Genomic DNA, 56,556 nt, shown 5'->3' with positions numbered 1-56,556 from the left:
CGCCCAGGCCGTGGCTGCGCTGGCCTATGGCACGGCCACCATCCCGCGTGTCGACAAGATCACCGGCCCCGGCAATGCCTACGTCGCCTCGGCCAAGAAGCATGTGTTCGGCCAGGTCGGCATCGACATGATTGCCGGCCCGAGCGAGATCCTCGTCATTGCCGACGGCACGACGCCGCCCGACTGGGTGGCGATGGACCTGTTCAGCCAGGCCGAGCACGATGAGCTGGCGCAGAGCCTCCTGCTCAGCCCTGATGCCGCGTTTCTCGACGCCGTGCGCGCCAGCATGGAACGCCTGCTGCCGACGCTGCCGCGCGAGTCCGTCATCCGTGCCTCGCTGGAAGGGCGCGGTGCACTGATCCTGACCCGCTCGATGGAGGAGGCCTGCGAAATCAGCAACGCCATCGCCCCCGAGCATCTGGAGATCAGCGCCGCCGACCCGCAGCGCTGGGAGCCGTTGCTGCGCCATGCCGGCGCGATCTTCATGGGTGCTTACACCAGTGAGTCGCTGGGCGACTACTGCGCCGGGCCCAACCATGTGCTTCCGACCGCCAGCACCGCGCGCTTCTCGTCGCCATTGGGCGTCTACGACTTCCAGAAGCGCAGCAGCCTCATCGAGGTCAGCGAAGCGGGTGCGCAGAGCCTCGGCCGCATCGCGTCCGAGCTGGCCCATGGCGAGGGCTTGCAGGCCCACGCCCGAGCCGCTGAACTGCGCTTGCGCTAGTCACGCTTGCGATGACACGAAGTTCGTGCAACACGAACTTCGTGTACTCTCCGGTTCATGAAGAACGTCACCGTTTCGATGGACGACGCCGTCGCCGAATGGGCCCGGCTGGAGGCGGCGCGGCGCAACACCAGCGTCTCGCGCCTGCTTGGCGAACTGCTGGCCGAGAAGATGCAGCACGACGATGCCTACGAGCGTGCGCTGCAGGACTGGCTGCACCGCGAGCGCAGCTGGTCTTCTGACGGCCAACCGTATCCCGGCCGGAGCGTCGCCTGATGCCCGCCCCCGTCTTCGTCGACACCTCCGTGCTGCTCTTCAGTGAAGACGGCGCCCGCCCCGCCGAGCGCGAGCAGGTGCTGGCCTGGCTGCGCGAGCTGTGGGCCGCGCGCACCGGCCGCGTGTCGGTGCAGGTGCTGAACGACTTCTACCTGCTGGCCACGCAACGTGTGAATCCGTCGATGCCGCAAGGCGATGCGCGCGCGGAGGTGCGCCGCTACCAGCACTGGCGCCCATGGGCGACGGACCAGGCCACGGTCGACGCCGCATGGTCGCTGGAAAGCCGCTTCGGCCTGCCCTTCGCCGACGCCCTTGTCGTCGCCAGCGCCAAGGCCCAGGGCTGCACCCGCCTGCTCAGCCTGGCCCTGCCGCACGACACCCAGTTCGACAGCGTGCAGGTTCTCAACCCTCTCGTCATTGCGCCATGACCGCTCCTCTTGAGAAAGCCCTCGCTCAAATCCGCCCCGACGTGCGCGCGGCCCATGCCTACGTCGTTCAGCCCAGCGACGGCCTGCTCAAGCTGGACGCAATGGAGAACCCCTATCGCCTGCCGCCCGAACTTCAGCAGGCGCTGGGCGAGCGCCTGGGTGCTGTCGCGCTGAACCGCTACCCGGCCGAGCGCACCGCCGAGCTGGCGCGCGCCCTGGCCCGCCATGCAGGCGTGGGCGACGACGTCGGCGTCACCTTGGGCAATGGGTCGGACGAACTCATCGGCCTGCTGACCATCGCAGTCGCCCAGCCCGGCGCCACCGTGCTCGCGCCAGTGCCTGGCTTCGTCATGTACGAGGCGCTGGCGCGTCAGCAGCGGCTGGAGTTCGTCGGCGTGCCGCTGCGCGCCGACGACTTCGAGCTGGACGAGCCGGCCATGCTGGCCGCTATTCGGGAGCACCAGCCCGCGCTGATCCATCTGGCCTACCCGAACAACCCGACCGCCACACTGTGGGACGCCGCCGCCATCGAGCGCATCGCCCAGGCGGCGCCCGGGCTGGTCGTCATGGACGAGGCCTACCAGCCCTTCGCCAGCGCCGACAGCCTCGCGCTGATGGCCCGCCAGCCCAATGTGCTGGTCATGCGCACCATGAGCAAGTTCGGCCTGGCCGGCGTGCGCATCGGCTACCTGCTGGGCGCCGCCGAGCTGGTGAACCAGATCGAGAAGCTGCGCCCGCCCTACAACATCAGCGTGCTGAACGCCGAAGCGGCCTTGTTTGCGCTCGAACACGCCGACGTCTACGCCGCCCAGGCGACCGAGCTGCGCCAGCAACGCGAGCGGCTCTTCACCGCGCTGCAGGCCATGCCGGGCATCACGCCCTGGCCCAGTCAGGGCAATATGATCCTGGCGAGGGTGCAGGACGCCGCCGCGACCTTTGCGGCACTCAAGGCGCGCGGCGTGCTTATCAAGAACGTCTCGGCGCTGCACCCGTTGCTCGCGAACTGTGTGCGCCTCACCGTCGGCACGCCCGACGAAAACACCCTGCTGCTCCAAGCGCTCGAAGCATGTCTGAACTAGCCCCCCGCATTGCCGAAGTCACCCGCAACACCCGCGAGACGCGCATCACGGTGCGCATCAACCTCGACGGCACGGGCCAGTCCAAGTTGCAGACCGGCATCGGCTTCTTTGACCACATGCTGGACCAGATCGCCCGCCACGGCCTCATCGACCTGGACGTGCATTGCGAGGGCGACCTGCACATCGACGGCCACCACACGGTGGAAGACGTCGGCATCACGCTGGGCCTGGCCGTAGCCAAGGCCGTGGGCGACAAGGCCGGCCTGACGCGCTACGGCCACAGCTATGTGCCGCTGGACGAAGCGCTGTCGCGCGTCGTCATCGACCTCTCCGGCCGCCCCGGCCTGCACATGGACGTGAAGTTCACGGCCGGCAGCATCGGTGCGTTCGACACCCAGCTGACCTTCGAGTTCTTCCAGGGTTTCGTCAACCACGCGCTGGCCACGGTGCACATCGACAACCTGAAGGGCCACAACGCCCACCACCAGGCCGAGACCATGTTCAAGGCCTTCGGCCGCGCGCTGCGCATGGCGGCGGCGCAGGACCCGCGCTCGGCCGGCGTGATCCCGTCGACCAAAGGCTCGCTCTGACATGACCCGAACCGTCGCCGTCGTCGACTACGGCATGGGCAATCTGCGCTCGGTGTCTCAGGCCGTCATCCACGCCGCGGCGGGCCAGGGCTTCGATGTGGCCATCACCTGTGACCCCGAAGTGGTGCGCAAGGCCGAGCGCGTCGTGCTGCCGGGCCAGGGCGCCATGCGCGACTGCATGCGCGAGCTGGCGGACTCCGGCGTCAAGGAGGCCGTGCTCGAAGCCGCCGCCACCAAGCCGCTGCTGGGCGTCTGCGTCGGCATGCAGATGCTGCTGGACCACAGCGAAGAGCAGGACACGCCGGGCCTCGGGCTCATCCCGGGCCGCGTGCAGCGCTTCCGTCTCGAAGGCCGGCTGCAGGACGACGGCAGCCGCTTCAAGGTGCCGCAGATGGGCTGGAACCGCGTGCACCAGCCGCGTGCGCACCCGGTGTGGGCCGGCATTCCGGACGAGAGCTGGTTCTACTTTGTGCACAGCTTCTATGCGACCACGGCGTTGCAGGAACACAGCGCCGGCGAGACCGACTACGGCGCTCGCTTTACCTGCGCAGTGGCCCGGGATAACATTTTTGCGACCCAATTCCACCCCGAGAAAAGTGCCGCGCTGGGGCTCGCCCTCTACCGCAACTTCCTGCACTGGAAGCCCTGATTGGCTCACACTGATCAGCACCTTCTCGCCCACCTTCCCACGCACATCCCACGCTGCTCCCGGCCATGCTGCTGATCCCCGCCATTGACCTGAAAGATGGTCGCTGTGTCCGCCTCAAGCAAGGCGACATGAACGACTCCACCACCTTCGGCGAGGACCCCGCTGCGATGGCGCGGCGCTGGCTTGACGCCGGCGCGCGGCGCCTGCATCTGGTGGACCTGAACGGCGCCTTCGCAGGCAAGCCGGTCAACGAGCCGGCCATCAAGGCCATCATCAAGGAGATCGGCGACGAGATCCCGATCCAGCTCGGTGGCGGCATCCGCGACCTCGACACCATCGAGCGCTACCTGGACGACGGCCTCAGCTACGTCATCATCGGCACGGCTGCGGTCAAGAACCCCGGCTTCCTGCGGGATGCCTGCACTGCCTTCGGCGGCCACATCATCGTCGGCCTGGACGCGAAGGACGGCAAGGTCGCGACCGACGGCTGGAGCAAGCTGACCGGCCACGAGGTCGTCGACCTGGCGCTGAAGTTCCAGGACTACGGCGTCGAAGGCGTCATCTACACCGACATCGGCCGCGACGGCATGCTCACGGGCATCAATATCGAAGCCACCGTCAAGCTGGCCCAGGCGCTGACCATCCCCGTGGTGGCTTCCGGCGGCCTCTCGGACATTGCAGACATCGAGCGCCTGTGCGCGGTGTTCGGCGATGGCGTCGAGGGCGTCATCTGCGGCCGCTCCATCTACACCGGCGCGCTGGACTTTGCCGCCGCCCAGGTGCGGGCCGACGAACTCATGGCTGCGGCCGGCTGAACGCTCCCCTTCGTCCGAGGGAACGCCGACGCTTGCCGGATCGACCGGCAAGCACATCGGCAGATGGCCAGCTCTGGAGCGGCCCAGCACTCGGCCCGAACGGCCTCCGAGATCAGGTCCTGCGTCGGCGAAGCGCCAGCAAGCCCAGGCCGGCGGCCATCAGGGCATACGTTTCGGGTTCCGGCACAGCGGTGACGAAGGTGCGGATCTCGCCGCCGGGAAACGTGGTGCTGTGGATGTTGAAATAGGCGTTGCCCGAGGTCAGGTTGGCGATCAGCCGGGCTTCGGCCAGCGCCGCCGTACCGCCGCTGGCGGTCAGGAAGGTGCCGCTGTACTGGTTGCTCTGCGTCAGGTCGATGATCTTGACGTAGGAGCCGGAGGACGCGCCGAGCGGGAAATCCGGCAGCAGTCCGCCCTGCGCCAGGGCGACACCGGCGGTGCCTGTCTTGGCGACTGCGGTGCAGCAATGGATGTGGGCATTGCTGGTCGTGCCCGACAGCCCGGCCCAAGTGGCGTTGATGAGCAGCGTGTGCCCGTCATCGTCGTACTCCAGGCTCAACGTGCCCGAGCCCGTGGCGCCCACCGCTTCGGGCGCAAATGTGCCCGTGAAAACCGTGGAATGCGCCGAGGCGGCGTTGGCGCCGAGGGCGAGGGTTGCGGCGAGCAGGGTGGAAGAAAGCAGTCTCATCGTTGTCTCCGTGAGGTGGCAGGTTGTGGGTCGTGCAACCGCGATTGAGCGATGTTCCCGCGTCGCTGCGAAGCCCTAATCAGCAAAGGAATAATCCGGGTTCGATTTCCGTCCCCCTCTCATGCTCGCCAAACGAATCATTCCCTGCCTCGACGTCACCGCCGGCCGCGTGGTCAAGGGCGTCAACTTCGTCGGTCTCCGTGACGCGGGCGACCCGGTGGACATTGCCGCCCGCTACAACGAGCAGGGCGCCGACGAGCTGACCTTCCTCGACATCACCGCCACCAGCGATGGCCGCGACCTCATCCTGCACATCATCGAAGCGGTCGCGTCCAAGGTCTTCATTCCACTGACCGTGGGCGGCGGCGTGCGCGCCGTGGCCGACGTGCGGCGGCTGCTGAACGCCGGGGCCGACAAGGTCAGCTTCAACTCAGCCGCCGTGGCCGACCCCGAGCTGATCCGCGCTGCGAGCGACAAATACGGCGCCCAGTGCATCGTCGTCGCCATCGACGCCAAGCGCCGCGCGGACGGCTCAGGTTGGGATGTCTACACGCATGGCGGCCGCAAGAACGTGGGCCTGGATGCGGTCGAATGGGCCAAGCAGATGGCCGAGTTCGGCGCCGGCGAGATCCTGCTGACCAGCATGGACCGCGACGGCACCAAGAGCGGCTTCGACCTGGCGCTGACCCGCGCCGTGAGCGACGCGGTGCCCGTGCCCGTCATCGCCTCGGGCGGCGTCGGCTCGCTGGATCATCTTGCCGATGGCATCACCCTCGGCGGCGCGGATGCCGTGCTGGCCGCCAGCATCTTCCATTTCGGCGAGCACACGGTGGGCGAGGCCAAGGCGCTGATGGCCGCCCGCGGCATCCCGGTGCGCCAGTAGCCATGGGTGAAGTCCGCATCATCGGCGGCCAGTGGAAGCGCTCCAAGCTGCCCGTCCTTGACCTGCCGGGCCTGCGCCCCACGGCAGACCGCATCCGCGAAACCCTTTTCAACTGGCTGGGCCAGACGCTGACCGGGTGGCGCGTGCTGGATGCCTTTGCGGGCAGCGGGGCGCTGGGCTTCGAGGCGGCATCGCGCGGGGCGGATGCCGTGGTGATGCTTGAGCGCGAGGCAGTGCTGGTGGACGGGCTGCGGGCCAGCCAGAAGCGCTTGCAGGCCACCAGCATCGCCATCCACCGCGCCAACGCGCTGAACTGGATGACGGCGAGCGCCGACCACTTCGATCTGATCTTTCTCGACCCGCCGTTCGCGGACGAGCTGTTCGACCGCGCGCTTGCCGCCGCCGTACCGCTGCTGACCGTAGGCGGTTTGATCTACGTCGAGTCCCCACGCGAGATCACCGCGCCGGCCGGATTCACCAGCTGGCGCCAGGGCCGTGCCGGCGCGGTTCATTACCAGTTGCTGCGGCGCGAGGACAATCCGGCCTCATGACCTCCCGCACGCAGATCACGGCCATCTACCCCGGCACCTTCGATCCGATCACCCTCGGCCACGAAGACCTGATGCGCCGCGCGGCCGGCATGTTCGAGCGCCTGGTGGTGGCGGTGGCCGTCGGCCATCACAAGAAGACGCTGTTCCCGCTGGACGAACGTTTGGCGATGGTCCAGGAGGCTGCGGCGCGGAGTTGCCCGCAAGGCAATGTCGAGGTCTGCGCCTTCGACGGCCTGCTGCGCGACTTCGTGCGGGCGCACGCCGGCCGCGTCGTCGTGCGCGGGCTGCGCACGGGCGGCGACTTCGAGTACGAGTTCCAGATGGCCGGCATGAACCGCAAGCTCATGCCCGAGGTGGAGACCATCTTCCTGACGCCCGGCGAGCATCACCAGTACACGTCCAGCACCTTCGTGCGCGAGATTGCGACGCTGGGCGGCGAGGTGGCGGAGTTCGTGTCGCCGGGGGTGCTGGCGCGCTTGAACGACAAGTTCAAGGCGGGCTGATCGTGGCTTTGATGATTACCGACACGATCGGCGGGAATCGGCAAGGCATGCCTTGCCCCGCCGAGCGCGGCGAGCGCATGCAGGCGCTTGCCGTATTCGTCCGCCAGCCCGATGGAGGCCGAGCATGGCTCTGATGATCACGGACGAATGCATCAACTGCGACGTCTGCGAACCTGCCTGCCCGAACAACGCAATCTCGATGGGCGAGGAGTTCTACAAGATCGAGCCGGGCAAATGCACCGAGTGCGTCGGCCACTTCGACGAGCCGCAGTGCGTGATGCTCTGCCCCGTCGCCTGCATCCCGATCAACCCGGCGCACATCGAGAGCCGTGACACGCTGCTGCGGAAGTACCAGCGCCTGACTGCCGCCTGAGCGCGTTGGCACATCACGGTGCGCCCAGCGTCGCCCGCAGGATCTGCGCCAGTCGTGCGGCGGCCAGCGTCAGCTGCCGGCGCTTGATCGCGGCCATGCGGGCCTCGTAGTCGGGCGGCAGCTGGACGGTCCAGAGCTCGCCCTGGCGGGGGCCGAATGCGAGGTCGTGTAGCGCCGGGCGGGCTTGGTCCAGCGTTTCGCTGGCCCAGCGCGCAGGCCAGCCGGCCATGTCGCCGGGCGTGACCGGCACCTGACGCGCGTCCTTCAGCCAGGCGGCGTCTATGCCGGCCGGCGCCAGCGAGGCGGGCACGCCGTCCCAGATCCCATGCAGGTTGGGCATCCGCCAGCCGGCCGCCACGGCCTGCAGGCCGGCGGCGCCCGTGGGTGGGCGGGCCGTGATGACGACCTGGTTGCTGCCGCGCGTGAACGTGGCGGGATCCAGGCCGGTCTTGTCGGGATCCACTGGCTGCCCCTGCGCGTCCAGGTAAACGGAGCCGATGTGCAGCGGCTGGTGCAGGTCGCCCACCAGATGGGCGATCACCAGCAACGCGTCGCGAGGCGAATCGAAGCCGAACGGCGCCGGTGCCGCCCGGCCCTGCAGCACGCTGATGGCCGCCGCAGCGGCGCCGACGATGTCGTCCGGCCGCGCGCCGGTGCTGCCGGGCAGGTAGCGGCTGCGCTGGTAGGCGAGGTTGGCGTAGTGGTAGCCGCGGTGGCAGTCCTCGGCGCCGGGCGCGGGCTGGCACTGGCGGTAGTTGCGCTGCACGAAGGCGCGCAGCTGTGCGATGCCGGCGTCGGTCTCGAACGGCGCGCATTCGGCGTAGCGGCCGCGCGTCGTGTAGTCGAAGTCCCTGGCTGGGTCGATGCCGCGCGCGCAGTCCAGCCACACACCGGCCTGGGCGAGCGTGACCTCGCCCAGCAATTGGGTCACGCGCTGCGCGGCGGGCGTGCCCTGCAGCAGCCGTTCGGCCAGTGCGCCCACGGTCTGGTGGCCAGCGCCGCTCCAGGCATGTGCGGTCGTGGCGAAGGCCAGCAGCAAGGAGGCGGCAAGTCGGCGGTACACGGGCAACTCCTTCTTCATGCGATCAGCCCCGCGAGTCTGCCCGGTTGGAAGTGCAGGTCAATGAAATCGGCCAGGCCGTCGAACACGGCATCCAGCGGCCGGCCGGCCTGGCCGAACAGCGCCTGCAGCACGGCCGGCTGCTCGAACAGGCCGTGTGCGTAGACGCCCAGCACGCGTCCGGCCTGCCAGCCGATGGCCTCGCCCGCCGCGTTGCGCAGCGCGACCTGCGGCGGCGGCAGGCCCGGGTGAGGCTGGGTGCGGCCGTGGCGTATCTCGTAGCCCTCCGCCTGCACACCGGCCAGCGCGCCCCAGGGGCCGTCCGTCGCGCCGAAGTGCAGGGCGGTGCTGCGCAGCAGCTTCTCGGTCTCGAAGACGGTCACCAGCGGCAGCAGGCCCAGGCCGGGCGCGTTGCCGTCCACGCCATGCGTGTCGATCAGCGCCTCGCCCAGCATCTGCAGCCCGCCGCAGATACCCAGCACGCGGCCGCGGTGGCTGTTGATGGCCAGGTCGAGCTTCTGCGCGCGCAGCCAGGCCAGATCGGCAGCGGTGGACTTGCTGCCGGGCAGGATGATCCAGTCGGCGCCGTTCAGGTCGCGTGGCTCGCGTGCCCACGACAGGCGCACGCCGGGCAGCTGGCGCAGCGGCTGGAACTCATCGAGGTTGGACAGGCGCGGGTAGGCAATGACGGCGATGTGCAGGCCGCCGCTGCCGGTGGCCCTGTCGTCGAACACACCGTCTTCTTCGGGCAGGCCGTGGCCTCGCCACATCGGCAGCGTGGCGATGGTGGGCACGCCGGTCAGCGCCTGCAGTTGCTCGGGGCCGGGCGCCAGCAGGCCGGCGTCGCCGCGAAAGCGGTTCAGCACAAAGCCCTTGACCTGGGCACGCACGTCGGCCGGCATCAGTTGATGCGTGCCGTAGAGATGGGCGAAGGCGCCGCCGCGGTCGATGTCGGTGACGAGCAGGCAAGCGGCATTGGCGTCGCGTGCAGTGCCGAGGTTCACGTAGTCGCTGGGCGCGAGGTTGATCTCGGCCGGCGAGCCGGCGCCCTCGATGACGACGACGTCGTTTTCGCCCATCAGCGCCAGCAGCGCGGCGCGCGCACGCGGCTTGAGGAGCGCACTGCGCTCGCGCCAGGGCATGCGGGACAGCGCGGCGTCCACTTCGCCCAGCACGACGACCTGGCTCTGCGTGTCGGCCTCGGGCTTGAGCAGCACGGGGTTCATGCGCACCTCGGGCACCCGGCGCGCGGCCAGGGCCTGGAAGTACTGGGCGCTGCCGATCTCGCCCATTCCTCCATTCAGACCAGGCACCACGCGCGCGTTGTTGCTCATGTTCTGCGCCTTGAAGGGCGCGACCTTCAGGCCCTGCCGGGCATACCAGCGGCACAGCGCCGTGGCCAGCCAGCTCTTGCCCGCGCCGCTGGTGGTGCCCAGCACCATGACGGCCTTGCCTCGATGGCTCATGAATCCTCTCCTTCTGTCGCAAGCAGGGCCAGCTGCAGCGCCTGCTGCGCGGCCGGTGGCTGGGCGGATACGCGCACCCAGCCGGGCAGGCCGAACGAGGCGGCATCGCGCACGCGCACGCCCTGTTCACGCAGCCGCGTGGCGATTTCTTGTTGCGGCGGGCGGGCCAGCCAGAAATTCGTGCAGCTGGGCCGCTGCTGCCAGTCCAGTGCAGCCAGCATCGCGCGTTGCTGGGTCGTCCATTCACCCAGCTGGATGCGCGCCTCGGCCAGCCAGGCAGCGGTCGCGTCGTCATGCCAGTGCGACAGCATCGCCACGCCTTCGGCCGACAGCACCCAGCTGGGCGCCAGGGCTTGCGCATGCGTCCAGACGGCGTCGGCAGCAGGGGCGATGAGATAGCCGGCACGCACGCCGGTCAGGCCCAGGGCCTTGTTGGGGCAGAACAGCTGCCAGGCCCGAGGCGGCAGCGCTGGCATGTTGCCCAGCAGGCGCAGCGGCTCATAGGCGCGGTCCACCACCACGAGGTGACCGTCGAGGTCGGGCCAGGCCGCCACGCTCGCGCCGGTCGGGTTGCAGGGTTCGCAGATCCAGACCAGCGCCGACGCCGTGGGGCGGATGTCGGCCGGCTCGGCATAGGGCTTCACCGCCAGCCCGAGCGCGTGCGCCGCAGCGGCGTAGTCGCCAAAGCCCGGCTGCGGCACCCACACCTCGCGCCGGCCAGCCAGCAGGGCGGCCAGCGTGAGGCGGCGAATACCCTCGGCACCGCCGGCCGTGGGCAGCAGCAGTTCCTGTTCGCTCGCGTGGGCCTCGCCCAGGCGCCGGCGCAGCGCACCGTATTGCGGGTCGGGGTAGGCATGGCGGTCGGCCTGCTGAACGGCGTTCATCAGCGCAGGCGGAGGCCCCAGCGGGCTGGCATTGGTCGAGAAGTCATGTGCCACCGGCGGGCCACCGTCCGGGCCGCCGTGTTCGGCTTGCAAAGGGGTCATGCGGGCATCCTCAGCGCCCAGGCCAGCGCGGCGATCAGCACGGTGCCGGCCACGACGGCATGGCGGGCCACCGTGCACGCCGCCTGCAGCGTGCCGGCCGCCGCAGCTTGCCCGTTGGCATGCAGCGAGTAGACGCCCGGTTTGCTCAAGCGCACGCCCAGCCGCAGCGCCATGGCGGCCATGGGCCAGCCGCTGTTGGGCGACGGCGTGCGGCGGGCTTCGCGCAGAAGTGCGGGTAGCGAGGGCGGCAGCAGCAGCAGCGCCGTCAGCCGCGCGGGCAGCCAGGACAGCAGATCGTCCGCGCGCGCCGCCCACTTGCCGCTCCACTCGCGCTCGTCCCGGTAGCCCCACATCGCGTCGGCCGTGTTGGCGAACCGGTAGAGGGCGGCGCCGGGCAGACCCAGCAGCGCGAACCAGAACAGTGGCGCGATGACGGAGTCGTTCAGGTTCTCGGCCAGTGTCTCTATGGCGGCTTCGCGCACTTCCGTCTCGCTCAGCGCCGAGGTGTCGCGGCTGACGAGTCGCGAGAGCCTGGCGCGGCCGGCGTCTAGCGATTCGCTCAAGGCGGTCTCCACGGTCATGGCTTCGTCGGCCAGCATGCGCCAGGCAAGCAGCGGCTTGAGCAACAGGCCGAGCAGTGCGGCTGTTGCCAGCAGCCGCAGCGGTGACGTGGAGGGCTGGAGTGCCAGCAGCGCCCAGCCGGACAGCCACAGCGCAATGAAGGCGACTGCCGTGGCGCCGATCAGCCAGGCGAGGGCGCCGGCGATGAATGCCAGTGCCGGCGGAAGCTTGGTGAGTTTGAACAGGCCGAGATAGCGGCCCATGCCGACGACCGGATGCGCCCAGGTTGGAGGCTCGCCGAAGGCTCGGTCGATGAGCAGGGCGATGAGCATGGCCAGGGGCAGCAGCAGGGTGTTCATGCGCTTGCCTGCTGTGGCTTTGCGGCCAGGCCCATGCCGGGATTTCGCCCCGGCGGGCGACCTACTTTTTGGGCCGCCAAAAAGTAGGCAAAAAGCTCCCCCCGACCGCCCCGCCCTGCGCTGCGCTTCGGGTCCCCTGCGGTACTCAGCCCCGAAGCCCCGCGCCGAACTCGCGCCGCTACGCTCTGCTCAAACAAGCGTCGCGAGTCAGTTCTTGAGGCGAGCTTCGCTCGCGGGCTTCGGGTCTTCCGTTCCTCGGCGGGGCTAAAGGGGGCATACAGAAATACATCCACCACCCGGCTTTCGGGCTTGGCTGTTGGCTGTTGCGGCTGTTCAGGAGCCTCCCCTTCTAAACCGCCGAGAAGCGCAGAAGCCCGGGGCCCGAGCGAAGCGAGGTTCAAGCTCTGACTTCGCACCCCTTTGTTTGAACGCAGCGTAGCGAAGTGAGTTGGGTGCGGCCCCGGGCTTCGAGCATCGCAGGGAACCCCGACAGGGGCGGTTTCGCAGGGGAGAGCTTTTTGCTTACTTTTTGGCGGCGCAAAAAGTGAGTCGGCCGCCGGGACGAACCCCCGGCTGGGCCTGGCCATCAAGCCACCGCGAGTCATGACAACCCAACATCTCAACTTCAATCCTCAATGCCCCGCTGCGCCGGCACCCCCGCCTTGTAGTGATGCTTCACCAGCGTCATCTCCGTCACCGTATCCGCCAGCTCGATCAGCTCGACCGGTGCGCCCCGCCCCGTCAGCACCACATGCACATGCTCCGGCCGTTCGCGCAGGCAGGCCAGCACCGCCTCCAGCGGCACCCAGCCATAGCGCAGCGGATACATGATCTCGTCCAGCACGACGAGGAAATGGTCGCCGCCGCGGATGGTGGCCTCGGCACGTGCCCAGCCCTCGCGGGCCAGTTCGGCGGAGTGGTCGAGGTCCTTGCTCTTCCACGAGAAGCCATCGCCCAGGCCGATGATGGGCACGCCCAGCTGCTCAAAGACGCGGTGCTCGCCGAAGCGGGCGCTGGGCACCTTCATGAATTGATAAATCAGCACCGGCTTGCCGCGCCCATGCGCACGCAGCGCCAGGCCGAAGGCGGCCGTGCTCTTGCCCTTGCCGTCGCCGGTGTGCACGAGCACGAGGCCGCGGCGCTCGGCGGTCGGGATGACGCGCTCACGGTCGATGGGAGGTTGTTCGATCTGCATGGTGGTTCTCAAAAGGGCAGGGCCACCCAGCGGCCCTCGATCTGGGCGATGTGCAGGCGCGGGCCGAAGACCTGGCGCAGCGCCGCGTGCGTGGCCGCATCGGCCGGCGCGCCGCTGTGCACGATGCGGCCGTCGGCCATCAGCACGAGGTGGTCGGCCTGCAGCGCGAGGTGCAACTCGTGCAGCACGCTGACGACGCTGTGCCCGGCGGCCACGCGCTCGCGCACCAGCGCCATCCATTCGGCTTGGTGGGGCGGGTCGAGGTGGGCGAGGGGCTCGTCCATCAACGTCAGTGGTGCGTCGACGGCCAGCGCGCGGGCCAGCAGCACACGCTGCCGCTCGCCGCCCGACAGCGAGCCGAGCCGCCGCTCGCGCCAGGCCCAGCTCTGGGTGGACTGCATGGCGGCCTGCACGGCGGCGTGGTCGGCGGCGGTGGGCGGTGCCAGCCAGGGGCGGTGCGGCAGGCGGCCGAGCATGACGACGTCCAGCGCCGTCAGGTCGTCGGCGCCGGTCTCCTGCTGGCCCATCCAGGCGAGGTGGCGGGCACGCTCGCGGGACGGCCATTCCGCCAGCGGCTTACCCGCCAATTGCACGGCCCCTTCGCAGCGCTGCAGGCCAGCCACGGCGCGCAGCAGCGTCGACTTGCCGGCGCCGTTCGGGCCGACGATGGCCGTCCAGCGGCCTTGCGGAATGTGCAGGTCAATGTCGCTGATGAGGTCACGGCCGTCGATGCGGACGTGCTTGATTTGAGCTTGCAATGCGCTCATCGCCTGGGTGCTCCGCGGCGATGCATCAGTACGAGGAGATAGACGCCGCCCAACAAGGCCGTTACCAATCCCACCGGCAGTTCCTGCGGCCGGATCAGCCCGCGCGCCAGCACGTCCGCCGCCAGCAGCAGCGCGCCACCGGCGGCGGCGGACATGATGATCAGGCGGCCATGCAGCATGGGGCACAGCGCGCGCACGAGGTGGGGCGCGACGAGGCCGACAAAAGCCACGATGCCCGTCTGGGCGACGGCCGCACCGGTGGCCAGCGCGAAGGCGCAGATCAGCAGCAGCCGCATCAGACCCATGCGGATGCCGAGCGAGGCTGCGGTGGCTTCGCCCAACGTCAGCGCGTCCAGCGCCGGGCTGGCCAGCAGGCCGACGACCAGCGCCGCCGCGCCGCAGGCGGCCATCACCATGACGCTGCTCCAGCCCAGCAGACCGGTGTTGCCGAGGAGGAAGGACTGCATGGCGCGCAGGATGTCTGGTGCCCACAGCGTGGCCAGGCCGGTCAGCGCATTCAGCACCACGCCGACGACGACGCCGGCCAGCAGCAGGCGCAGCGTCTGCTCCACGCCGCGCGCGAGCACCAGCGTCAGCCCCACGCCCACCAGCGTGCCGATGAAGGCGATGCCGGTCAGGCCGACGTGGGCCAGCAGCGACGAGGTCTGCGGAGAGATGCCCGTCAGCGCCAGCGCAATGGCCACGGCCAGGCCCGCGCCCGACGCGCTGCCCAGCAGATAGGGGTCAGCCAGCGGGTTGCGGAACAGGCCCTGCGCCATCGCGCCGGCCATGCCCAGCAACGCACCGGCCAGCCAGGCGCCCAGCGAGCGCGGCAGGCGGATCTGCCACAGGATGACGCTCATGCCGTCATCGCGAAGATCGGCCCAGCCGGTGCTGCCGGTCAGCACGCCGGCCAGCACGCCGGCACCGCCGACGGCAAGCAGCAGCGCGAGCAGCAGCGCAGGGCGCATGTTCGTCACGAAGAAGCTTTCTCGCGCAGGCACCTGGCCATGATCTGCGCGGCCTCGGCCATGCGCGGGCCGGGGCGCGCGAGGATGTCGCCTTCCTCGGCCTTGAAGACGCAGATGCGGCCGCGCTTGATGGCGTCGATGCGGTCCCAGCCCGGGCGTTGCGCCAGGCCCTCGGAGCCGCGCTGGCCGATCATGATGAGCGCCGGGTTGGCCTTGACGACGAACTCTGGATTGATCTTGGGAAAGGGTCCGAGCTCCGGCGGGATGATGTTGCCGGCACCCAGCATCGTCAGCGTTTCGCCCATGAAGGAGACGGTGCCGGCCGCCCAGATGCCGCTGGCCACTTCGTAATAGACGCGCACGCCTCGCGCTGCAGGCGGCACGCTGCGGGCCGCAGCCGCGACGCCGGCCTCGATGTGGCGCCAGACGCGCTGCGCATCGGGCACGCCCAGCACCTGGCCCATGGTGCCCAGCACGCGCTGCACGTCGCGGTAGGAGCGCGGCTCCAGTGCGATGACCTTCATGCCCAAAGCCCGCAGCCGCTCGGCCACGCGCGAGGACACGGCCACCAGCACCACGTCCGGCTTCAGCGACGCGATCATCTCGACATTGGTGTCCTCCATGCCGCCGAGCTTGGGCAGCGCGTTCACCTGGGCGGGAAAGTTGGAGTAGCGGTCCACGCCCACCAGACGCGCGCAAGCGCCCAGTTCGCAGACCGTCTCGGTCAGCGAAGGCAGCAGGCTGACGATGCGCTGCGGTGCGGCCGTGATGACCGTGGTGTGGCCGAGGTCGTCCTTGATCTCGACGGCGCCCGCAGGCAGGGCGCAGGCCAGCAGCAGCGCCAGCAGCAGACGTTCAAGCATGGTTTGAATCCTCAACGGGTCGGGTCCAGGCCTGGCCCGCCACCATCAGTGTCAGCTGGCCGCAGCGCTGTGCCACATCCTGGTTGAGCCGGCCGAGTTCGTCGACATAGTCACGCACCTCGCGGCCCAGCGGCGACACGCCCCAGCCGACCTCGTTGGAGACGAAGACGACTGGCGAGGTGAGCCTTGGCAGCAGGTCGAGCAGCGTCTGCCGCTCGGCCTGCCAGCCGGCGGTGTCGGGTACGTCGCTCATCGGCATCAGCCAGTTGGTGAGCCACAGCGTTAGGCAGTCGACGACGAGTACCGTGCCCGCGTCGTCCGCCTGTTGCAGCGCCGCGCTCAGGGCCAGCGGCGCTTCGCGGGTGTCGAAGCCGGCCGGTCGTGAAGCGCGGTGATGGGCGATGCGCACACGCATCTCTTCGTCAGCTGCCAGCGCGGTGGCGATGACGGTAACCCGCCCGCCATCGGCCTGCCAGCGCAGTGCCAGCCTCTCGGCCTGCCTCGACTTGCCGCTGCGCTGGCCGCCGACGATGAGTTGGTGTGCGCTCATGGCTTCAACCAGCTCAGAACTGCGGCGTCCAGCGCAGCGAGGCCTGCACCGTCATCGGCGCCGAGGCGTAGCCATAGGCTGTCTGGTACTTGCGGCTGAAGGCGTTGTCCAGGTTCAGCTGCAGCTTCACCTCACGGCTGACCGCCACCTGCGCGTTCAGGTTCAGCAGCGCATAGCCACCGAGCTTGCGCGTGTTGGTCGCGTTGTCGAAGCGAGCGCCCGAAGCCGTCACGCCGGCGCCCAGAATCCAAGCGCCCAGCGCCGTGTCGGCGTTGATGGTCGCCAGGCGCTTGGCGCGGCGCGGCAGCAGCAGGCCGTTGGCCGCGTCCGTGTGCTTCTGCACGTCGAGCGTGCCGCGCAGGTTCACGTTGGCAAGCCGGGTGGCGCCCGCCAGGCTCACGCCCTGCAGCCGCGCCTTGGACACGTTCTGGTAGCAGCCGAAGCTGCTGTTGCAACTGCCGGCTGCGCCAAAGATGATCAGGTTGCTGACGCGGTTGCGGTAGGCCGTGACCGAGAGTTCGTGGTCGCCACTGGCCCACTTCAGACCGGTTTCGATGTTGCGGCCGCGCTCGGCTTCAAGCGGCGAGACGCCGGGCTTGCCGAGGTCGGGGCCGTAGACCGTGCCCTGCTGGTAGATGGTCGGCGCGCGGAAGGCGTTGCCGATGGAGCCCACCACGCGCAGGCCCGGTGCCACGGCAAAGCCCGCCAGCAGCGTGCCCGTATTGACGTCGCCGAACTGGCTGTCGCGGTCATGGCGGGCATGGGCCTGCAGGTCGAAGGCGCCGGCCGACAGCATGTAGCCCAGGCCTGCGCCGTTGCGGTGGCGGGTGCCGACGCCGGCCGTCACCAGGCCGCTGTTTTCCAGCTTGTCCTCGATGCGCTCGGCCGTGAAGTTCAGCTGCTGCCCGGCGGCCAGCTTGTAGAAGCCGGTCATCGCGACATTGCGCACGCGGGTGTCGGTCAGGTAGGGTGAAGGCGTGGTCTCGTAGCGGTCACGCGATTCGCCAAAGCTCAGCTGCGTCTGCAGGTCGGGCGTCCACTGCGCCGTCCAGGCGAGACGCGCCACATCGGCGTCCTGCTTGCTCAGGTCGTCCACCAGCGGGCGCGACTTGGAGCCGTCGTACTGGCCCACGGTGTAGGTGCGCATGACCAGCGCCTCGGCGCGGTGCGCGGCGCTCAGTTGCGCGCCGACGCGCAGCATGGCCTGGCGCTTGAGGTGGCCGTCGCGATCGGGCACGTAGCTGAAGGAGCCGGGGTAGTCCACGGTGGCGTTGAAGCCGTCGGTGCCTTCAATGGTGGCCGTCAGCGCGTAGTCGAAGATGCCTGCGGCGCCGAACACGCCGGCATCGGCCTTGTACAGGCCCAGGTTGCCGGCCGCCACGCCGAAGTCCGCGCTCGTGCGGCTGCCGCCCTTGCGCGTGAAGATCTGCACCACACCGCCGACGGCGTCGGAGCCGTAGATGGCGCTGGCCGGGCCCTTGAGCACTTCGACACGCTCGATCTGCGACAGCGGCAGGCCCTGCCAGCTGGCGCCGCCGGTGGACTGGGAGTCGACCTTGACGCCGTCGATCAGCACCAGCGTATGCCGGTTGTCCGCGCCGCGGAGGAAGACCGACGTCGTCGAAGCGGCCCCGCCGTTGTGCGTCAGTTCCGCGCAGCCGTTGTTGCGCAACAGGTCGGCCAGGCTCGCGGCGGCCTGGCGTTCGATGTCGGCGCGGGTGATGACGGTCAGGTCGGCCAGCACCTCGGACAGCTTCTGCGGCGTGCGCGTGGCGGTGGTGACGACGGTGTCGAGCTTGTTCTGAGCGTGGGCGGACGCAGCCAGCGCCAGCGCGGAAAGGGCGAGCAGCGGCCGACGGGCCGCGAAGAATGATGGAGACATGGAAGGGGAACGCAAACGATCAACCAGCCGTGCTGACCCCCGCAGCAAGGCTGAAAACGGCTTCCGGCTGAACGCACGAAAGCCCCGTCGTTGGCCGGTATCCGGGCTGGCAGACATCTGTCCGACGCCTTCCCAGCGCTTGCGCGCCAGTGGCTTTTCGGTCGGACAGTGAGGCGCGAGGCCTCGTCCACTTACCGTTGCGGGGACAGCTCAGGTTAGGTTCGCCACGTCGTGATTCCCCCTCCTGATTCCCGTTGAACTGCAGCCGCCGTGAAGCCGGGCGCGAGCACCAACGGCGCGGATTCTAGCGAGAGCCGTTGTTGGCGCTGGTGGAGGGCTTGCGCGGCTTGGCCGTCTTCGGCGGCTTCAGGGTGGTGACCTGGGGCGAGCTGGCCGGCTGGGCGGCTGCCACGGCCGGCTGCAGGCCGATGAGCGTGGCGCGCGTGTGGCGCCCCTCCGCCTCGCTGGCGCGCCGCGCCGCGGCCATCGCGGCGGCACGTTTGGCGTCGGCCATGTGGCGGTCACGCGCGGCGCGGCTGTCTGCGGTGCTGGGCTCGTCGTAGTCGACGCTGCTGGCCGCCGTGCCGCCAGGGCAGGGCGAATCGCGCAGGTCGCGGCCGTCGGGGCCGCAGCGGTAGACCTGCGTGCGCCGGACCTGCGTCTGCGCGAGCGCAGGCAGCGCGACGCAGAGGATGAGGGCCAGCAGCAGGGGCTTCATGAGGCCGGAGTGTCTACCGCCGGCTGCGGTTTGGGGGGCTTGGGCCGCGGCGGTTTGGCGTGAATTTTCGCCAAGGCCTTGTCCATCTCGCCGCGCAACATCAGTTCGACGGCGCCGTAGCTCTTCTCGATGCAGTCCTCCACCGCCTGGCGCTCGGCCAGCGGCGGCCGGCGCAGCACATAGCCGGCCACCTCGTCCTTGTGGCCGGGGTGGCCGATGCCCAGCCGCAGGCGCCAGAAGTCGCCGCTGCCGAGCTGGGCCTGCATGTCCTTCAGGCCGTTGTGGCCGCCGTTGCCGCCGCCCTTCTTGAACTTCATCTCGCCCGGCGGCAGGTCCAGCTCGTCGTGGACGGCGAGGATCTCCTCCGGTGCGATCTTGAAGAAGCGGGCCAGCGGCGCGACCGACTTGCCGGAGAGGTTCATGTAGGTCATGGGTTCCAGCAGCCAGATCGGCCCGCTCGCGCCCGGCGCACCGTTCACTCGCGCGACGAGCCCGTGATAGGCCTTGTCGGGCAACAGGCTGGCCTTGAGGCCGCGGGCCAGGCCGTCTATCCACCAGAAGCCGGCGTTGTGGCGGGTGTCTTCATATTCGGCGCCCGGGTTGCCCAGGCCGACAAGCAAGCGAATCATGGACGCGGATTATCCAGGGGCCAGAAAAGAGAAAAGGGTCCGCAAGGACCCTTTCCAGTTGGCAGATCAGCCGGGAAGAAATTACTTCTTCTTCTTCTTCTTGCCGTCGTCAGCGACCGGAGCGGCGACGACGATGACTTCTTCAGCGGCCGGGGCGATCGGCGTTGCGACGACCGGGTTCGGCTTGCCGTGCGTGACGACCTTGATGCCGGCGGGCAGCTTGATGTCGTTGACGTGCAGCGAGTGACCTTGCGTCAGGCCGGACAGGTCCACCTCGATGAACTCGGGCAGTTGCTGCGCCAGGCAGGCGATTTCCAGCTCGGTGATGACGTGGTTGACCGTGCACTTGTCGGTCTTGACCGCAACGGACGTCTCTTCACCGACGAAGTGCAGGGGCACCTTCTTCGTGATCTTGGTCGTGGCGTCCACGCGTTGGAAGTCGCAGTGCAGGACTTGCGGCTTGTACGGATGCACCTGGAAGTCACGCAGCAAGACCTGGGTCACGGCGCCGTTCAGCTCCATGTCCAGCAGGGAGCTGTGGAAGGCTTCCTTCTTGAGGGCGTGATAGAGCGCGTTGTGATCGAGTTCGATCAGTGCAGGCTCACCGGCGCCATAGACGATACCGGGCACTTTGCCGGCCACGCGCAGGCGGCGGCTCGCTCCGGTCCCCTGCAGATTGCGCTCAAAAGCGACGAACTTCATGGTTTTCTCCAAAAAGAGAAACGGCACCCGCGACCAGGCGCCGTTGGGATTGCAGCCTTGCGGCTGCGGCGGATTCCGGATCAGAAGTTGTTGTTCTGTTCCGAGAAGAGGGATGTGACGGATTCGCCATCAGAGATTCGGCGGATGGTCTCGGCGAACAGGAAGGCCACCGACAGCTGGCGGATCTTCTTGCAGGCCTTGGCCGCGTCGGTCAGCGGAATGGTGTTGGTGATGACGACTTCGTCCAGCTGCGAGCCGGCGATGCGCTCGATGGCCGGGCCCGACAGGATGGGGTGGGTGCAGTAGGCAAAGACGCTCTTGGCACCGCGCGCCTTCAGCACCTCGGCAGCCTTCACCAGCGTGCCGGCGGTGTCGATCATGTCGTCCATGATCACGCAGTTGCGGCCGTCGATGTCGCCGATGACGTGCATCACTTCGGAGACGTTGGCGGCCGGGCGGCGCTTGTCGATGATGGCGAGGTCGCAGCCGAGTTGCTTGGCCAGCGCGCGGGCACGCACCACGCCGCCGACGTCGGGTGAAACGACCACCAGGTTGCTGTAGTTGCGGCTCTTCAGGTCCGACAGCAGCACGGGCGAGGCGTAGATGTTGTCGACCGGGATATCGAAGAAGCCCTGGATCTGGTCGGCGTGCAGGTCCATCGTCAGCACGCGCTCGACGCCCACGGTCTCGAGGCAGTTGGCGACGACCTTGGCCGAGATCGGCACGCGCGTGGAGCGCGGGCGGCGGTCCTGGCGGGCGTAGCCGTAGTAGGGGATGACGGCGGTGATGCGGCGGGCACTGGAGCGCTTCAGGGCATCAGCCATGATCAGCAGCTCCATCAGGTTCTCGTTCGTCGGCGCGCAGGTGGGCTGGATGACGAACACGTCACGGGCACGCACGTTCTGCTGGATCTCGACGGCCACCTCACCATCCGAGAAACGACCGACCACCGCCTTGCCGAGTTCGAGGCCGAGGTGGGTGGCGATTTCCTGGGAGAGGACCGGATTCGCGTTGCCGGTGAATAGAACCGTGTTGAGCAGCACTGGGAGCCTCTGGTGTCAGTGGCTCGCTGAAGCGCAAGCCGGTTCAGCGAATTACAGAAAACCAATTCCGGAAAATTTGGCAGGGGAGGAAGGACTCGAACCCTCGCATGTCGGAATCAAAATCCGATGCCTTGACCAACTTGGCGACTCCCCTACACAGGACACAGCAGAGCTGCTGCACCCTATAACCTTTCAGTCGGCCCAGCCCGTGAGCGGGTGTTGAGCCAAGCTGCGGCAGATTCGACCGGTCCACCCTTCAGGTTGCGCCTGAAGTAATGTCGCCAGGGACTGGTCGTCATTGCCTTCTTTCCCGTCCCCCAACACTGAGAAAACCGCAGCGCCTGAGCCCGTCATCCGGGCGTTGCCGAATTGCTTCGACATCAACGCAAGGGCCTCTCGGACGTCACTGCTGATCGCTTCTGCCGCGGGCTGAAGGTCGTTTTGACCGAAGCCGTTGATTAAGTTCTCTGCAGTTCCAGCCAGGGCGGGAAAGCCCGCGACTATAGCCAGGTTTTCGCTCCTTGCCAAGAGAGAGCTTGAAAAGATGTCCTTGGTCGCCAGGCCTGCCGGGCCCTTGAGCACGGCGAAGCGCTGCTCGGGCAGGGTCAGCGGGTGAAGGATTTCGCCTATGCCCTCGACGAAGGCGGGGCCGCCGCCGAGGAAGAACGGCACGTCGGCGCCGAGCTTCAAGCCGAGTTCGAGCAGCCGTTGCAGCGGCAGGCGCAGGTCCCAAAGCCGGTTCAGCGCGAGCAGCGTGGTCGCCGCGTCGGACGAACCGCCGCCCATGCCGGCGCCGGCGGGCAGACGCTTTTCGAGGTGGAAGTCGGCGCCCAGCGTGCAGCCGGTCTCAGCCTGCAGCAGGCGCGCGGCGCGCAGGCAGAGGTCGTCGGCCGGGAGGTCCCCGCCCAGCGTGTCATGTCGGGCCAGCCGGCCATCGCCGCGCAGCTCGACGTGTAGCGTGTCAGCCCAGTCGATGAGCACGAAGACCGATTGCAGCAGGTGATAGCCGTCAGTCCGCTTGCCCACGACGTGCAGGAAGAGGTTCAGCTTGGCCGGTGCGGCCAGGTCATGGAGTGCCTTCATCGCCCCCATCCAGCTTCGCGCGCAGCGTGACGATAGGGGTGGCCAGGCGTGTGGCAACCAGAGCGGGCAGCCTGGGCTCGATGCGCCAGCCCAACTGCTCGAAGCCGTTGGCCGTCTGCTGGTGCGGCGCGGCGGGCCAGGGCCGGGCTTTGAGCCAGTCGAACAGCGCGGCGACGGGCACGGTCTCGCCGAGCATCTCTCGGGTCAGCGCGTCGAGGTCGTCGAAACGGCGCTCGCCGTCCGGCGTCTGCAGCGCGACCAGGCCGGGCTGCCAGCTGGCGCGGGCGACCAGGGTACCGAGCGGCGAGGTCAGTTCCAGCCGGCCGGCTTGCGGGCCGCCGAACAGCTCGAAGCTGGCCGCGCCGCCGGTGCCGCGGTTGTGCACGTCCCCGGCCACCGTCACGCTGATGCGGCCGCTCAGGCGGGCCTCCGTCGTGGGTGCCTGTTCGCGCGGCAGCTGCGCGCAGCCCGTCAGGACGACGGCGAGGAGCAGGGCAGCGACCTTCAAGGCTTGACCTTCAAGCGGCCCATCGTCTCGCGCAGTGCCTCGTTGTCGGCGTCGCGCTGTGTGGCCTCGCCGAATACCTTGCGGGCCTCGTCCTGGGCGCCGCTGGCCCAGAGCACTTCGCCGAGGTGCGCGGCGATCTCGGCATCTGGCTGGCCGGCATAGGCCTGGCGCAGCAGCCTGGCGGCCTCGGGCAGGTTGCCCAGGCGGAACTCGACCCAGCCCAGGCTGTCGACGATGAAGGACTCGCCCGGCGCCAGCTTGAGCGCGCGCTCGATGAGCTGCTTGGCCTCGGGCAGGCGCACATTGCGATCGGCGAAGGAATAGCCCAGCGCGTTGTAGGCGTGGTGATGGTCCGCCTTCAAGTCGATGACCTTGCGCAACAGCGCTTCCATCTCGTCGAAGCGGCCGAGCTTCTCGCTCGCCATGGCCTGCTCGTAGATGAGGTCGGTGTCGTCCGGGAAGCGCTCGGTCACCACCTTCAACGCGGCAGCGGCGCCGGCAAAGTCGCGTTGCTCGCGCAGCAGCTGAGCCCCGGCCAGCATGGCAGCACGGGCATCGGCGTCGCTGGCGTCGGCGGCGGGCGTGAGCAGCTTGCGGCCCTCGGCCAGCTTGCCCTGGCGGGCCAGCAGGCTGGCGCGGCGGAACTTCACGTCGATGCCGCTGCCGTCGACCTTCAGCAGCGCAGCTTCAGCGGCCTTCAGGTCGCCCTTCTGCTCGGCCACGCGCGACAGCATCAGCCAGGCGCTCTGACGGCCATCGGCGCGCGCCTTGATCTCGGCGTCGGTGCCGGCGGCCGGGGTATCCAGGCGCTTGAGGCTTTCGCGGAGTGCGCTCTCCGCGGCCGGCAGGTGCTTGAGCTCCAGCTCGATGGCGCCCAGGGCCAGCCACGCGGCGGGGTTGTCGGGCGTCGCTTCGGTCAGCAGGCGGAACTCGCGCACCGCGTCGGCCGGGCGCTGGACCTTGATCAGCGTGCGGCCATAGGCCTGGCGCAGCGCGTGCTGGTCGGGCTTGAGGCGCAGCCGCTCGGTGATGAGGGCTTCCGCCTGAGGCTCGACCGGCATCAGCTCGACGGCGAGCTGCATCGCGTCGTCGCTCTCCGGCAGGGCTGCGCCGAGCTCGCGGGTCAGGGCCAGCGCGCGGGCGTTCTCGCCAGCATTGATGGCCAGACGCGCCTCGGTGAAGAGTGCTGCCGGCTTCAGTTCGCCCGTCTGCGCCTGCAGCACAGGGGCCAGGGCCGCGAGCACGGCCTTGGGATCGGGCGCGCGCTGGAAGAGGCGGGGCAGCGAGGCGAGGAAGCCTGGCCGTTGCTCGGCGGGTGCCAGGCGCAGCAGGGCGCGCAGCGGCTGGGGCACTTCGACCGGCTTGTTCAACAGCGCCAGCAGCTGCACGATGGTCTGGTGCGCCTCGACCGATTTGGGCGCGGCGTCGGCCCAGCCCCGCGCAGCCAGCAGGGCCTGGTCGCCGGCGCGGGCCTGAAGCGCGATGTTGACGACGCGCTTGAACAGCTCCTCGTCGCCGGTGCGGCGGGCGGCGTCCAGCAGCACCTGGAAAGCGACGCCGGCCTGGCCGCCGTTGAGTTCCAGCTCGCCAATCAGCAGTTGGTAGAACAGCGGCGCGTCCATCGCCGAGTTGGTGAACGGCGTGGAGGGGCCTTCTTGCGCGTGGGCTTGCAGGCTCAGCAGCAGGGCGGCGGCGCAGGCGACGCGACGAACGGAAAGAGGCATTCAAACTCCGAAAGCAGGCGCTGATTATGATTTCGGCCTCATGCCCGAGTTGCCCGAAGTCGAAGTCACGCGCCGCAGCTTTGCAGGCGCCATCCAAGGAGCCCGGGTGACCGGTCTGCGCCTGGGAAAACCCCTGCGCTGGCCGATCGGCGTGGACCCTGAAACCCTGCTCGGCCGCCTGGTCGGCAGCGTGCAAAGGAGGGGTAAATATTTGTGGCTGCCGCTGGAAGACAGCGGTGGGCTGCTGATGCACCTCGGCATGTCGGGCTCGCTGGCCTTTCTCGACAAGACGCCGGCGCCGGGCGCGCATGACCATTTCGACCTGCACACCGACCGCGGCCTGCTGCGCCTGACCGACCCGCGCCGGTTTGGCGCCGTCGTCTGGGGCGCGGCGCTGGACGCCGAGCCGGTGGCGACGCTGCTGGGCGGCCTGGGCCTGGAGCCCTTCGACGAGCGCTTTGACGGCCTGCATCTGCATGCGGCGCTGAGTGGCCGGCGCGTGTCCATCAAGCAGGCGCTGCTGGCGGGCGACATCGTCGTCGGCGCCGGCAACATCTACGCCTGCGAGGCGCTGTTCATGGCCGGCATCGATCCGCGCCTGGCCGCTGGCAAGCTGAGCCGGCCGCGCGCGGACAAGCTCGCGTTGGCCGTGCGCACGGTGCTGGGCCGGGCGCTGGAGGCCGGCGGCACGACGCTGCGCGACTTCCGCGATGCGCATGGCGTGGCGGGCAGCTTCCAGATGCAGGCCCAGGTCTACGGCCGCGAGGGCGAGCCCTGCCGGCGCTGCGGCACGGTCATCAGGCGCATCGTGCAGGGCGCGCGTTCAACCTTCTTCTGCCCTTCATGCCAGAAGCGCTGATCGCCGATTTCGGCAAGACCGTCGTCGCCTGGCAGCGCCGCCACGGCCGCCACACGCTGCCCTGGCAGAACACGCGTGACCCGTACCGCGTCTGGCTGTCCGAGGTGATGCTGCAGCAGACCCAGGTTGCGACGGTGCTGGGCTATTACGAGCGTTTTCTCACGCGCTGGCCCAAGGTCACAGACCTGGCGGCCGCGACGCTGGACGAGGTGCTGGCGCAGTGGGCGGGCCTGGGCTACTACAGCCGTGCGCGCAACCTCTACGCCTGCGCGCGAGCGGTGGCCGAGCTGCATGGCGGCGAGTTCCCCGGCACGGCGGCCGGCCTGCAGACCTTGCCCGGCATAGGCCGCTCCACCGCCGCGGCGATTGCAGCCTTCTGCTACGGCGAGCGCGTCGCCATCCTGGACGGCAATGTGAAGCGCGTGCTCGGCCGCGTACTGGCCTTCGACGGCGATCTGGCCAGCATCAGCGCCGAAAAGAAGCTGTGGGACCGCGCCACCGAGCTGCTGCCCGAGCAGGACGTTGACCGCTACACCCAGGGCCTGATGGACCTGGGCGCGACCGTCTGCAGTGCCCGTTCGCCGGACTGCCTGCTCTGCCCCGTGCAGCCCATGTGCCGTGGCCAGCAGCAAGGCGACCCGACGCGCTACCCCGTCAAGACGCGCAAGCTCAAGCGCGGCCGGCGCGAGAACTGGTGGCTGTGGGTAGAAGCGCCCGGGGGCCAGGTCTTGCTGCACCAGCGGCCAGCCACCGGCGTCTGGGCGGGGCTGTGGACATTGCCCATGTTCGACGACGAGGCGAGTGCTCGCGCGGCGCTGCCCGGCAGCGAACTGGCGACGCTGCCGCGCATCCAGCACGCGCTGACCCACTTCGACTGGGTGCTGCATACGCTGCGAGCCGAGGTGCATGGAGTGACCGCAGGCATGACGGACGGCGGTACCTGGGTAACCCGGGAGAAACTCGGCAATTACGCGCTGCCGGCGCCGCTGAAGAAACTGATCCAGGAGAGCTGAATGAAATCTGACATCAAGAGCGGCATCGAGTACGCGGTGATCACGCTGCTGGTGGCGGGCCTGTGCCTGTGGCAGCTCATCAGCGGTGCGAATGAGCCCGATCCGCCGGCGGCCCAGCTCGCCGTCATGGGGCTGGGCCTGCTGGTGGCAGGGGCCATGCATTGCGTCTTCATGATGCAGCTGGTGCGGCGCACGGGGCGCCCGTTCGCACCCTGGTTCGTCGCGGTGGTCGTTTTCATGCCGGTGGGCACTGCCGTGTTGCTGGCCTTGTTGCTGAGCGAGGCGGAGACTTCCGAAAGCTGACCGGGCGGGCCGCTGCCCGAGCGCCGAGCGCCGGTGAGAGCGACAGGAAGCCTTCTAGAACAACGCTGCGAGGCGCCGCACGGCGTCTTCGGAGTGAGCGCGGTCGGGCGCCAGGTCGGCGCTGCCGAAGTCGTGCTCGCCCATGGCGGCGATGAGCAGGCCGTCGCGGCGCGGCAGGGCGACGACGTTGTGGCCGCGGTAGATCACCGCGTAGTCCACCTCGGGCTGGGGAATGAGCCGCGCCGTCTGGCCGCGCACGGGCGTCAGGCTGGTGTCGCCCAGCAGCAAGCGCGCGCCGTCGCCCGTGCAGTTGACGAGTACACGTTCGGGCAGGCGGGCAAGGTCACGCGGCTGCCGGAACTCGCGTTGCAGAAGTTCGCCGCCATCGCGCGTGAAGTCGTCCAGCAGCAGGCGCTGGTAGGCCGGGATGTTGAAGACCAGCTGTGTGAAGCGGCGCGCCTGGGCGCTTTGGAACGGGTGCTCGCCTGCATCCAGCGCCTTGCCGCGTGGGCGCAGGTCGGCGATGCGGTCGGCGAGGTCGGGGTAGTCGGGCTCGACCGCGTAGCTCGGCAGTGGCGTGTCGAACCCGTTGTCGGATACGAGGTAGCCGTCGTGCCACTCCACCGGCCCCAAGGGCAGACCGAGATAGCTCTGGTGCACCTTGAACGATGCCCGCGCCATGGCGTCCCAATCGGCCCGCCATGCTGGGTTGGCGTGCTCGCTCGTGATGATGCGTGAGTCGGGCGTCCACAGGCCCGTGGCGGCCGAGGAGTGCACGCGTGGCGGGCGGTCCTTGGCGTAGAGCCGCACCTTGAAGCCGGCCTGCTGCGCGGTGCGTGCCGTGGTCAGGCCGATGGCGCCGGCGCCGATCACGGCGATGCGTTCGCCCGGCCGCGTGTGGGCCTGGATCAGCGCCAGCGCGCGCTGCGCCGAGCCCCAGCTCAGCGACCAGCCGCTGCCGCCGTGGCCGTAGTGGTGAATGAGTGCTTTGCCGAACAGCCGCTCCGCTTCGATGCGCGGCCCCTGCGCGCGAAAAGGGCGGATGCCGACGGCGATGTCGATGATGCGGTCCAAGCTGATGCGCATCGCGGCCGGTGCGCGTGGCGGAGCGAAGTCGAGGGCGCGAGCAGGCAGCGCAAGGGCCGCGCCGCCGACGGCCATGAGATGGCGTCGCTGCATCAGTTCGCCTTTCGGCCGAGAGATTTGCGGATGAGTGCCGCGTCGCGCAACCGGTTGGCCGAGCCGTCCGCGTCCAGCAGTACGACGGTGATCGGCCGCCTGCCGTTCATCATGCGCATGGCCAGGCAGCGGCCGGCCTCCTCGGTGTAGCCGGTCTTGGAGACGCGGATGTTCCAGCCCTTGGCGCCGACGAGCCGGTTGGTGTTGCGGATCTCGCGTTGCCGGCCGTCCACCGGCACCTTGGCCTTCTTGACGCTGGTGATGCGCTCAATCTCCCGGTAACGAGCGGCCGCCGCCGTGATGGCCGCCATCTCGGTGGCCGTCGAAGTGTTGCCAGGCGACAGGCCGGTCGGGTCGGTGATGACGGTACGGCTCAGGCCCAGCGCGCGGATCTTCGCTTTCATAGCCTTCACAAAGCCGACGTCGCCGCCGGGGAAGGTGCGGGCGAGCGCCGAAGCCGCGCGGTTCTCGGACGCCATCAACGCCATTTCCAGCGCCGACTGGCGCGACATCTGCGTGCCGACGCGCACCCGCGAGCGGCTGTGCTTGAGCGTGTCGACGTCGTCATCGGTGATGCGCAGCTTCTCGCTCGGGTCCAGCTTGGCGTCCAGCACCACCATGGCCGTCAGCAGCTTGGTCAGCGATGCGATGGGCACGACGGCATCGGCGTCTCGAGACATCAGCACCTTGCCGGTCTCGTCATCGACGACGAGGACATGCTTGGCGTTGACCGGCAGGCGCAGTTGCTGGGCCGGCGGGATCTCCTTGGTGGCTGCCGCAGCCGCGATGGGCGCGGCCTGCGCGGGCGGTTCGGGCGGTTCACGGCCCTTGGCCTGAACGACGAAGCTGGTCGCGGCAATCAGCAGCGCTGGCAGGGCCAGCTTCCAGCCCGTGGCTTGAGGGCGGGGGGCGAGCAGGCGCTGGATGCGCTGCAGCAGGTCGCCGCCGCGCGCGGCCAGGGCCACGGCGGGCGTGTGCTGCGGGGCGAGTTCGCTGAGCGCGTGCAAGGCCAGAGCCAGCCGACGCCCGCCGTCATGTGGGCCGAGCAGCGCGGCCGAGACCTCATCTGCGACCAGCTCACGCTCCGCGCGCATGCGAGCTGACAGCCACCAGACGACCGGATGGAAGAAGAGCAGCGCCTCGACCGCGCTTTGCAGCAGGTTGGCGACGTAGTCCCAGCGCCGCACGTGCGCCAGCTCGTGGGCCAGGAGCGCTTCGAGCAGGTCGACCGGCAGGCGGCTCAGCAGTGCGGCGGGCAGCAGCACGCAGGGCTTCAGGGCGCCCAGCGCGATGGGCCCGGCCAGCTCGGGCAGCAGGCGCAGGCTGACCTTGCGCTTCAGGCCCAGTCGGCGGGCGAGGGCGTCCAGCCGCGCCTGCCACTCAAGTGGCGCCGGCGTGCTGCGCCTGCGTGCCCGGCCCACCCAGGCCAGGCCCAGCGCAAGCCGGCCCATCATCAGCGCCGTGCCCAGCGCCCAGGCGGTGACGAGTGCCGGCATCTCTTGGGCCAGTGGCGGCAGTTCGGTTGTCAACTCGACATCGGCCGGCGTCAGGTCCAGGCATTGCGCCAGCGGCAGTGCCAGGCACAGGCCCAGGCCGGCCGCGCAGACGGCATAGCGCCAGCGCGCCGAAGCGCCGCGCAGCAGGGCCAGCAGCAGCGCGGCCCCGGCGCCGATGACGGCGCCCTGCCAGACGAAGTTCACCAGGGCCCAGCCCCAGGCATTCATGGCGAGGTCAAGGCTGAGGCTCAAGATTGATCTCCGTTCTTGGCCAGCAACTGGCGGATTTCAGCGCGCTCCTTGGCGCTGACATGGTTCTTCAAGGCCGCCAGCACCAGCGCCTTGCCAGAGCCGGCAAAGGCCTTGGCGATGAAGTCCCTGACGAGGGACTGCTGCAGCTTGTCCTGCGCATGCACGGGCGCGTAGAGCTGCGGGCGCTGGCTTTCGTCGCGGGTCAGCAGGCCCTTGCCGTGCATCACCTGGAGCTGGCGCAGCACGGTGGCATAGGTGGCATCGGGGCGGTCGGGCAGCAGGGCCTCGTGCACGGCCTTGGCGTCGGCTGGGCCAAGGCGCCACAGCACCTGCAGCAGGTCCAGCTCGGCCGCCGTGGGGCGGGCGGCGGGAGGGGTTGATTTGCTCATGTGTCGCAGCATAGAAGTTCTAGAACACGATGTCTAGAACTATTGTTCTGAATTGGCGGAGCACTCCGTGGGGAGGCTGCCGCGACGCAGTCGTAACGACCGTGATGACCGTGACAAAGCGACGCTGGCCAGTGCGCCGGCCATGCCAAACTGAGGCGCATGATCGTCAGCCGCCGGCACTGCCTTGAACTGGGCCTCGCGGGCCTGATGGGCGGGGCTTGCGTGCAGACTGCGCAGGCCGCCGCGGAAACGGTGGTGCGTTACCCCGCGCCCCAGTCACCGCTGGACACCCGCTCTCAGGACCTCATCAACCTGCTGGATGCTGCGTTGCGCCGCACCGAGGCCAACCATGGCCGCGTCCGGCTCGAGCCCTCGCAGGACAACCTGACCGAGTTGCGTCAGTTCGCCGAACTGAATGCGGACCGTGGGCTGCTGCACGTGACCTGGGCGACCCCGTCTGCACAGCGCAGGACGCGCGCTCTGCCCGTGCTCTTCGACGCCCGGCGCGGCCTGCTCGGCATGCGCGTGGCGCTGGCCGACGCGCGGCGGCTGCCCGACCTTGCCAAGGTCACCGACCTGGAGGGGCTGCGGCGCTTCACCCTCGGGCAAGGCCTGGCTTGGCCGGATGTCGAAGTCTTTCAGGCCAGCGGCTTGAAGGTCCACACGGTGTCCGGCTACGAGAACCTGTTCCGCATGCTGCTGGCCGGCCGGTTCGACCTGTTCCCGCGCGGCGTCGGCGAGGTGTTCGACGAGTACGAGGCGCGTCATGTCGCCATGCCGCGGCTGGCTGTCGATCCAAGCCTGCTCCTGGTCTATCCCTATCCGTACTACTACTATTTCGCGCCGAGCCAGGCGGGGCTGGCCGCCCGTATCGAAAAGGGCCTGCTGGCGATGAGGGCGGATGGCAGCTTCGATGCGCATCTGTGGCGCCACCATGGGCGGTCGGTGGCTCGTGCCGCGTTCCACAAGCGCCGGGTCCTGCACCTGCACAACCCCAACCTCGCCCCAGGTTCGGAACGCGATGTCGAGGCGAATCTGGCTTACTGGATGAAGCCTCCACCAGCTTACCGGTGAGCCCCGCGTCCAGCCTTGCTCGCTGAACATGAGCAAAGCTGGCCGGTCCCCCGAGGGCACGGCCATGCTTGCGCGCCGCAGGGCGCTCGGCCCCAAATACCGGTGTTTTGAGTGTCAGCGCGCGTCTAGTTCGCGGTGGCGCTTCAGCACATGGCCGTGGTGGCCGAACTGCCGGGCGAGCATCTCGACGAGATAGACCGAGCGGTGCTGGCCGCCCGTGCAGCCGATGGCGATGGTGAGGTAGCTGCGCTGGTCGGCCGCGAAGTTGGGCAGCCAGCGCGACAGGAAGCCGGCGATCTGGCCCATCATCAAACCCACCTCGGGCTGGGCCGCGAGATAGGCCGCCACCGGCGCGTCGCGGCCCGTGAGCGGCCGCAGCTCGCGGTCGTAATAGGGGTTGGGCAGCACGCGCACGTCGAAGACGAAATCCGCGTCGCTGGGCACGCCGTGCTTGAAGGCAAAGCTCTCGAACACCAGTGTCAGCGTGCTACTGGCGTCGGGGCCGACGAGGTCGCCAAGCCAGGCACGCAGCTGGGCTGCGCGCAGTTGGCTGGTGTCGATGACTGTGGACTCGGCCTTGAGCCCGCTCATCAGTTCCCGCTCCAGCTGAATGGCGTCGAGCAGCAGGCGGTGGCTGTCTTCGGCGGCATCGTCCAACGTGCCGAAGCCGGTGTCCCGGCCCTGGCGCAACGGGTGGGGCCGGCGCGTTTCGGAGAAGCGGCGCATCAGCGCCTCGTCGCTCGCGTCCAGGAAGATGGAACGCACCTGCACGCCGCTCGCGCGCAGCTCCTTGAGCAGCGGCAGCATCAGCGGCAGGGAGCCCGCCGAGCGCACGTCCACGGCAATGGCGACACGGCGCTCGCCGCGCTGTTGCTCGAGCTTGAGGAAGTCCAGCAGCAGCTCGGCCGGCAGGTTGTCGACGCAGAAATAGCCGGCGTCCTCCAGCGCATGCATGGCGACGGACTTGCCGCCGCCGGACATGCCGGTCAGCAGCACGACGTCGCCTTGCAGCTCGTGTTCCAGGCTCATGACCGGGCTTTCTTCGCTTTGGTTGCGGAGGTGGAGGCGGCCAGCATCTCCTGCGCATGGGCGAGGCTGGTGGACGACAGCCGCTCGCCGCCCAGCATGCGGGCGATTTCGGCGACGCGCGCTTCGCCGGCCACCGGCGTGACGCGGCTCGCGGTGGCGCCATCCTGCAAGCTCTTGGCGACGACCAGATGACGGTCTGCGCAGGCGGCCACCTGGGGCAGATGGGTCACGGCCAGCACCTGCCTTTCGCGCCCCAGCTGCTTCATCAGCCGGCCGACGGTCTCAGCCACGGCGCCCCCGATGCCGACGTCGATCTCGTCAAAGATCAGCGTGCCCGGCGCGTTGCCATCGGCCGCCTGGCTGGCCGTGACGGAAATGGCCAGCGCGATGCGCGACAGCTCGCCGCCCGACGCCACCTTGGCCAGCGGCCGCGGCGTGCTGCCGGCGTGGCCGGCAACCAGGAATTCGGCGGACTCGGCGCCATAGCTCTGCGGCTCCGTAGCCGCTAGCAGCGTGATGTCGAACTGGCCGCCGGCCATGCCGAGCTGCTGCATCGCGGCGGTGACGGCCGATGCGAGCTGGGGCGCGGCCTTCCTGCGGGCGCGGCTGGCAGCCTGGGCCTCGGCATCGAAGGACTTGCGCGCGCTGGCCAGGGCGGCTTCCAGCTGGGCGGGGTCGCTGGCGGCGTTCAGCGCGCCAAGCTCATCGCGCCATTGCGCGAGCAGCGCAGGCAGCTCCTGCGGCTGGCGACGGTAGCGGCGCGCCAGCGTCATCCAGGCGGAAACGCGCTCGTCCAGCTCGCCGAGGCGGGCGGGGTCGAGGTCGGTCTTGTGCAGATAGCCGGCCAGTGTGTGGCTGGCGTCCTGCAGCTGCGCCTGCACGTCACGCAGCGCCTGCACGGCGGGCAGCAGGCGGGCGTCGTGGTCGAGCACGCGCTCCAGCTGATCCAGCGCGCCGCTGGCCAGGGACTGGGCGCTGGGCTCGGCGTCGTCCAGCGCGTCCAGCGCCGAGCGCGCCGCGTCGAGCAGCGACTGGCCGTGCGACAAGCGCTGGTGTTCGGCGTTCAGCTCGTCCCACTCGCCTTCGGCCGGCGCCAGGCCGTCAAGCTCGCCGATCTGCCAGGCCAGGCGATCGCGTTCGCGCTGGGCGTCGGCCTGCAGGCTCTGCGCCTTCTGCAGCGCCTCGGCGGCCTGCTTCCATGCGGCGTAAGCGCGGGCCAGCGGCGCGGTGTCCAGGCCGGCAAAGCCGTCGAGCAGCTCGCGCACGGCGGCCGGGCGGGTCAGGCCTTGCCAGGCATGCTGGCCGTGGATGTCGAGCAGATGGTCGGCCAGCTCGCGCAGCTGCGTCAGCGTGGCCGCGCCGCCGTTGATCCAGGCGCGGCTCTTCCCGCCGGCGTCGATGACGCGACGCAGCAGCAGCGTGTCGTCGGCATCGAAGCCCGCTTCGTCAAGCCAGCCGCGCAGATGCGCCGGTGCGTCGAACTCCGCCGTGATCTCGGCCTTGGCTGCGCCCTCGCGCACGACGCCGGCCTCACCCCGGCCGCCAAGGGCCAGCTGCAGCGCGTCGATGAGGATGGACTTGCCTGCGCCGGTCTCGCCGGTCAGCACGGCAAAGCCGGGCTCGAAGTCGAGCTCCAGCGTGGGGACGATGACGAAGTCCTTGAGACTGAGATGTCGCAGCATCAGAGATACCAGCGGAGTTTGCGACGCAGCGTCGCGTAATAGCTCCAGCCCTTGGGGTGCAGGAAGCGGACCTGGTGCTCACTGCGCCGCACGGTGATGCGGTCGCCGTGCAGCAGGCTGGCGAGGCTCTGCATGTCGAAATTCACCGACGCGTCGCGGCCGGCCAGGATTTCGAGGCTGACCTCGCCCAGGTCAGGCAGCACGATGGGCCGGTTGGACAGCGTGTGCGGCGCAATCGGCACCAGCAGCCAGCCGGCGATGCTCGGGTGCATGAGAGGGCCGCCGGCCGACAGCGCGTAGGCCGTGGAGCCGGTGGGCGAGGCGACGATGAGGCCGTCGGCGCGCATGTTGGCGACGAACTGGTCGCCAACCGAGACCTTCAGTTCCACCATGCCCGCCGTGCCGCCGCGGCTGACGACGACGTCGTTGAGCGCCAGGCCCGAGAAGATGGACTCGCCGTCGCGCAGCACCGCGCCTTCCAGCATCGCGCGCGATTCCACCTCGTAGTCGCCGGCCAGCACGGGCGCCAGGGACTCGCGCCAGCGCTCGATGGGGATGTCGGTGATGAAGCCCAGCCGCCCCTGGTTGATGCCCAGCAGCGGCACGCCGTAGCGCGCCATCTCGCGGGCAAAGCCGAGCATGGTGCCGTCGCCGCCGACGACGACCGCCAGGTCGCAGGCCCTGCCGAGTTCATCGTTGGAGAGGGCGTCGTAGTCGGTCAGCCCGGTGTTGAGCGCCGTCTCCGCTTCAAGCGAGACGTCGAGCCCGAGGCTGCACAAGAATTGGGCAATCTCCTCCAGCACCGGCCTGATGCCCGGCGCTTGATGCTTGCCCACGATGGCGACATGTCTGAAGCGCTCGGCCATGCGACAAATTACACCACAGGGGTATCGCCTCTTCACCGGGGAAAAGGGGTGTCCATAGAATGGAAGCATGCTCGACGAGCGATCCAAATCCCTGCTGAAAACCCTGGTCGAACGCTATATCGCGGACGGTCAACCCGTGGGTTCGCGCACGCTGTCCAAGGCCTCCGGCCTCGAGCTCAGCGCCGCGACCATCCGCAATGTGATGGCCGACCTGGAAGAACTCGGTCTCATCGCCAGCCCGCACACCAGCGCCGGCCGCATCCCCACGCCGCGCGGCTACAGGCTCTTTGTAGACACGATGCTGACGGCCCAGCCCAGCCTGATCGGCGTGGAGACGACCCGTCTTCAGCCCGACCAGCCCCAGCGCGTCATCGCCAGCGCGGCGCAGATGCTGTCCAACCTGTCCAGCTTCGTCGGCGTGGTCACATCGCCCAAGAAGCCGAGCGTCTTTCACCACATCGAGTTCCTGCGCCTGGGCGAGCGCCGCGTCCTCGTCATCCTCGTCTCGCCCGACGGCGACGTGCAGAACCGCGTCATCTTCACCGCACAGGATCTCAGCCAAAGCGAACTCGCCGAAGCCAGCAACCGCCTGAACGCCGGCTACGCGGGCCTCACGCTGGAGGGCGTGCGCGAGCGCCTGCGCGGCGAGGTGGACGAGCTGCGCGGCGAGATCGCCCAGCTGATGAGCGCGGCGGTCAAGGTAGGCACCGAGGCTATGGAGCAGCAGGACGAGCAGGTCGTCGTCTCCGGCGAGCGCAACCTGCTGACCGTGCAGGACTTCAGCCACGACATGGGGTCGCTGCGCCGCCTCTTTGACCTCTTCGAGGAGAAGACGCAGCTGATGCGCCTGCTGGACACGTCCAGCCGCGCGGAGGGCGTGCGCATCTACATCGGCGGCGAGAGCAAGGTCGTGCCCTACGAGGAGCTGTCCATCGTGTCGGCGCCTTACGAGGTGGACGGCCAGGTGGTCGGTACGCTGGGCGTCATCGGCCCCACGCGCATGGCCTACGACCGCATGATCCAGATCGTCGACATCACGTCGCGCATGGTCGGGCAGGCACTCTCGCAACGCTGATTGGGTCGTTCAGGCGACGAATAGAATCCGCGCCTTCCGGGAGATTTCCCAGGGGCCGTTAGCTCAGTTGGTCAGAGCAGAGGACTCATAATCCTTTGGTCGTTGGTTCAAGTCCAACACGGCCTACCAAACTCTCCGTTTGGTATTTGCAGCCTGCGTGATGCAGCCTGTTGGCAGTACCCGGCAAGAGCCCCGGGCTGCTGCACGAAAGTCGGTTTTCCGCATGCGTAACAGGCCGCCCGCCCTCCTACAAGTTGGCAACTGCAAGGGTTTTGGCGGGTATTCCCGTCGATGGTGAGCTTTTATCGCTGGCTATCATTTATTGGATATCCGATAAGCCCCTTCCTTTCATCCCGCCTGGTCCATATTTCGCCAGCGTGAGGTACGAGTCGCTACCGACGCATGCGTGAATCGATCCTGCTGTTTCTCCGCGCGAACCGTCGGCACCTGCTCGATCTGGGGCTGGCGAGCCTGCTGGTCAACGCCTTCGTGTTGACACTGCCGCTGTTCTCGATGCTGGTCTACGACAAGGCCGTCGGCAACGAACTGCACGAGACGCTGTGGGCGCTGGCGCTGGGAATGGCCTTGCTGTTCGCGCTGGAGCTGGTGCTGCGCTTTTCGCGCGTGATGCTGGTGGAGCATGCCGGCGCGCGCTGGGACATGCATCTGGACGAGCGCCTGCTGCGCGGCGTGCTGGCCGCCCCGGCATCCAAGCCGCTGGCGGTGGGCACGCTGATGTCGCGCTACCGCGAACTCGGGTCCACGCGGGACGTGCTGTCCGCCCAGTTCCTCTTGCCATTGGCCGACGTGCCGTTCGCGCTCATCTTCGCCATCGTGCTGGCTCTCATCGCCGGTCCGCTGGTGCTGATTCCACTCGGCTTTGGCGCTCTGCTGTTGATCATCGGCGGCGTGCTGCAGGCCGCGGCCGCACGCCGGTCGCGGGTGGCGACGCAGGCGTCCAGCACCAAGCTGTCGTGGCTGGTAGACGTGTTGATGGCGCGCGAAAGCCTCATGTCCGTCGCCGCCGCCCGCGTGGCAGAGCGCGGCCTGCGCGAGCCCTCGGCCATCGCCGCGCGGGCCGCAGCGCGGGCGCGGGTGTGGCAGCAGGTCAGCCAGCAACTGCTGCCGGTGGGCATGTCGGCCTGCACCGTGCTGACGCTGGTGGCCGGCGTCTACCGCATCGAAGCCCAGGCGCTCAGCGTCGGCGGGCTGATCTCTACGACCATGCTGGGCGGGCGCCTGGTCAGCTCGATCTGCCTGTTTGCGCCCGTGGTGTTGCGATGGCAGGAGTTCATGCGCGCGCTGCGCGACATGGGCCAGACCGTGGCACTGGATGCGGCGACGCTGCCCGATCGCGAGCTGGGCGGCCCGCTCGGGGCTGCTGCGGCCGAGGGTGTGCGACTGAGCGGCGTCGGCTTTGCCTACCCGGACCGCCCGCCCGTGCTGGCCGACCTGAACGTGACCTTGAAGCCGGGCGAGCTGATTGCCGTCGTCGGCAGCTCGGGCGCCGGCAAGTCAACGCTGCTGAAGCTGCTGGCGGGCCATGTCGTGCCGACCTCGGGCCAGTACGCGCTGGGTGGCCGTGTCGTGCAGGACGACCTGACCCGCCGCTGGCTGGCCGGCGCCGTGGCCTACAAGCCGCAGGAGCCGGGCTTCCTGGCCGGGGCGCTGCAGGACGTGGTGGCGCCCGGCGAAGCCGGCAGCCGCGAGGCTGAACTGCTGCGCACGTTGCGCGTCGCCGGCCTGGGCCCGCAGCTGGACCGTGGCGAGCTGGGTCTGAACACCGAATTGGGCTCCAACGGCGCCGGTCTGTCGGGCGGCCAGCGGCAGATGCTGGCGCTGGCGCGCGTGCTGCACCAGCGGTCGGACCTGGTGCTGCTGGACGAGCCCACCCTCGGCCTGGACCGACAGGCCCAGGAAGGTTTTCTCGCAGCGCTGCCCGGCTGGCGCGACGGCCGCTGCGTCGTCGTCGCCACGCACAGCGCCGAGCTGATCCAGATCTGCGACCGCGTGCTGGTGCTGGAGCGGGGCCGCCTCGTGGCCGACGCACCGCCGCAGCGCCTGCTGGCCCCAGGCGCCGTGACACCGCGCACGCCCGCGCCACGCACGACGTCCGCCTAAGGAATGCGATCCATGCCTTTCTCCTTGCGTCGCCTGAGCAGCCTGTTGCTGTTCTGCATGGCGCCCACATGGGCCGCTGCCCAGGCCGAACCGCCCGCTGCGGCGGCCTCGGCCGTTGAAACGGCCAAGCCCCGCGTCGCCAGCCTGCAGCGGCTGCTCGGCATGCCGCCCGTGCTGCCGCTGACCGGCAGCGGCCCGGCGCTGTCGCTGAGTGATGCGCTGCAGCTGGCCTGGCAGAACAGTCCCGAGGTGGCCGCCGCGCGCTACCGGGCGCTGAGCTTCGACTACACCCGCAAGGCCGCGCGCGGCGCGCTGCTGCCCAAGCTGGAGACGCGCTTCTCCGTCGGCCGTGGTCATCTGGAGACGCCGGACCGCAAGGACACCCTGCTGCGCAGCGACAACTCCGCCGTGCTCAGCCAGGCACTGGTGGACGAAACGGCGCGCCACGAGTGGACGCGCCAGGAATTGCTCGCCGCGTCGGCCGAGATCCAGCAGGCCGGTGTCGAGTCGCAGACACTGCTCGACACCGGCAGCGCCTGGTTCGCCGTGTTGCAGCAGCGCGTGGGCGTGGAGCTGGGCCAGGGCTACGAGAAGGAACTGAACGAGCTGTTGCGCTACATCAGCGACCGCGTGGCCGCTGGTGGCGCCAGCCCCGCCGAGCGCGAACGCATCACCGCTCGCGTGGCCAATGTGCGCTCCGGGCTGGCCGACTCGCGTGCGGCGCTGGCGGCGGCGCTGCGCAACTTTCAGCGCCTGTCGTCGGTGACGCCGTTCGGCCTGGCGCTGGACGCGCCGATGGACCTTTATCTACCCAGCGATGCCGAAGCTGCGCTGACCGAGGCCGACGGCGCCAATGCAGAGATCCTGGCATCACGGCTGGAGCAGCAGGCGGCCGAGTCCGAGCGCAAGGGCAATCGCGCGGCCTTCATTCCGCGCGTGGCGCTGGAGCTGACGCATTCCCAGACCCGCAACGCCGCCGGCAGCGAGGCCCAGCAGCGCGACAGCAAGGCCATGGTCGTCATGACGCTGCCGCTGCTCAACGGCGGCGCCGACTACTCGCGCATGAAGGCTGCCGAAGCGCGCCGCAGCGAGCTGGAGGCGCGCGGCGAGGGCGTGCGCCGCCGCGTCGTGCAAGACCTGGAGACCAGCTATGCCAACCTCGGCGCGGCGACCGAGCGCTTCGCCTCCGTGCGCGACGAGCTGGACGCCAACCGCAAGGTGGTCGACGCCTTCCGCGCCCAGCTCACCGGCGGCAACCGCCAGCTGCTGGACGTGCTGGACGCCTACCAGCGCCTGCACCAGAGCCGCCTGGACATCGTCCAGGTCGTCGTGAGCGCCGCGCAAAACGAGTGGCGCATTGCGCATTTGACCGGCGCGCTGCGCACGGTCATCGCGAGGTAATCCGATGTCAGGCGGCGGCAAAGGCGGCGGTGGGGATTTCTGGCCAGGCTTCGTGGATGCGCTGACCAATGTGGTCATCGCGATGGTGTTCGTCATCGTCGTGCTGGCGATCGCATTGAGCTTCTCGGCGCAGATGCTGGCCAAGCGCATGGCGGCCAAGATTGCCGAGCAGCAGGCCGAACTGGGCAAGGCGCGGCAGGTTGTCATCGCGCCGGCCGCTGAGAAGGAGCGGCCCGTGACCGGTGCCCCCCTCGTCGACACGAAGGCGCCGCAGCGCACACGCATCGCCGTGGCCGGCAACGAGGCCGCGCTCGCCGCGAGTGCAGCGAGCGCCAAGGTCAAGCCGGCGGAGCACTACCTGCAGCTGGACTTTGCGCCGGGCGCCTTGACGGTCGATGCCGCAGCCGCCAAGGCGCTGGGCGACGCGCTCGCGCCGTTGAAGCAGCGCCTCACCGAATCACCCACGTTGCGGCTGGAGGTCGTTGCCATCGGCCCCGAAATCCACCTCAGCGAGAACCAGCGCGCCGCCTTCATCCGCGCGATGGCCGTGCGCAACGAGCTGCTGGGCCAGGGCATCGCGGGCGACCGCATCGTCACGCGCATCGACATGAACGCCAGCGCGCCGCAGGCGGCCGTTGCCGTGCGGCTGGGAGAGAAGCCATGACGACGGTGACACGTGACGTGCCGGTCGACCTGCTGCTCGGGTACTTCGACAACACGCTCGGCCAGACCCGCCGCCTGCGCCGCCCGCGTGCGCTGATCTACGCGACGACGGCCGTCATTGCCGCGCTGCTGCTGTGGACAGCGCTCGCCAACGTCGACCTCGTCGTGCACACGCAGGGCCGCATCGTGCCCTCGGGCAAGCAGCAGCTGGTGCAGCATCTGGAAGGCGGCATCCTGTCCAAGGTCTTCGTGCACGAGGGCGACACGGTGACCGCTGGCCAGCCGCTGGTGGCCGTGTCGGACCTGCAGGCCAATTCCTCTCGCGCCGAGAAGGGTGCGCGGCTGACAGGCATGGCGGCCCGCGTCGCCCGGCTGGAGGCCGAGGCCAGTGGCGCGCCGCGCTTCCTGCCGCCGGCGGGGGCGGCAGCCAACGACCCGGCCGTGCGCGCCGAGTCCGAGTCCTTCGCCGCCCGCACCGCCAAGCTGGCGCAGACCACCCGCGTGCTGGACGAGCAGGCCACGCAGCGCCGCCAGGAGGCCGCCGAGGCCGCCGCGCGCGGCAAGGGCCTGCGCGCGGAGCTGGACGTGGCGCGATCGCAGCTGAGCCTGGTGCAGAACATGGTCAACCGCAATGCCGGTTCGCAGAGCGAACTGCTCGATGCGCGCGGCCGGGTCGAGCGGCTGACGACGCAGATCGCCGAGAGCGAGGCCTCGCTGCCGCGCCTGGCCGCCGCCGCTGCCGAACTTTCGGCCCGCAAGGCGGAGGTGGTCGCCCAGTTCCACAGCGAAGCGCGCACCGCGCTAAGCGACGCGCGCGTGGAGCTGCGCCGGCTGGAGGAAGACATCAAGACCGAGAACGACCGCGTGCGCCGCACCGTGCTGACGGCCCCCGTGGCCGGCATCGTCAACAAGCTGGCCAGCAACACGGTGGGCGGCGTGGTGAAGCCCGGCGAGACGCTGCTGGAGCTGACGCCGCAGGACGACGCGCTGGTGGTGGAGACGCGCGCCTCACCCGCCGAGCGCGGCACGCTGCGCGTCGGCCTGCCCACGCGGGTCAAGGTGGCGGCCTTCGACTACACGGCCTACGGCACGCTGGAAGCGCGCGTCACCGAGATCAGCGCCGACAGCCTCGTCGACGAGCGCGGTGAACGCTACTTCCGCGTCGTGTCGGCGGTGGACCCGGCCAGCGCCAAGCGCTTTGCGCAGCCGCTGGGCCCGGGCATGAGCGTCAGCGCCGACGTCGTGACCGGCCGCCGCACCGTCCTGCAATACCTGCTGTCGCCAATTCGCGGCATGGCTGATACGGCCCTCCGCGACCGCAAATGAATCCAAGGGAACCGAGATGAGCGACACCCACACCGCCGTCGTGTCCGAGCCGCTGCTGCCGCGCGGGCCCAAGGGGCGGGACCACGGCATCGGCACGCGCCACGTCTTCTTCGTCGCGCTGCCGCTGCTGGCCATGCTGGCGGGCGCGGCGTCGATGTGGCACTTCGTGTCCTTCGCCATCATGTCCAACCCCATCCTCAACGGCTTGATCATTGCCGTGCTGTGCTGGGGCATGTGGACCATGGTGGGCCACCTGCTGGAGCTGTTCGGCGAGGACCGTGTCTTCCGCGCCGGCATGCGCTGGCTGCAGGACGGCGATGCCAGCGGCGAACAGCATCCGCGCCTGGGCCCGCCGGCCTTCGTGACCGGCATGCTGGACCGCCTGCAGAAGCTCGGCCTGGGCCACCAGGTCTACATCCACAGCTCAGCGATGGAGCCCGAGATCGAGGCGCTGGAGCAGTACCTCAACAAACGCCAGGAGCTGAGCCAGTTCCTGGTCGGCCTGATGGTGGGCCTGGGCCTGCTGGGCACCTTCGTCGGTCTGTTGGAGACGCTGGTCGAGACGTCCAACCTCATCGGCACCATCGCCAAGGGCGCGGGCGGCGGCGGCGACATGGAGGGCGAGTTCGTCAAGATCGTCGGCGGCCTGCAAAAGCCGCTGTCGGCCATGGGCACGGCCTTCTCGGCGTCCATGTTCGGCCTGGTCGGCTCCATCGTGCTGGGCTTCCAGATGGTGGCCGTGCGCAAGGCCGCCACCGACCTCATCGAGACCGTGCGCGGCAACGTGCTGTCGCTGGCCGAGAAGAGCAGCGTCAACGAGAACGTCGAGATCAGCGAGCGCTTCCTGGCCACACTCCTGGCCGACATCCTGGAGCAGCACCGCGCGTCCACCACCGGCCTGGCCGACGTGGTGGCGCGGCTGGATCAGCTGGTGCCGCAGGTGGCGCAGATGGCCGGCGCGTCGGCCCGCCTGACCGAGCGGCTGGAAAGCCAGGAGGCCGTGCTGGAGCGCACCACGGCCACCGTCGGCGGCGTGGGCGACGTGGTGCCGGCGATGGCGCGGCTGGCCAACGCCGCCGAGGGCATGCTGCAGGAGAGCGGCTCGTCCAACGAGCGCGTCGGCCGCATGCTGGACTTCCTGCCCGCGCAGGAGGCCCTGGTCAGCAACGTGAAGCTGGCGCTGACGCGCGTGGAAAGCCTGGAGCGCGAGATCGGCGCGCTGACGGCGTCCAACGAGGGCCTGAAGGACGAGGTGATGCAACAGGCCGCCCTCGTCAAGCGCATGGACTCGACGCTGTGGAACCTGGAGAAGGACCAGCTCCGCGATGCGCTGTCGGACGGCAAGGGGCCGAAGGCATGAGCGCCCACATGGACAAGCTGCGCGCCGCAGCGGGCGGTCGGCTGCAACTGCCGTCGGTGCCGCGCGTCGTGCGCCGCCTGATCAGCCAGCTGCGCGACCCCGGCGCCTCCATCACCGACGTGGTCGATGAACTGGAGCAGGAGCCGCAGCTCGCCGCGCGCACGCTGCGCATCGCGAACTCGCCCTACTACGCCGGCCGCCGCAGCCTCGCGAGCCTGAAAGACGCCGTCGCCATCATCGGCACCGACACGCTGCGCACGCTGGTCATCAGCGGTGGGCTGGAGTCGGTGTTCGTCGCGGTGCCGGGCGTCAACCTGCGCCAGTTCTGGCTCGACGCCACGCTCACCGCCAAGGCCGCCCGCAGCCTGGCGCGGCTGGCCGGCGCGGATGCCGAAGCCGCGTTCCTCGCCGGCCTGCTGCACAACGTCGGCCACCTCATCCTCTGCCAAGCCTTCCCGGACGCGCTGCCCGGCGTGCTGGCCGGTTCGCGCCACGCGCGCGGCCGGGTGCTGGCCGCGCTGGAGCACGAGGCCTGCGGCCTGGACCATGCCCAGGTCAGCGCCGCCTGGCTGGACGAACTCGGCTTCCCGACCGCCGTGGTAGAGGCCGTCGCCCATCACCTCGATGCCAACCCGGCGCCCGGCACGCTGGCCCCCGTGCTGGCTCTGGCCACGCAGGTGGCCGCCTCCATCGAGGCCGGCGACAACGCCCAGCGCGCCTTGCACAAGCTGGACGCCAGCCTCGTCGCGGCGGCGTCGCTGGTGGCCGAGAACCTGGACGAGCGGTTCGGGCCGCAATACGAGCAGATCGCGGCAGGGGGCGAGGCGTGAGCGCCGCGCCGGGCCGCCCCAAGCAAGCTCGCTCCCGCTTGGCGGGACGGGCCGCAGGCCGAAGGGTGCAGACATGACCATTGGCAGCGCCACACGGCGATCCGCAGCTGCGGTGGCGGGCGGTTTCACGCTGTCGGCCATTGGCAACTGGTGGCTGCTGCATGGCGCGTTGACGCCAACCCAGTTCGGCTGGCTGCTCGTCCTCCATGGTCTGGCGGCCGTCGTGACGATGGCGGCACTCCTGTTCATCTCGCGCTGGTGGCTGCGCGGCGCCGAGCCGCTGATGGGGCAGCTCGACGCTGCCGGCGAGGGCCGCATCGGCGAGCGCGCGCAGGACGGCCCGCTCGAATGGGCGCCCATGTCGCGCAGCATCAACGTCGCGCTGACCCGCATCAAGGCGCAACTGGACGACCGCGACCACCGCCTGGGCGTGTTGCATGCCGAGATCTCGGTCGACCCGGTGACCGGCTTGGCCGCGCGCGCGCAATTCATGGACCGCCTGGCCTCGCTGCTGCGCGACCCGGATGAAGAAGCCACCGGCGGCATGGTGCTGCTGCGCGTGGACGACCTGGCCGGCCTGAACCAGCGCGCCGGCCGCGAGCGTGCGGACGAGCTGCTCAAGCAGGTGGCCACGCTGCTGCGCACCCGGGCGCTTCGGATGGACGAGAGCGGCGGCATGGTGGCGCGGCTGAACGGGGCGGACTTCGGCGTGCTGGTGCCGCGCGTGCCGCCCGACGCGCTGGACGCCTGGACGCGTGAGCTGGCCGATGCGCTGCACGGCCTCAAGCAGCGCGAGCTGACCGACCGGCCGCGTGTGGGCTGGCTGGCGGCCAGCGCCTTCCATGGCGGCGAGACGATTGGCGCGGTGATGTCCCGCGTGGACCGGGCGCTTCAGTCCAGCGAGGGCGGCGACACGCCCTGGATGATGGCGCGCGCCAGCCGGTCCGGCCCGACGGTGTCGCTGGCGCAGTGGCGCAGCCTCATCGACGAGGCGCTTCTGACCGGCCGCGTCGACCTGAGCCTGGCGCCGGTGGCCGCGGCGGATGGCGTTGCCGTCCACCAGCTCGCGCAGGTGCGGCTGCAGCATGCGGATGGGCGCTACTTCGGCCCCGACGAGGTGCTGCCCTCGGCCCTGCGCACCGCGCGCATCGCCGACATCGACCTGCGCGTGGCCGAGCTGGCCCTGGCCCGGATTGCCGGCCACGGTGACGAGCTGGCCATCCGCATCTCGCCGAGATCGGCCGAGCGGCCCACCTTCGTCAGCCGGTTTGACGAGGCGCTGGCCGCCGTCGGCCCGCTGGCCACGAGGCTGTGGGTGGAGTTCGAGATCGACGGCGAACGCCATGTGGTGAGCGTGCTCGGGCCGCTGACGACCATGCTGCAACGCCACGGCGTGCGCATCGGCATCCGCCGCGTCGTGTCGCCGCCCGAAGACCTGGCGCTGCTGCGCCGCCTGGGCGTGGGTTATCTGCGCCTGGGGCCGACCATGAGCACCGGCCTGGCCGGCGACGGCAGCGCGGGCAAGCGCCGGCTGCTGCAATTGATGGTGGAACTGGGCGCCTCGGAAGCCCTGCGCGTGCTGGCCGGCGAGGCGGCCAGCGAGGCGGATGCCGAGCTGCTGCGCGCTGCCGGCATCCCCTGCGCTGAAGAATCACGGAGTAGCTGATGGACAACGTCGCGGGCAAAGTCGTCATCCATGCGCCTACGGCAGACGCGGCCCTCAAGCTCGCGCTGTCGCGCGCGTCCATCGTCAAGGTGCAGGTGGCCGGTGTGGACCTGGTGCTGGTCATGGCCGACGGCAGCCAGCATGTCTTCCAGGGCGCCGCGCTGCGCGCGCTGGCCGACCCCGACTTCAAGCTGCTGTTCTGGGACGGCGCCGTCGAGGCGTCGACGCTGATCGCCCAGGCCGGGCCGGTCAACATCACCGACACGCTGCTGCGCACCATCGAGAAGAACACGACGGAAGACCCGCAGGCACCGTCCGCGCGTGAAAGCAGCGAGATGCCGCCGCCGCCCAAGCCCGTGCTGGAGAGCGGCATGGTCTCCGGCACCGGCGGCGGCGAGGGCACGTCCAAGGCCGAGTACCACGACGAGGCGCGGCCGTTCTCGCTGGTCATCCAGGTGGCACCCGCGCCGGCCGGCAACCCCGGCGGCGGCACGCCCCCGCCGCCACCCGCGGGCCCCACGCTGACCGTGGCGGGCCAGTTCCACAACGTCACCGGCCAGGAGGTCAGCGGCACGACGATCACCGGCTCGGGCGGCTCGGCCGAATCGGCCAGCGACTTCTCCGCCGCCGCCCAGGCCGCGCCCGAGGTCATCCACGGCACGGCCGGCGACGACACCATCGCCGGCGACGGCGGCCAGGGCATGGGCTCGGGCTGGGCGCGGCAGTTCGACATCACGCTGTCGTCCAAGACGGCGCCGCTGGTCAAGACCGTCGTCATCGGCGGCCTGCCGGACGGCTTCGAGGTCGTCGGCGCCACCAAGGGCGCCACCGGCTGGGAGCTGGCCGTGCCGGCCGACGGCGCGAAGACGAGCTTCAGCGTCATGGTGCGCTACGCGGTCGCGGCCGACACGGGTGGCGCCAGCGGCGCGACCTTCGACATCGTCGTCACCGCCACGGCCACCGTGGACGGCGCGACGCTGGAAGGCAGGCTCACCGTGCCGGCCATCGTGCGCGACGTGAGCGGCGCCGCGGACATGGCCTACGAGTCGGGCGGCAAGCCGGGCGTGGTCTTCCCGGCCTACGGCCTGGGCGACCTCATCGACGGCGGCGCCGGCAACGACACCATCACCGGCCTCGTCGGCGCGGACCGCATCTCCGGCGGCGCCGGAGCCGACAAGCTCGATGGCGGCGCTGGCGCCGACTGGTTGGTGGGCGGCGACGGGGCAGACAAGCTCGTTGGCGGCACCGGCATCGACACGGCCAGCTTCGAGGGCTCGTCGGCCGGCGTGAACGTCGACCTGGCGAGCAACACCGCCAGTGGCGGCGATGCCGACGGCGACACGCTCGAAGGCATAGAAAACCTCAGCGGCAGCGGCGGGGCCGACACACTGCGCGGCGAGGCCGGTGCCAACAAGCTGGACGGCGGTGCGGGCAACGACATCCTCGAAGGCCGCGGCGGCGCGGACCAGCTCGTCGGCGGCGCCGGCATCGACACGGCCGTCTTCAGCGGCTCCGGTGCAGGCGTCACTGTCGACCTGGCCGCCGGGACCGCCAAGGGCGGCGAGGCCGAGGGCGACACGCTCTCGCAGATCGAGAACGTCATCGGCTCCGACTTTGACGACACGTTGCGCGGCGATGCGCTCGCCAACGTGCTGCAGGCCGGCGCGGGCGACGACTTGTTGGAAGGCCGCGGCGGCGCCGACAGCCTGCAAGGCGGTGCCGGCAACGACACGGCCAGCTACGCCAACTCGGCAGCTGGCGTGAACGTCAGCCTGGGCACGGGCCAGGGCAGCGGCGGCGACGCGACCGGTGACCGGCTGCAGGACATCGAGCACCTGACCGGCTCGGCGCTGAACGACCTGCTGATCGGCGATGCCGGCGCCAACAAGCTGGACGGCGGCGCCGGCGATGACGAGCTCGAAGGCGGCGAGGGCGCCGACGCCCTGACCGGCGGCGACGGCAAGGACACCGCCAGCTATATCGACGCGCAGACCGGCGTGCTGGTCAGCCTGGCCAATGCGGCGCTGAACACCGGCGAGGCCCAGGGCGATGCCTTCAGCGGCATCGAGAACCTGGCCGGCTCGGAAAACGACGACACGCTGATCGGCGACGGCTTCGACAACCTGCTGATCGGCAACCCTGGCAACGACGGCCTGCAGGGCGGCGCCGGCGACGACACGCTGATCGGCGGCGCGGGCGCCGACGTGATGGACGGTGGCGACGGCACGGACACGGCCAGTTATGCCGACTCGCAGGAAGGCGTGAAGGTCGACCTGACCGGCGCCACGCCCGGCGCGGGCGGCGACGCGGCGGGCGACACGCTGGCCAACATCGAGAACCTGGTCGGCTCGCGCTTCTCCGACCGTCTCGTGGCCGGTGACGGCAGCAACGTGCTGGACGGCGGCCGTGGCAACGACGTGCTGATCGGCGGCGCCGGCGCCGACACGCTGATGGGTGGCGACGGCTCCGACATGGCCGACTACAGCACCTCGACGGTCGCGGTGCAGATCAACCTGACGACCGGGGTCGTCGCCGGCGGCGATGCGACGGGCGACAGCTTCCAGTCCATCGAGAACCTGGCCGGCGGCAGTGGCGATGACCAGCTCACCGGCGAGGCCAGCGCCAACACGCTGATCGGCAATGCGGGCAACGACACGCTGGTCGGCCTGGCTGGCAACGACAAGCTCGACGGCGGCGATGGCGACGATTTGCTCGACGGCGGCAGCGGCGCCGATATGCTGACCGGCGGCACCGGCACGGACACGGCGACCTACGCGGCGTCCGCACAGGGCGTGCGCGTGAACCTTGCGACCGGCATCGGCCTGGGCGGCGACGCCGAAGGCGACCGGCTCAGCGGTGTCGAGAACCTGACCGGCTCCGACAAGGACGACGCACTGACCGGCACGGCCGGTGTGAACAGATTGATGGGCGGCGCGGGTGACGACGTGCTGGACGGCGGTGACGCCGGTGACGTGCTTGACGGCGGCGATGGCGTGGACACGGCCAGTTATGCCAGCGCCACGGCCGGCGTGGCGGCCAGCCTGCTGGCACCGGCCACCAACACCGGCGCGGCCGCCGGCGACAGCTATGTGTCCATCGAGAACCTGGCCGGCTCCAACTACGAGGACACGCTGGTCGGCGACACGAACGCCAACGTCATCAGCGGTGGCGACGGCGACGACCTCATCGAAGGCCGCGGCGGCAATGACGTCATCCACGGCGGGCTCGGCAACGACACGCTGACCTACGCCGCTTCGGCGGCCGCCGTGCAGGTCGACCTGCTGGCCGGCACGGGCAACGGCGGCGACGCGCAGGGCAACCTGATCGACGCCGTCGAGAACCTTGTCGGCTCCAACTTCGCCGACTCGCTGAAGGGCGACGCCAGCGACAACCGCCTCGACGGCGGCAGCGGCGACGACCTGCTGGACGGCGGCGCGGGCGCCGACCAGCTCATCGGCGGCGCCGGCAACGACACGGCCACCTACGCGGGCGCCTCAAGCGGCGTGAAGGCCAGCCTCGTCAACGCCGTGAACAACGCGGGCGACGCGATCGGCGACAGCTTTCAATCCATCGAGAACCTGACCGGCTCGGCCTTCGACGACACGCTGGAAGGCGATGCCGGCGTCAACAAGCTCCTGGGCGGCGCGGGCGACGACGTGCTGATCGGCGGCGCCGGTGCGGACGTGCTGATCGGCGGCGCCGGCAGCGACACGGCGAGCTATGCCGGCGCGTTGAGCGGCCTGACCGTCAGCCTGGCCGACACAGCGCTGAACACGGGCGACGCGGCCGGGGACAGCTTCGACGCCATCGAGAACCTGACCGGCTCCGGCTTCGATGACGTGCTGATCGGCACGGCCACGGCCAACCGGCTGGACGGCGGTGCGGGCAATGACCTGCTCGTGGGCGGTGCAGGCGCGGACGCGCTGGTCGGCGGGTCGGGCGTCGACACGGCAACCTATGCCGCGTCGACGGCGGGCGTCACCGTGAACCTGTCCACCGGCCGCGGCACGGGTGGCGATGCGCAGGGCGACACGCTCGCCGGCATCGAGAACCTCGTCGGCAGCGCTTTCGACGACGTGCTGTCGGGCGCTGCCGGCATCAACATGCTGACCGGCGGCACGGGCAACGATGTCTACAACGTCGACGACTCGGCCGATGCCGTCGTCGAGGCGGCGGGCGAGGGCACGGACAGCGTCAATGCGTCTGTCAGTTATGCGCTGTCCGCGAACGTCGAGAACCTGGCGCTGTCGGGCAGCGCGGACATCGACGCCACCGGCAACGCGCTGGACAACGTGCTGACCGGCAACGCCGGCAACAACCTGCTGGACGGCCGCGCCGGCGCCGATCAGATGGCCGGCGGCGCGGGTGACGACAGCTATGTCGTCGACAACGCTGGCGACGTCGTCACCGAGGGCTTCGGCGAAGGCACGGACACGGTCCGTTCCGGCATCAGCTACGCGCTAGGGGCCAACGTCGAGAACCTGGTGCTGACCGGCAACGCGAGCAACAGCGCGACGGGCAATGCGCTGGACAACACCATCACCGGCAACAGCGGCGCCAACGTCATCGACGGCGGCGCGGGTTCGGATGCAATGGCCGGCGGCGCAGGCGACGACATCTACGTCGTCGACAACAGCGGTGACACGGTGACTGAAAGCTCGGGCGAGGGCACGGATCTCGTGCGCAGCAGCGTCAGCTTCACGCTCGGCGCCAACCTCGAGAACCTGACCCTGACGGGCAGTGCCAACGTCGACGCCACGGGCAATTCGCTCGCCAACACGCTGCTCGGCAACAGCGGCAACAACCTGCTCGACGGCAAGGCGGGTGCCGACCAGATGGCAGGCGGCGCGGGCGACGACATCTACGTCGTCGACAACATTGCCGACCAGCTCGCCGAAGCCGCCAACGAAGGCACGGACCTCGTCAGGGCCAGCATTACCTGGACGCTCGGCGACAACCTCGAAAACCTGACGCTGACGGGCAGCGGCAACATCGACGCCACCGGCAACGCCGCCGACAACGTCATCACCGGCAACGCCGGCGCGAACCTCATCGACGGCAAGGCCGGCGCCGACACGATGGCCGGCGGCGCGGGCGACGACAGCTACATCGTCGACAACACCGGCGACGCGGTGGCCGAAGACGGCAACGCCGGCTACGACACGGTGAAGAGCGGCGTCAGCTACACGCTGTCCGCCAACGTGGAAGAGCTGCAGCTCACCGGCGGCGGCAACATCGCCGGCACCGGCAACGAGCTGGACAACCGCATCGTCGGCAACGGCGGCGCCAACCTCATCGACGGCGGCGCGGGCGCCGACACGATGCTCGGCGGCTCGGGCGACGACATCTACCTCGTCGACGACGCCGGCGACGTGGTGACTGAAAGCGCAGGCGGCGGCACGGACCTCGTGCGCAGCAGCGTCAGCTTCACGCTCGGCAGCAACATCGAGAACCTGGTGCTGACCGGCACGGCGCCCATCAGCGGCACGGGTAACGACCTCGACAACAGCCTCACCGGCAACAGCGGCAACAACGTCCTCGACGGCGGCCTGGGTGCCGACACGATGCTGGGCGGCGCGGGCAACGACAGCTACGTGGTGGATAACGCCGGCGACGTCGTCACCGAGAACGCGGGCGAAGGCACGGACACCGTACGCGCCGGCTTCAGCTACACCCTGGGCGCCCACCTCGAAAACCTGGTGCTGACGGGCGGCGGCGACTTCAACGCCACCGGCAATGCGCTGGACAACGTCATCACCGGCAACGCCGGCAACAACACGCTGGACGGTGGCCTGGGCGCCGACGCGATGGCTGGCGGCGCGGGCAACGACGTCTACCTCGTCGACAACACCGGCGACACGGTGAGCGAGGCCGCCGGCGAGGGCATCGACCTCGTGCAGTCCAGCGTCAGCTTCCGCCTCGGCGCCAACATCGAGCAGCTCACGCTGACGGGCACGGCCAACATCGACGGCAGCGGCAACGCGCTGGCCAACGTCATCACCGGCAACGCCGGCAACAACGTGCTGGACGGCGGCGCCGGCGCCGACGTGCTGCAGGGCGGCGCGGGCGACGACACCTATGTTGTGGACGCCGCCGGCGACAGCCTCACCGAGCAGGCCGGGGAGGGCATGGACCTCGTGCGCAGCAGCGTGACGTGGACGCTGGGCGCCAACCTGGAAAACCTGACGCTGACGGGCGGCGCCGACATCGACGCCACCGGCAACGCCGCCGCCAACGTCCTCATCGGCAACGGTGGCAACAACCTGCTGGACGGCCGCGCGGGCGCGGACGCCATGGCCGGCGGCGCGGGCGACGACAGCTACGTCATCGACAACGTGGGTGACACCGTCACCGAGAACGTCGGCGAGGGCGCGGACCTGGTGCGCTCGTCGCTGAGCCATGTGCTGGGCGCCAACGTCGAGAACCTGACGCTGACGGGCAGCGGCGACATCAATGCCACCGGCAACGAGCTGGACAACGTGCTGACCGGCAACGGCGGCAACAACCTGCTGGACGGCAAGGCCGGCGCGGACGCGATGGCCGGCGGCACGGGCGACGACAGCTACTTCGTCGACAACGCCGGCGACACCGTCACCGAGGCCGTCAGCGAAGGGAATGACCAGGTCTTCTCGACGATGAGCTTCCGCCTCGGCGAGAACATCGAAGACCTGACGCTGACCGGCAGCGCCAACATCAACGCCACCGGCAATTCGTCGGCCAACCGGCTGACCGGCAATGCCGGCAACAACGTGCTGGACGGCGGCGCGGGTGCCGACCAGATGGCCGGCGGCACGGGCGACGACGGCTACGTGGTGGACAACGTCGGCGATACCGTCACCGAGAACGCCGGCGCGGGCACGGACACCATCCGCTCGTCCGTCACGCTGGTCCTGCCAGCCAACGTCGAGAACCTCGTGCTGACAGGCAGCGCGAACATCGACGCGACCGGCAACACGCAGGACAACGTCATCACCGGCAATGCCGGCAACAACACGCTCGACGGCGGCGCAGGCGCCGACACTTTTGCCGGCGGCGCGGGCAACGACAGCTATGTCGTCGACAACCTCGGCGACACGGTGACCGAAGCGGCCGGCGAGGGCACGGACCTCGTGCGCAGCAGCGTCACGTTCACGCTCGGCCCCAACATCGAGAACCTGGTGCTGACGGGCAGCGCCAACGTCGATGCGACTGGCAACGAGCTGGCCAACCAGCTCACCGGCAACACCGGCGCCAACCTGCTCGACGGCGGCGCGGGTGCGGACGCCATGGCCGGCGGCTCGGGTGACGACAGCTACATCGTCGACGACCTCGGCGACACCGTCACCGAGTTCAGCGGCCAGGGCACGGACACCGTGCGCAGCAGCGTCACGTTCGCGCTTGGCGCCAACATCGAGCGCCTGGTGCTGACGGGCACCGGCGACGTCAACGCGACCGGCAACGACCTCGACAACACGCTCACCGGCAACATCGCCAACAACCAGCTGGATGGCGGCCTGGGTGCCGACGCGATGGCCGGCGGTGCGGGCAATGACGTCTATGTCGTCGACAACGCCGGCGACCTGGTGACCGAAGGAAGCGGCGAAGGCACGGACACGGTCCGCTCTTCCATCAGCTACGCGCTCGGCGCCAACGTCGAGAACCTCGTGCTGACCGGCACCGGCAACCTCGGCGCCACCGGCAACGAACTGGACAACACCCTCACCGGCAACGCTGGCGCCAACCTCATCGACGGCGGCACGGGCGCCGACCGCATGGCCGGCGCGGCGGGTGACGACACCTACCTCGTCGACAACGCCGGCGACACGGTCACCGAAGCCGTCGGCGAGGGCACGGACCTCGTGCGCAGCAGCGTCAGCTTCGCGCTCGGCGCGAACATTGAGAACCTCGTCCTGCTCGGCACCGCCGACATCGACGGCAGCGGCAACGGCCAGGCCAATCAGCTCACCGGCAACAGCGGCAACAACCTGCTGGACGGCGGCGCTGGCGCCGACGTCATGACCGGTGGCCTGGGCGACGACACGTACGGGGTCGACAACGCAGGCGACCAGGTCATCGAGGCCAGCGGCGAGGGCACGGACACGGTCCGCTCCAGCATCAGCTACACGCTCGGCGCCACGCTGGAGAACCTGGTGCTGACCGGCACGGGCAACATCAGTGGCACCGGCAATGCCGGCAGCAACCAGATCACCGGCAACGCCGCAGCCAATGTCATCGACGGCGGCGCGGGCGCCGACAACATGGCCGGCGGTGGTGGCGACGACACCTTCCACGTCGACAACAGCGGCGACGCGGTCGTCGAAGACTTCGGTGCGGGCACCGACACGGAGATCTCGTCCGTCAGCCGAGTGCTGGCAGCCAATGTCGAGAACCTGGTGCTCACCGGCAGCGCCAACCTGAGCGGCACCGGCAACGAGCTTGCGAACCAGATCACCGGCAACAGCGGCAACAACCAGCTGGACGGCGGCGCGGGCGCCGACCTGATGGCCGGCGGCGCCGGCGACGACAGCTATGTGGTGGACGACTCGGGCGACCAGGTCGTCGAGAACTTCGGCGAGGGCATCGACACTGTGCGCGCCGCGGCCAGCTTCGTGCTGGGCGCCAACATAGAGAACCTGATCCTGACCGGCACCGCCAGCGTGGACGGCACCGGCAATGAGCTGGACAACACCATCACCGGCAACAGCGGCGCCAACGTGCTGGACGGCGGCGCAGGCGCGGACCGCCTCATCGGCGGCACCGGCAACGACAGCTACGTCGTCGACGACGCCGGCGACCTCATCACCGAGAACGTCGGCGAGGGCACGGACACCGTCCGCTCGGCCATCACGTACGCGCTCGGCGCCAACCTCGAGAACCTGGTGCTGCTGGGCACCGACGTCATCAACGCCACCGGCAACGCAGGCGCCAACCAGATCACCGGCAACGGCGGCAGCAACACCATCGACGGCGGCCTGGGTGCCGACGTGATGGCCGGTGGCGCGGGCAACGACACCTTCATCGTCGACAACGCTGGCGATGTGGTCAGCGAAGGCGCCGGTGAGGGCGTGGACCTGGTGCGTTCGAGCGTCAGTTTCACGCTCGGCGCCAACATCGAGAACTTGCTGCTGACCGGCAGCAACGACGTCAATGGCACCGGCAACACGCAGGCCAACGTCATCACCGGCAACAGCGGCGTCAATGTGCTGGATGGCGGCACGGGCGCCGACCAATTGATCGGCGGCACGGGCGACGACACCTACATCGTCGACAACAGCGGCGACATCACCACCGAGAACACCGCCGAGGGCAATGACACGGTGCAGTCGTCCATCAACTGGACGCTGGCGGCCAACGTCGAGAACCTGCTGCTGACGGGCAGCAACAACATCAGCGGCACCGGCAACGACCTGGCCAACACGTTGACCGGCAACACCGGCAACAACCTGCTGGACGGTGGCCTGGGTGCCGACGTGATGGCTGGCGGCTCGGGCAACGACAGCTACGTCGTCGACAACGCCGGCGACCTCGTCACCGAGAACCCGGGCGAAGGCAGCGACACGGTGCTCGCGTCCATCAACTACGTGCTCGGCAACGAGGTCGAGAACCTGACGCTCACCGGCACCGCCAATCTCAACGGCACCGGCAACGCGCTCGACAACGTGCTGACCGGCAACAGCGGCAACAACACGCTGGACGGCGGCGCGGGCGCTGACCGTCTGGTGGGCGGCGCAGGCAACGACAGCTACCTCGTCGACAACAGCGGCGACACGGTCGTCGAGTCAGGCGGCGGCGGCACCGACACCGTCACGGCCAACCTCAGCTACGGCCTGACCGACAACGTCGAGAACCTCGTGCTGACCGGCACCGCCGACATTGACGGCACCGGCAACGACCTGAACAACCAGATCACCGGCAACGCGGGTGCCAATCTGCTGGACGGCGATGCCGGTGACGACCGCCTGATCGGCGGCGCCGGCAACGACATCTACGTCGTGGACAGCGCCGGTGACCTGGTGACCGAGAACAGTGGCGAAGGCACGGACACCGTGCGCAGCTCCGTCAGCTGGGTGCTGGGCGCCAACCTCGAGAACCTCGAACTGACGGGCGCCGAGGCCATCGACGGCACCGGCAACGGCCTCGTCAACTTCATCACCGGCAACGAGGGCAACAACGTGCTCGACGGCGGCGCCGGCGCCGACGTGCTGACCGGCGGCCTGGGCGACGACACCTATATCGTCGACAGCGCCAGCGATCTGGTCGTCGAGTATTTCGGCGAAGGCACCGACATCGTCCAGGCCGGTATCAGCATCACGCTGGCCGCCAATGTCGAGACGCTCGTGCTGACCGGCACCGGCGACATCAACGGCACCGGCAATGCCATCGGCAACACCCTCACCGGCAACAGCGGCAACAACGTGCTGGACGGCGGCATCGGGGCGGATGTGCTGGTGGGCGGCGCGGGCAACGACAGCTATGTCGTCGACAACGTCGGCGACTCGCTCTACGAGCAGGCCGGCGGCGGTACGGACGCGGTCAACGCCAGCGTCAGCTGGGCGCTGGGGGCCAACTTCGAGAACCTGACGCTGACCGGCAGCGCCAACATCACGGCCACCGGCAACAGCTTGGCCAACGTCATCACCGGCAATTCGGGCAACAACTACATCATCGGTGGCGGTGGCGCGGACACCCTCAACGCCGGCGCGGGCGCCGACATCCTGTCGGTCAGCGACCTCAGCTTCGCGGCCATCGATGGCGGCAGCGGCGTCGACAGCTTCAAGGTCGACGGGCTGAGCGTCACCAACGTCAACCAGTTGACGGCCAAGGTTCGCGGCATCGAGGTGCTGGACTTCTTCGGCGGCACGGCCGAGACCGTCACCGTGCGCTCCAGCGACGTGAATACCAGTAACTTCGTCGGTGCCGACGGCGGCGGCAAACTGGAGTTGCTGCTCGATGGCAACGACCTGCTGCTGCTCAACAGCAGCGACTACAACAACGCCACCGACTACCGCACCGCCGCACCCGACGTGCTGCTGTCCAACGGCAACACCGGCAAGCTGCTGACGGCCATCTCGGTCGGCGGCATCAGCCTGGCCATCGACGTGAACGGCCTGGTGCTGCCCAGCCTGTCCGACCTGCGCACGCTGTGGGGCATGTCGGCCGACCCGACCTTCGCCACCATCGCCGGCAAGATCACCTGGCTGGACGCCAACGACCTGGACGGCAACGGCACGTCCTCGGGCCTCGGCGAGGCCGGCCTCATCAACGGCAACGGCAACCTCAACACCTGGGTCGACAAGAGCGGCAGCGGCAACAACTTCACGCAGGGCACGTCCGGCGCCTCGCCGCTGCTGAATCTGACCGGGTTGA

48 protein-coding genes, 2 tRNA genes and 1 riboswitch (2 of these 51 cut by a window edge) are annotated in these 56,556 nt (G+C 69.5%); of the genes, 25 read left to right on the top strand and 25 right to left on the bottom strand.

Annotation, left to right across the window (positions count from 1 at the left end):
• The 7 genes from hisD to hisA all read left to right on the top strand — a co-directional run.
• Window positions 1–724: the 3' portion of a histidinol dehydrogenase gene (gene hisD / locus AC0IZJ_RS23550; protein ID WP_471854001.1), read on the top strand. 581 nt of this gene lie to the left of the window's left edge; only the last 724 of its 1,305 coding nucleotides appear in the window; the start codon falls outside the window, past its left edge; it ends in the stop codon at window positions 722–724.
• A gap of 57 nt (window positions 725–781) precedes the next feature.
• Window positions 782–1,000, top strand: coding sequence for a CopG family transcriptional regulator (locus AC0IZJ_RS23545; RefSeq protein WP_471854000.1), 219 nt, complete (start codon window positions 782–784; stop codon window positions 998–1,000).
• The gene (locus AC0IZJ_RS23540) at window positions 1,000–1,428 is read left to right on the top strand and encodes a PIN domain-containing protein (protein WP_471853999.1); all 429 of its coding nucleotides are present in this window, start codon (window positions 1,000–1,002) and stop codon (window positions 1,426–1,428) included. Before AC0IZJ_RS23545 ends, AC0IZJ_RS23540 begins: the two co-directional genes overlap by 1 nt.
• On the top strand, window positions 1,425–2,507 hold the full coding sequence (gene hisC / locus AC0IZJ_RS23535; protein ID WP_471853998.1) for a histidinol-phosphate transaminase: 1,083 nt from the start codon (window positions 1,425–1,427) through the stop codon (window positions 2,505–2,507). The genes AC0IZJ_RS23540 and hisC overlap by 4 nt, the downstream gene beginning before the upstream one ends.
• Window positions 2,495–3,097 (top strand): imidazoleglycerol-phosphate dehydratase HisB, encoded by a 603-nt coding sequence (gene hisB / locus AC0IZJ_RS23530; RefSeq protein ID WP_471853997.1) that lies wholly within the window; start codon window positions 2,495–2,497, stop codon window positions 3,095–3,097. Before hisC ends, hisB begins: the two co-directional genes overlap by 13 nt.
• A 1-nt stretch (window position 3,098) precedes the next feature.
• Entirely contained in the window at window positions 3,099–3,746 is a 648-nt protein-coding gene (gene hisH / locus AC0IZJ_RS23525) for an imidazole glycerol phosphate synthase subunit HisH (RefSeq protein ID WP_471853996.1), read from the top strand.
• A 65-nt stretch (window positions 3,747–3,811) separates the two neighbouring features.
• Window positions 3,812–4,561, top strand: a complete 750-nt coding sequence (gene hisA, locus AC0IZJ_RS23520) for a 1-(5-phosphoribosyl)-5-[(5-phosphoribosylamino)methylideneamino]imidazole-4-carboxamide isomerase (RefSeq protein ID WP_471853995.1) — start codon at window positions 3,812–3,814, stop codon at window positions 4,559–4,561.
• 112 nt (window positions 4,562–4,673) lie between these two features.
• Here hisA and AC0IZJ_RS23515 read toward each other — a convergent pair whose 3' ends face one another.
• A complete protein-coding gene (locus AC0IZJ_RS23515) occupies window positions 4,674–5,249 on the bottom strand; it encodes a CHRD domain-containing protein (RefSeq protein WP_471853994.1) in 576 nt (191 codons plus the stop codon).
• 121 nt (window positions 5,250–5,370) lie between these two features.
• Here AC0IZJ_RS23515 and hisF point away from each other — a divergent pair, with 121 nt between their 5' ends.
• The 4 genes from hisF to AC0IZJ_RS23495 all read left to right on the top strand — a co-directional run bounded on the left by hisF (window position 5,371) and on the right by AC0IZJ_RS23495 (window position 7,559).
• Window positions 5,371–6,132 (top strand): imidazole glycerol phosphate synthase subunit HisF, encoded by a 762-nt coding sequence (hisF, locus tag AC0IZJ_RS23510; RefSeq protein ID WP_394478955.1) that lies wholly within the window; start codon window positions 5,371–5,373, stop codon window positions 6,130–6,132.
• Window positions 6,133–6,134: 2 nt separating this feature from the next.
• Entirely contained in the window at window positions 6,135–6,683 is a 549-nt protein-coding gene (gene rsmD, locus AC0IZJ_RS23505) for a 16S rRNA (guanine(966)-N(2))-methyltransferase RsmD (RefSeq protein ID WP_471853993.1), read from the top strand.
• Window positions 6,680–7,186 (top strand): pantetheine-phosphate adenylyltransferase, encoded by a 507-nt coding sequence (gene coaD, locus AC0IZJ_RS23500; protein WP_471853992.1) that lies wholly within the window; start codon window positions 6,680–6,682, stop codon window positions 7,184–7,186. The genes rsmD and coaD overlap by 4 nt, the downstream gene beginning before the upstream one ends.
• Before the next feature lie 124 nt (window positions 7,187–7,310).
• Window positions 7,311–7,559, top strand: coding sequence for a YfhL family 4Fe-4S dicluster ferredoxin (locus tag AC0IZJ_RS23495; RefSeq protein ID WP_471853991.1), 249 nt, complete (start codon window positions 7,311–7,313; stop codon window positions 7,557–7,559).
• A 13-nt stretch (window positions 7,560–7,572) separates the two neighbouring features.
• Here the strand turns inward: AC0IZJ_RS23495 and AC0IZJ_RS23490 are convergent, their stop codons facing one another.
• The 18 genes from AC0IZJ_RS23490 to AC0IZJ_RS23405 form a co-directional block, all read right to left on the bottom strand.
• Window positions 7,573–8,622, bottom strand: a complete 1,050-nt coding sequence (locus tag AC0IZJ_RS23490; RefSeq protein ID WP_471853990.1) for a S1/P1 nuclease — start codon at window positions 8,620–8,622, stop codon at window positions 7,573–7,575.
• 14 nt (window positions 8,623–8,636) lie between these two features.
• Complete coding sequence (locus AC0IZJ_RS23485; RefSeq protein ID WP_471853989.1) at window positions 8,637–10,085, bottom strand: cobyric acid synthase; 1,449 nt, start codon at window positions 10,083–10,085, stop codon at window positions 8,637–8,639.
• Window positions 10,082–11,071, bottom strand: a complete 990-nt coding sequence (locus AC0IZJ_RS23480) for an aminotransferase class I/II-fold pyridoxal phosphate-dependent enzyme (protein ID WP_471853988.1) — start codon at window positions 11,069–11,071, stop codon at window positions 10,082–10,084. Before AC0IZJ_RS23480 ends, AC0IZJ_RS23485 begins: the two co-directional genes overlap by 4 nt.
• Window positions 11,068–11,991, bottom strand: coding sequence for an adenosylcobinamide-phosphate synthase CbiB (gene cbiB / locus AC0IZJ_RS23475; RefSeq protein WP_471853987.1), 924 nt, complete (start codon window positions 11,989–11,991; stop codon window positions 11,068–11,070). The genes AC0IZJ_RS23480 and cbiB overlap by 4 nt, the downstream gene beginning before the upstream one ends.
• 625 nt (window positions 11,992–12,616) lie before the next feature.
• The gene (cobO, locus tag AC0IZJ_RS23470; protein ID WP_471853986.1) at window positions 12,617–13,186 is read right to left on the bottom strand and encodes a cob(I)yrinic acid a,c-diamide adenosyltransferase; all 570 of its coding nucleotides are present in this window, start codon (window positions 13,184–13,186) and stop codon (window positions 12,617–12,619) included.
• An 8-nt stretch (window positions 13,187–13,194) separates the two neighbouring features.
• Window positions 13,195–13,953, bottom strand: coding sequence for an ABC transporter ATP-binding protein (locus tag AC0IZJ_RS23465; RefSeq protein ID WP_471853985.1), 759 nt, complete (start codon window positions 13,951–13,953; stop codon window positions 13,195–13,197).
• Window positions 13,950–14,924, bottom strand: a complete 975-nt coding sequence (locus AC0IZJ_RS23460) for a FecCD family ABC transporter permease (RefSeq protein ID WP_471854044.1) — start codon at window positions 14,922–14,924, stop codon at window positions 13,950–13,952. The genes AC0IZJ_RS23465 and AC0IZJ_RS23460 overlap by 4 nt, the downstream gene beginning before the upstream one ends.
• Before the next feature lie 5 nt (window positions 14,925–14,929).
• Window positions 14,930–15,787: an ABC transporter substrate-binding protein gene (locus AC0IZJ_RS23455; RefSeq protein ID WP_471853984.1), complete on the bottom strand. Its 858-nt coding sequence runs from the start codon at window positions 15,785–15,787 to the stop codon at window positions 14,930–14,932.
• The gene (gene cobU / locus AC0IZJ_RS23450; RefSeq protein ID WP_471853983.1) at window positions 15,780–16,337 is read right to left on the bottom strand and encodes a bifunctional adenosylcobinamide kinase/adenosylcobinamide-phosphate guanylyltransferase; all 558 of its coding nucleotides are present in this window, start codon (window positions 16,335–16,337) and stop codon (window positions 15,780–15,782) included. Before cobU ends, AC0IZJ_RS23455 begins: the two co-directional genes overlap by 8 nt.
• A gap of 13 nt (window positions 16,338–16,350) precedes the next feature.
• Complete coding sequence (locus tag AC0IZJ_RS23445; protein WP_471853982.1) at window positions 16,351–18,219, bottom strand: TonB-dependent receptor plug domain-containing protein; 1,869 nt, start codon at window positions 18,217–18,219, stop codon at window positions 16,351–16,353.
• A gap of 75 nt (window positions 18,220–18,294) precedes the next feature.
• Window positions 18,295–18,528, bottom strand: a riboswitch (cobalamin riboswitch).
• On the bottom strand, window positions 18,524–18,937 hold the full coding sequence (locus AC0IZJ_RS23440) for a hypothetical protein (RefSeq protein ID WP_471853981.1): 414 nt from the start codon (window positions 18,935–18,937) through the stop codon (window positions 18,524–18,526). It overlaps the preceding riboswitch by 5 nt.
• Window positions 18,934–19,566, bottom strand: coding sequence for an aminoacyl-tRNA hydrolase (pth, locus tag AC0IZJ_RS23435; protein ID WP_471853980.1), 633 nt, complete (start codon window positions 19,564–19,566; stop codon window positions 18,934–18,936). The genes AC0IZJ_RS23440 and pth overlap by 4 nt, the downstream gene beginning before the upstream one ends.
• A gap of 81 nt (window positions 19,567–19,647) precedes the next feature.
• Window positions 19,648–20,268: a 50S ribosomal protein L25/general stress protein Ctc gene (locus AC0IZJ_RS23430; protein ID WP_471853979.1), complete on the bottom strand. Its 621-nt coding sequence runs from the start codon at window positions 20,266–20,268 to the stop codon at window positions 19,648–19,650.
• Window positions 20,269–20,348: 80 nt separating this feature from the next.
• Window positions 20,349–21,311 carry a ribose-phosphate pyrophosphokinase gene (locus tag AC0IZJ_RS23425; RefSeq protein ID WP_457422544.1) on the bottom strand — a complete coding sequence of 321 codons (963 nt, stop codon included), beginning with the start codon at window positions 21,309–21,311 and terminating at the stop codon, window positions 20,349–20,351.
• Between the two features lie 77 nt (window positions 21,312–21,388).
• Window positions 21,389–21,465 (bottom strand) — tRNA-Gln (locus AC0IZJ_RS23420).
• Window positions 21,466–21,503: 38 nt separating this feature from the next.
• Window positions 21,504–22,394, bottom strand: coding sequence for a 4-(cytidine 5'-diphospho)-2-C-methyl-D-erythritol kinase (gene ispE, locus AC0IZJ_RS23415; protein WP_471854043.1), 891 nt, complete (start codon window positions 22,392–22,394; stop codon window positions 21,504–21,506).
• The gene (locus AC0IZJ_RS23410) at window positions 22,378–22,902 is read right to left on the bottom strand and encodes an outer membrane lipoprotein LolB (protein ID WP_471853978.1); all 525 of its coding nucleotides are present in this window, start codon (window positions 22,900–22,902) and stop codon (window positions 22,378–22,380) included. Before AC0IZJ_RS23410 ends, ispE begins: the two co-directional genes overlap by 17 nt.
• Window positions 22,899–24,626 (bottom strand): tetratricopeptide repeat protein, encoded by a 1,728-nt coding sequence (locus AC0IZJ_RS23405; protein ID WP_471853977.1) that lies wholly within the window; start codon window positions 24,624–24,626, stop codon window positions 22,899–22,901. Before AC0IZJ_RS23405 ends, AC0IZJ_RS23410 begins: the two co-directional genes overlap by 4 nt.
• A gap of 40 nt (window positions 24,627–24,666) precedes the next feature.
• Between AC0IZJ_RS23405 and mutM the strand changes: the two genes are divergently transcribed.
• Genes mutM through AC0IZJ_RS23390 form a run of 3 tightly spaced genes read left to right on the top strand, consistent with a single transcriptional unit; the run spans window position 24,667 to window position 26,801 of the window.
• Window positions 24,667–25,485, top strand: a complete 819-nt coding sequence (gene mutM / locus AC0IZJ_RS23400) for a bifunctional DNA-formamidopyrimidine glycosylase/DNA-(apurinic or apyrimidinic site) lyase (RefSeq protein ID WP_471853976.1) — start codon at window positions 24,667–24,669, stop codon at window positions 25,483–25,485.
• Window positions 25,470–26,498 carry an A/G-specific adenine glycosylase gene (gene mutY, locus AC0IZJ_RS23395; protein WP_471853975.1) on the top strand — a complete coding sequence of 343 codons (1,029 nt, stop codon included), beginning with the start codon at window positions 25,470–25,472 and terminating at the stop codon, window positions 26,496–26,498. Before mutM ends, mutY begins: the two co-directional genes overlap by 16 nt.
• The gene (locus AC0IZJ_RS23390) at window positions 26,499–26,801 is read left to right on the top strand and encodes a hypothetical protein (RefSeq protein ID WP_471853974.1); all 303 of its coding nucleotides are present in this window, start codon (window positions 26,499–26,501) and stop codon (window positions 26,799–26,801) included.
• A 54-nt stretch (window positions 26,802–26,855) separates the two neighbouring features.
• Here AC0IZJ_RS23390 and AC0IZJ_RS23385 read toward each other — a convergent pair whose 3' ends face one another.
• From AC0IZJ_RS23385 to AC0IZJ_RS23375, 3 genes are read right to left on the bottom strand one after another with little or no spacing between them, the layout of a single operon-like run.
• On the bottom strand, window positions 26,856–27,980 hold the full coding sequence (locus AC0IZJ_RS23385) for an FAD-dependent oxidoreductase (RefSeq protein WP_471853973.1): 1,125 nt from the start codon (window positions 27,978–27,980) through the stop codon (window positions 26,856–26,858).
• Complete coding sequence (locus AC0IZJ_RS23380; RefSeq protein ID WP_471853972.1) at window positions 27,980–29,728, bottom strand: M56 family metallopeptidase; 1,749 nt, start codon at window positions 29,726–29,728, stop codon at window positions 27,980–27,982. Before AC0IZJ_RS23380 ends, AC0IZJ_RS23385 begins: the two co-directional genes overlap by 1 nt.
• The gene (locus AC0IZJ_RS23375; RefSeq protein WP_471853971.1) at window positions 29,725–30,117 is read right to left on the bottom strand and encodes a BlaI/MecI/CopY family transcriptional regulator; all 393 of its coding nucleotides are present in this window, start codon (window positions 30,115–30,117) and stop codon (window positions 29,725–29,727) included. Before AC0IZJ_RS23375 ends, AC0IZJ_RS23380 begins: the two co-directional genes overlap by 4 nt.
• Before the next feature lie 159 nt (window positions 30,118–30,276).
• Here AC0IZJ_RS23375 and AC0IZJ_RS23370 point away from each other — a divergent pair, with 159 nt between their 5' ends.
• Window positions 30,277–31,191, top strand: coding sequence for a hypothetical protein (locus AC0IZJ_RS23370; protein WP_471853970.1), 915 nt, complete (start codon window positions 30,277–30,279; stop codon window positions 31,189–31,191).
• 114 nt (window positions 31,192–31,305) lie between these two features.
• Here the strand turns inward: AC0IZJ_RS23370 and rapZ are convergent, their stop codons facing one another.
• Genes rapZ through AC0IZJ_RS23355 form a run of 3 tightly spaced genes read right to left on the bottom strand, consistent with a single transcriptional unit; the run spans window position 31,306 to window position 34,768 of the window.
• A complete protein-coding gene (gene rapZ, locus AC0IZJ_RS23365) occupies window positions 31,306–32,220 on the bottom strand; it encodes an RNase adapter RapZ (protein WP_471853969.1) in 915 nt (304 codons plus the stop codon).
• A complete protein-coding gene (recN, locus tag AC0IZJ_RS23360) occupies window positions 32,217–33,902 on the bottom strand; it encodes a DNA repair protein RecN (RefSeq protein ID WP_471853968.1) in 1,686 nt (561 codons plus the stop codon). Before recN ends, rapZ begins: the two co-directional genes overlap by 4 nt.
• Window positions 33,902–34,768 carry an NAD kinase gene (locus tag AC0IZJ_RS23355; protein ID WP_471853967.1) on the bottom strand — a complete coding sequence of 289 codons (867 nt, stop codon included), beginning with the start codon at window positions 34,766–34,768 and terminating at the stop codon, window positions 33,902–33,904. Before AC0IZJ_RS23355 ends, recN begins: the two co-directional genes overlap by 1 nt.
• Window positions 34,769–34,835: 67 nt before the next feature.
• Between AC0IZJ_RS23355 and hrcA the strand changes: the two genes are divergently transcribed.
• The 10 genes from hrcA to AC0IZJ_RS23305 all read left to right on the top strand — a co-directional run.
• Complete coding sequence (hrcA, locus tag AC0IZJ_RS23350) at window positions 34,836–35,843, top strand: heat-inducible transcriptional repressor HrcA (protein WP_471853966.1); 1,008 nt, start codon at window positions 34,836–34,838, stop codon at window positions 35,841–35,843.
• Between the two features lie 52 nt (window positions 35,844–35,895).
• Window positions 35,896–35,972, top strand: a tRNA-Ile gene (locus AC0IZJ_RS23345).
• A 273-nt stretch (window positions 35,973–36,245) separates the two neighbouring features.
• A complete protein-coding gene (locus AC0IZJ_RS23340) occupies window positions 36,246–37,964 on the top strand; it encodes a peptidase domain-containing ABC transporter (protein ID WP_471853965.1) in 1,719 nt (572 codons plus the stop codon).
• 12 nt (window positions 37,965–37,976) lie between these two features.
• Window positions 37,977–39,365: a TolC family protein gene (locus tag AC0IZJ_RS23335; protein WP_471853964.1), complete on the top strand. Its 1,389-nt coding sequence runs from the start codon at window positions 37,977–37,979 to the stop codon at window positions 39,363–39,365.
• 4 nt (window positions 39,366–39,369) lie between these two features.
• On the top strand, window positions 39,370–40,029 hold the full coding sequence (locus AC0IZJ_RS23330) for a hypothetical protein (protein ID WP_471853963.1): 660 nt from the start codon (window positions 39,370–39,372) through the stop codon (window positions 40,027–40,029).
• Window positions 40,026–41,354 (top strand): HlyD family type I secretion periplasmic adaptor subunit, encoded by a 1,329-nt coding sequence (locus tag AC0IZJ_RS23325; protein ID WP_471853962.1) that lies wholly within the window; start codon window positions 40,026–40,028, stop codon window positions 41,352–41,354. Before AC0IZJ_RS23330 ends, AC0IZJ_RS23325 begins: the two co-directional genes overlap by 4 nt.
• A gap of 16 nt (window positions 41,355–41,370) precedes the next feature.
• Window positions 41,371–42,714: a hypothetical protein gene (locus tag AC0IZJ_RS23320; protein ID WP_471853961.1), complete on the top strand. Its 1,344-nt coding sequence runs from the start codon at window positions 41,371–41,373 to the stop codon at window positions 42,712–42,714.
• 8 nt (window positions 42,715–42,722) lie between these two features.
• Window positions 42,723–43,544 carry an HDOD domain-containing protein gene (locus AC0IZJ_RS23315; protein WP_471853960.1) on the top strand — a complete coding sequence of 274 codons (822 nt, stop codon included), beginning with the start codon at window positions 42,723–42,725 and terminating at the stop codon, window positions 43,542–43,544.
• A gap of 73 nt (window positions 43,545–43,617) precedes the next feature.
• Window positions 43,618–45,210 carry an EAL domain-containing protein gene (locus AC0IZJ_RS23310; protein ID WP_471853959.1) on the top strand — a complete coding sequence of 531 codons (1,593 nt, stop codon included), beginning with the start codon at window positions 43,618–43,620 and terminating at the stop codon, window positions 45,208–45,210.
• Window positions 45,210–56,556, top strand: the 5' portion of a protein-coding gene (locus AC0IZJ_RS23305; RefSeq protein WP_471853958.1) for a PA14 domain-containing protein. The gene runs 5,237 nt beyond the window's last position; only the first 11,347 of its 16,584 coding nucleotides appear in the window; the start codon lies at window positions 45,210–45,212; its stop codon lies beyond the right edge, outside the window. Before AC0IZJ_RS23310 ends, AC0IZJ_RS23305 begins: the two co-directional genes overlap by 1 nt.

The organism is Roseateles sp. AC306, from assembly GCF_979253795.1.
Note: the sequence above shows the minus strand (reverse complement) of the source record. Positions and strands in the feature narration are given on the sequence as shown.

Coding starts and splice junctions, on each gene's coding strand:
- AC0IZJ_RS23545 (WP_471854000.1), top strand. CDS start 782: ATGAAGAACGTCACCGTTTCGATGGACGACGCCGTCGCCGAATGGGCC.
- AC0IZJ_RS23540 (WP_471853999.1), top strand. CDS start 1,000: ATGCCCGCCCCCGTCTTCGTCGACACCTCCGTGCTGCTCTTCAGTGAA.
- hisC (WP_471853998.1), top strand. CDS start 1,425: ATGACCGCTCCTCTTGAGAAAGCCCTCGCTCAAATCCGCCCCGACGTG.
- hisB (WP_471853997.1), top strand. CDS start 2,495: ATGTCTGAACTAGCCCCCCGCATTGCCGAAGTCACCCGCAACACCCGC.
- hisH (WP_471853996.1), top strand. CDS start 3,099: ATGACCCGAACCGTCGCCGTCGTCGACTACGGCATGGGCAATCTGCGC.
- hisA (WP_471853995.1), top strand. CDS start 3,812: ATGCTGCTGATCCCCGCCATTGACCTGAAAGATGGTCGCTGTGTCCGC.
- AC0IZJ_RS23515 (WP_471853994.1), bottom strand. CDS start 5,249: ATGAGACTGCTTTCTTCCACCCTGCTCGCCGCAACCCTCGCCCTCGGC.
- hisF (WP_394478955.1), top strand. CDS start 5,371: ATGCTCGCCAAACGAATCATTCCCTGCCTCGACGTCACCGCCGGCCGC.
- rsmD (WP_471853993.1), top strand. CDS start 6,135: ATGGGTGAAGTCCGCATCATCGGCGGCCAGTGGAAGCGCTCCAAGCTG.
- coaD (WP_471853992.1), top strand. CDS start 6,680: ATGACCTCCCGCACGCAGATCACGGCCATCTACCCCGGCACCTTCGAT.
- AC0IZJ_RS23495 (WP_471853991.1), top strand. CDS start 7,311: ATGGCTCTGATGATCACGGACGAATGCATCAACTGCGACGTCTGCGAA.
- AC0IZJ_RS23485 (WP_471853989.1), bottom strand. CDS start 10,085: ATGAGCCATCGAGGCAAGGCCGTCATGGTGCTGGGCACCACCAGCGGC.
- AC0IZJ_RS23480 (WP_471853988.1), bottom strand. CDS start 11,071: ATGACCCCTTTGCAAGCCGAACACGGCGGCCCGGACGGTGGCCCGCCG.
- cbiB (WP_471853987.1), bottom strand. CDS start 11,991: ATGAACACCCTGCTGCTGCCCCTGGCCATGCTCATCGCCCTGCTCATC.
- cobO (WP_471853986.1), bottom strand. CDS start 13,186: ATGCAGATCGAACAACCTCCCATCGACCGTGAGCGCGTCATCCCGACC.
- AC0IZJ_RS23465 (WP_471853985.1), bottom strand. CDS start 13,953: ATGAGCGCATTGCAAGCTCAAATCAAGCACGTCCGCATCGACGGCCGT.
- AC0IZJ_RS23460 (WP_471854044.1), bottom strand. CDS start 14,924: ATGCGCCCTGCGCTGCTGCTCGCGCTGCTGCTTGCCGTCGGCGGTGCC.
- AC0IZJ_RS23455 (WP_471853984.1), bottom strand. CDS start 15,787: ATGCTTGAACGTCTGCTGCTGGCGCTGCTGCTGGCCTGCGCCCTGCCT.
- cobU (WP_471853983.1), bottom strand. CDS start 16,337: ATGAGCGCACACCAACTCATCGTCGGCGGCCAGCGCAGCGGCAAGTCG.
- AC0IZJ_RS23445 (WP_471853982.1), bottom strand. CDS start 18,219: ATGTCTCCATCATTCTTCGCGGCCCGTCGGCCGCTGCTCGCCCTTTCC.
- AC0IZJ_RS23440 (WP_471853981.1), bottom strand. CDS start 18,937: ATGAAGCCCCTGCTGCTGGCCCTCATCCTCTGCGTCGCGCTGCCTGCG.
- pth (WP_471853980.1), bottom strand. CDS start 19,566: ATGATTCGCTTGCTTGTCGGCCTGGGCAACCCGGGCGCCGAATATGAA.
- AC0IZJ_RS23430 (WP_471853979.1), bottom strand. CDS start 20,268: ATGAAGTTCGTCGCTTTTGAGCGCAATCTGCAGGGGACCGGAGCGAGC.
- ispE (WP_471854043.1), bottom strand. CDS start 22,394: ATGAAGGCACTCCATGACCTGGCCGCACCGGCCAAGCTGAACCTCTTC.
- AC0IZJ_RS23405 (WP_471853977.1), bottom strand. CDS start 24,626: ATGCCTCTTTCCGTTCGTCGCGTCGCCTGCGCCGCCGCCCTGCTGCTG.
- mutM (WP_471853976.1), top strand. CDS start 24,667: ATGCCCGAGTTGCCCGAAGTCGAAGTCACGCGCCGCAGCTTTGCAGGC.
- mutY (WP_471853975.1), top strand. CDS start 25,470: ATGCCAGAAGCGCTGATCGCCGATTTCGGCAAGACCGTCGTCGCCTGG.
- AC0IZJ_RS23390 (WP_471853974.1), top strand. CDS start 26,499: ATGAAATCTGACATCAAGAGCGGCATCGAGTACGCGGTGATCACGCTG.
- AC0IZJ_RS23385 (WP_471853973.1), bottom strand. CDS start 27,980: ATGCAGCGACGCCATCTCATGGCCGTCGGCGGCGCGGCCCTTGCGCTG.
- AC0IZJ_RS23375 (WP_471853971.1), bottom strand. CDS start 30,117: ATGAGCAAATCAACCCCTCCCGCCGCCCGCCCCACGGCGGCCGAGCTG.
- AC0IZJ_RS23370 (WP_471853970.1), top strand. CDS start 30,277: ATGATCGTCAGCCGCCGGCACTGCCTTGAACTGGGCCTCGCGGGCCTG.
- rapZ (WP_471853969.1), bottom strand. CDS start 32,220: ATGAGCCTGGAACACGAGCTGCAAGGCGACGTCGTGCTGCTGACCGGC.
- recN (WP_471853968.1), bottom strand. CDS start 33,902: ATGCTGCGACATCTCAGTCTCAAGGACTTCGTCATCGTCCCCACGCTG.
- AC0IZJ_RS23355 (WP_471853967.1), bottom strand. CDS start 34,768: ATGGCCGAGCGCTTCAGACATGTCGCCATCGTGGGCAAGCATCAAGCG.
- hrcA (WP_471853966.1), top strand. CDS start 34,836: ATGCTCGACGAGCGATCCAAATCCCTGCTGAAAACCCTGGTCGAACGC.
- AC0IZJ_RS23340 (WP_471853965.1), top strand. CDS start 36,246: ATGCGTGAATCGATCCTGCTGTTTCTCCGCGCGAACCGTCGGCACCTG.
- AC0IZJ_RS23335 (WP_471853964.1), top strand. CDS start 37,977: ATGCCTTTCTCCTTGCGTCGCCTGAGCAGCCTGTTGCTGTTCTGCATG.
- AC0IZJ_RS23330 (WP_471853963.1), top strand. CDS start 39,370: ATGTCAGGCGGCGGCAAAGGCGGCGGTGGGGATTTCTGGCCAGGCTTC.
- AC0IZJ_RS23325 (WP_471853962.1), top strand. CDS start 40,026: ATGACGACGGTGACACGTGACGTGCCGGTCGACCTGCTGCTCGGGTAC.
- AC0IZJ_RS23320 (WP_471853961.1), top strand. CDS start 41,371: ATGAGCGACACCCACACCGCCGTCGTGTCCGAGCCGCTGCTGCCGCGC.
- AC0IZJ_RS23315 (WP_471853960.1), top strand. CDS start 42,723: ATGGACAAGCTGCGCGCCGCAGCGGGCGGTCGGCTGCAACTGCCGTCG.
- AC0IZJ_RS23310 (WP_471853959.1), top strand. CDS start 43,618: ATGACCATTGGCAGCGCCACACGGCGATCCGCAGCTGCGGTGGCGGGC.